Source organism: Corynebacterium nuruki S6-4, assembly GCF_007970465.1.
Taxonomy (GTDB): domain Bacteria; phylum Actinomycetota; class Actinomycetes; order Mycobacteriales; family Mycobacteriaceae; genus Corynebacterium; species Corynebacterium nuruki.
Genome location: NZ_CP042429.1, coordinates 2,420,214 through 2,477,397 on the forward strand (window position 1 = coordinate 2,420,214; position 57,184 = coordinate 2,477,397).

Below are 57,184 nucleotides of genomic sequence, written 5' to 3' on the forward strand. Positions count from 1 at the left end.
GCGCTGGCACCGGGACGCCGCGACAGGTGCGGCGACGGACCGGGCCGCACTCGCCGAACTCCGGGAGGTCCTCGACGGGATGTGGGTCGATGTGCCGCGCTGGCTGGCGGATGCCCGCCGTGCTGATGCGGACCGGGCCGACCGGGTACGCATCACCGTCCGGCTCGCGGCGGAGGACATCGCCACCGACCTGCTCGACAGTGCGCGGCATGACAGGGGCGACCGTCGCAGCGGGACTGTCGACACCGCCGCACTCGACGCCGCCTTCCGGTCACGGCTCACCGTCGCGGTGCTGGAACAGGGGGTGGAGATGCCGCATCTCACCGCACCGGAGGACACGCCGGACACGGCAGGGGAGAGCGCAGGGGACAGGACCGGGGACAGGGCGGCCACCACGGACCCGGCCGTCACCGCCCGTCCCGACCGCTCCGCCCTCGCCCTGTCCGCCCTCGCCGCCGGCGGAGCCGCCCTGGCTGCCGGGGCTGCGGCAGGGCGGGTCGCCGGTGCCGCGGTCGGGACCGTGGTCGCCCTCGCCGTCGCCGCACTGGTGCTGGTGATCCGGTGGCGGACACTTGTCGCGGCGTCCCGTACCCGGGGACGCGAGGAGGCGCTGGTCGCACTGCGTCGCCGCTGGACCACGACCGTCACCGATGTCGTCGCCCGGCTGCAGGCGCCGTCGGTCGCGGTCGCGGTGGCCGAGGAGACAGGGGTACAGCGGTGAACGACTGGGACTGTGACCCCGCCGGGGACGTCAGCGGCCTCCCCGGGGCCGGCGAACTCACCGGACTGCCCGCCGCCGGTCCGGACGCCGCCGGTCCGGACGCCGCCGACGGGCACCTGCTGCTCGACCTCGGCGGGCGGACCTACGGGCTGCCCACCGACCTCGATGAGGGGGAGCTGAGTGTGGGATCCGTCACTCTCGCCGACGACAACGGCATGACGATCTGCGCCGACACCGACGGTGACGGCACCGTCGACTACCTCTCCGTCGTCGGCTTCGACGGCAGCTGGTCTGCATGGCGGCGGCTCGGGAGCATCGCCGGGGACATTCCGGACGCCGCCGGGGACCCTCCCCCCGCCACCCCCGGGCGTCCGACCGATAACTGGAACACGCACGGGTGGATGTGTGTGGAACGGGGGGACTGGGGTTAGGCTTGGTCTGTCAAGACGCCTCACCCCTTTCGTCAGGAGCATTCATGACCATCCCCGGTCTCGTCGGCCCGGCCCCCACAAAGAACGAGGAACTGCTGCGGTGGATCGCAGAGTCCGTGGAGCTTTTCCAGCCGGAGCGCGTCGTCTTTGTCGACGGCTCCCGTGAGGAATGGGACCGGCTGACGTCCGAGCTCGTCGAGGCGGGGACGATCGTCCGGCTCAACGAGGAGAAGCGGCCCAACAGCTTCCTCGCCCGCTCCAACCCCTCCGACGTCGCCCGCGTCGAATCCCGTACCTTCATCTGCTCCGAGAAGCAGGAGGGCGCCGGCCCCACGAACAACTGGGCCCCGCCCGCCGCGATGAAGGAGGAGATGTCCGGGCACTACAAGGGTGCGATGAAGGGGCGCACCATGTACGTGGTGCCGTTCTGCATGGGTCCGATCTCCGACCCGCAGCCCAAGCTCGGCGTCCAGCTCACCGACTCGGCCTACGTCGTCCTGTCCATGGGCATCATGACCCGCATGGGTGCCGAGGCCCTGGACAAGATCGGCGACAACGGCGACTTCGTCCACTGCCTCCACTCCGTCGGCGCTCCGCTGGAGCCCGGCGAGGAGGACGTCGCCTGGCCCTGCAACGACACGAAGTACATCACCCAGTTCCCCGACACCAAGGAGATCTGGTCCTACGGCTCCGGCTACGGCGGAAACGCCATCCTCGCCAAGAAGTGCTACGCGCTGCGTATCGCCTCCGTGATGGCGAAGGAGGAGGGCTGGCTCGCCGAGCACATGCTCATCCTCAAGCTCGTCAGCCCGGAGGGCAAGGCCTACCACATCCTCGGCGCCTTCCCGTCCGCCTGCGGCAAGACCAACCTCGCGATGATCACCCCGACCATCCCCGGCTGGAAGGCCGAGGTCGTCGGTGACGACATCGCCTGGATGAAGTTCGGCGAGGACGGTCACCTCTACGCCGTCAACCCGGAGAACGGTTTCTTCGGCGTCGCGCCGGGCACCAGCTACGACTCGAACCCGATCGCCATGCAGACCATGGACGCCGGCAACACCCTGTTCACCAACGTCGCCCTGACCGACGACGGTGATGTCTGGTGGGAGGGCATGGGCGAGGCGCCCGAGCACCTCATCGACTGGAAGGGCAACGACTGGACGCCCGAGTCCGACGAGAAGGCCGCCCACCCGAACTCCCGCTACTGCGTGCCGCTGGCCCAGTGCCCGACCGCCGCCCCGGAGTACGACGACTGGAAGGGTGTGAGGGTCGACGCGATCCTCTTCGGTGGACGCCGCCCCGACACGGTCCCGCTGGTCACCCAGTCCTACAGCTGGGAGCACGGCACCATGATCGGTGCGCTGCTCGCCTCCGGCCAGACCGCCGCCCAGGAGGGTGTCGTCGGTACCCTGCGCCACGACCCGATGGCGATGCTGCCGTTCATCGGCTACAACGCCGGCGAGTACCTCAACCACTGGATCGAGGTGGGCAAGAAGGGTGGCGACAAGATGCCGTCCATCTTCCTGGTCAACTGGTTCCGCCGTGGCGAGGACGGCCGCTTCCTGTGGCCGGGCTTCGGCGAGAACAGCCGCGTGCTGAAGTGGATCGTCGACCGCATCGAGGGTCGCGTGGGCGCCGAGGACACGGTCGTCGGCCACACCGCCCGCTACGAGGACCTGGACCTCGAGGGCGTCACGGAGCCCGAGGAGGACATCCGCGCCGCGCTGTCCGCGCCCGCCGAGCAGTGGGCCGGTGACATCGAGGACAACGACGAGTACCTCACCTTCCTCGGCCCCAAGGTGCCGCAGGAGATCTGGGACGAGTTCGCCGCCCTGAAGCGCCGCGTGGAGCAGGCCAAGGCCGCCGAGAAGGCCGAGGTCTAGGACTTCTCCGCCCGGTTCTCCTCTTCCTCGCCGCTCGTCTTTCGCGGGGAGCTCGAAATCCTCACCTGCTGAGGCACGCTCCGGACTACCGGACGTACCCCAGCAGGTGAGGATTTCTGTGTGTGCGGGTTTTCTGCGGGTCGTCGCACTGCTACCCACCTCGCGTCGCCCGGGTCCCCGGAGACCGCCGGAACCGGCAGAGCACCCTGCGCGGTGGCAGCGCATCTGGCGTTGCGGCAGGCCACCCTGCGTTGCGGCAGGCCAAAAGTCGCCAGATCATGGGGGTGAACGGCGTTTTGCGCTGCCACCTGACCAGATGCGCTGCCACCGACCCGGGGACAGCGCAGGGACAGTCCGGGGACAGTCCGAGGACGGCCCCGCCAGGTGACACCGGCGTCCCCGGATCATCTGATCTCCTGTCGCGCTCACCAGGCGTAGGACTGCGGGGCGGTGCCCGGACCCGGCCAGATGCGGTTGAGTTCCACCAGCGTGGCGTCATCCAGGGTGATGTCGAGGGTGGCGACGGCAGCCTCCAGCTGACTGACGGTGCGTGCGCCGGCGATGAGCGTGGAGACCACGGGCCGGTGCAGCAGCCAGGCCTGGGCGACCGCTGCGGGGGAGTGCCCGAGGTCGGAGCACAGGGCCTCGTACTCGGCCAACGGTGCGGAAAGACGCTCGAATTCCGGGCTCTGCTGCGAACGTCGGACGGTGTCCTCACCTGCAGCGGGGCGTCCGGCAAGTACCCCTGCCGCCAACGGACTCCACGGGATCAGGCCGATCCCGAAATGCTCCAGGGCGGGGATGAGTTCCTGCTCGATCGCCCGGTTGGTGAGGTTGTAGATGCTCTGCTCGGAGACCAGTCCCAGCCCACCCCGGGCGCGTCCGGTGAGGTGGGAGTTGGTGACGTCCCACCCGGCGAAGTTCGAGGAGCCGACGTAGCTGATCTTGCCGGACGCGATGAGCTGCTCCATCGCCTGCCAGATCTCCTCGACCGGGGTCGCCCGGTCGACGTGGTGCATCTGGTAGACGTCGATGTGGTCGGTCCGCAGCCGTCGTAGGCTGTCCTCGCAGGCCCGGCGGATGTGGTACGCGGACAGACGCTGGTCATTCGGCCCGGTGCCCATCGGCTGGTAGAGCTTCGTCGCCAGGACGATGTCGTCCCGGTGGCCGGACTTCTGCAGCCAGCGGCCGATGATCTCCTCGGAGGTGCCGTATCCCCTCGCCATGTCGGGGCTCTGTGGGCCGCCGTAGACGTCGGCGGAGTCGATGAAGTTGGCCTTCCCCGCAAATCGTGGACAGGTAGCTAAGCTGCGTCAGGTTCCTCAGCAGCAGGTTTGTTGAGCAGATCCATCTCGAACTCCACCGGCGGAACGTAGCCAAGCGCGGAGTGCAGTCGCCGACGGTTGTACCGGGACTCGATCCAGTCACCGACCTTCATCCTCGCCTCAGCCCGGTGGGCCAGGCCCGACGGTCGTAGAACTCGGTCTTCAGCGTCGCCCAGACACTCTCAGCCATCGCATTGTCCCAGCACACACCGGTCCGCCCGACCGACTGCAGGATCTCCAGGTCGCGGCACACGGTGAACATGTCGTCACTGGTGAACTCGGTACCCCGGTCAGCATGGAACACCACACCCTCGGGAACTTCACCACGCAGCGTATAAGCCATTTTCAACGCCTTAGCGACCAGGAAGGTGCCCATGCGTGAATTCATCGCCCAGCCCAAAATCCGTCGGGAATGCGCATCAGTGACCGCCGCGAGGTACAACCAGCCCTCACCGGTGCGCAGGTAGGTGATGTCTGAAATCCAGACGCGGTTGAGTCCACCCTGGTCCCAGCCTCGTTTGACCAGGTCAGGGATCTTGTAGGTGTCCACACCGGGGATCGTGGTCACCGGGGTGAACTTCTTCGGACTGATGCCCTCCAGCCCCTGACGAAGCATCGACTTCGCGACTGTCTTCCGGTCGACGTCGGTGCCCTCCCGGGCGAGCTGGGCGTGGACCCGGGGAGCTCCGTAGACGTCATCGGACTCGGCGAAGACTTTCCGGACCTTCACATCGAGTGCATCACGCTGACGGCGCTGCGGGCCAGGTTCTGTGGCCTGGCGTTTCGCCCAGGCGTAGAACCCTGACCGGGACACTCCCAGGAGTCGTGCCATGCGGGTGACCTCGTAGTTCGCCTTCTGCGCTGCCATTAGTTCGTACCGTTCGTCGGTCGTTGCTTGGCTGCGAAGAAGGCTGCTGCTTTTCCCAGGAACTCGTTGTCTTTGTGCAGCTCGGTGACCTGTCGGCGCAGGGCTTTGAGTTCGGCGCGTTCGTCGAGGGTCAGTTCACCGGTCGGCTCGCCGGCCTCAGCGGCCCGTTCGGCGGCGACCCACTTGCCCAATGACCGGGAACCGACACCCAGCTCCCGGGCGACCTCGGCGATCGTGCGTCCGGTGTCGATGACCAGTCGGGCGGCTTCGTGCTTGTACTCGGGGCTGAAGGTTCTCCGGGGTCGTTTTCCGGGGGTCTTCTCGGTCATGGTGACATCCTCTCGTGCGGGACGGGGTCCCGCTAAATCGGGTGTCCACTCAACGAGGGTAGGGCCAAGTTCACTCCGAGGTCTACCGCGCGGTCGAGGATGGTGTGGGCGTCAGCTTCCGGCGTGGCGTCCCCGAAGTTCATGGTGCCGAGTCCGATCCTGCTGACGAGCAGGCCGGAGCGCCCGAGGTATGTGTATTCCATGGTGTTCTCGCTCATATCTGCGACGGTATCCATGGTGGCCAGCCTCAACCAGGTACTGACAGGGCACTGTCCGGGCCTGCCGGGCGCCGGCCCCGCGCCCTACGCTGGACGCCATGGACAGCAGGATGAATGCCCGGGCCGTGCAGGCGGAGGTGCGGGAGTTCCTCACCTCCCGCCGGGGCCGCATCACCCCGGGCGACGCAGGCCTCCCCACCACGGGCAACCGTCGGGTGCCCGGGCTGCGCCGCAGCGAGGTAGCGGATCTCGCCGGGATCAGCGCGGACTACTACGCGAAACTGGAACGGGGACAGCTCGCCGGGGCGTCCGCCGGGGTGCTGGAGGCGCTGGCCCGGGCCCTGCAGCTCAGCGAGGCCGAGCACCGGCACCTCTACGATCTCGCCAGCGCGGCTGACGGCGTCCCCACCTCAGCGCGTGGCAGGTCCTGGTCCGCCCGCCCGCACCAGGTCAGGGAGTCACTGGAACGGGTGGTGGACGCCGTGACAGGGGCCGTCGCCTTCGTTCGCGACGAAATGCAGGACATTGTCGCGGTCAACGACCTGGGACGGGAGTTCTACCGGCCGGTGCTCGGGGAAGCGGGCGCATCCGGGGCGACGGCCGGTCGCGCGAACCTCGCCCGGTTCCAGTTCCTCGACCCGGTCTCCCGCGAGTTCTACCCGGACTGGGACACTATGGCCCGGATGTGCGTCGGCATCATGCACGCCGAGGTCGGACGCAATCCGGGGCACCGTGGACTGCAGGACCTCGTCGGGGAACTGTCCACCCGGAGCACGGAGTTCGTTGAACTGTGGGCCGCGCATGACGTGCGGATCCACGGCGCCGGGACGAAACGTTTCTATCACCCGGAAGTCGGGGAACTCACCCTCGCCTTCGCGGAACTGCAGGTCACCGCGGACGACGGCCTGGCTCTCTACGTTTACTCTGCGGAGCCGGGGTCGGCGTCCGAGGAGAAACTCCGGCTGCTCGCCTCACTTGCGGCGACCGGTCGGACACACAGAGAAGGAGTCTGAGGATGCACGACGCGACTCTCGAGGACCTGATCGCCGAACTGGACGCCGGCCACCTCATCCCCGGTGATTCCCCGCTGCACCGGGCGATGCACCGGCAGTCCCAGGAGGCCATCCGCATCGCCACGGAACTCAACGGGACCTACCACGACGAGGCGGGCGTCCGTGCCCTGCTCAGCGAGCTGGTCGGTTACGAGGTGGACGTCACCGTCGGCCTGTTCCCGCCGTTCACCAGCGATTTCGGACGCAATATCCGGCTCGGACGGCACGTGTTCATCAACTCCGGGTGCCGGTTCCAGGATCAGGGCGGCATCACCCTCGGCGACGGTGCGCTCATCGGTCACAACACAGTCATCGCCACCCTGAACCATGCGATGGATCCGGCTCGGCGGGCCGATCTGGAACCTGCACCCGTGGTGATCGGGAAGGACGTGTGGATCGGGTCGAGCTCGGTGATCACGCCCGGTGTCACCATCGGTGACGGTGCGGTGATCGGTGCCGGGTCCGTGGTGACCAGGGATATCCCGGCCGGTATGGTGGCCGTCGGCTCGCCGGCGAAGGTGGTCCGGGCGGTCATGACCGGGTAGGACCGGTCACTTTCCGCTGTACACGGGGAACCCGGAAGACTCGCCGTAGTCGCGGGCGTCAAGGGTTTTCAGTGCATCCATGTCGGCGTCCCCGATGGTGAAGTTGACCTCCGCGTTGGTGCGCATGTGCTCTGGGTTCGCCGTCTTCGGCAGGGAGACGCAGCCGAGCTGCAGCGTGTAGCGGATGCACAACTGCGGCACGCTGACGCCGTACTTCGCAGCGAGTTCCCTGACCTGCGGGTTGTCCAGGATCTCGCCGTGGGCGATGGGGGAGTAGGCCTCCACGACGATGTCCCTGTCCCGGCAGTAGTCGATGAGGTCGGCGGGGGTGTTGCCCGCGTGGACGAGGATCTGGTTGACGTGCGGGGTGACCCCGGCATTGTCGATGATGTTGTCGAGGTCGTGCTCGCGGAAGTTGGAGACACCGATTGCCTTCAGCTCTCCGTCTGCGAAGGCTTCCTCCAGTGCACGCCAGGCGGCGAGATTGCCCTCGTCGTAGTTTCCACCGCGGAAGTCGTCCCAGGGTTGCGGCGCGTGGATGAGCATGAGGTCGACGTAGTCGAGGCCGAGTCTCTCGAGGGAACCGTCGATCGCGGCGACAGCGCCCTCGTAGTCCTTGATCTCGGCGGCGAGTTTCGTGGAGATGAAGAGTTCTCCGCGGGGGACACCGCAGGTGCGCACACCCTCGCCGACGCCACGTTCGTTGCCGTAGGCCTGGGCGGTGTCGATGTTGCGGTAGCCGGCGGCCACGGCGTCCTTCACCGTCTGCGCGGCCCTGTCGTCGTCGATGAACCAGGTGCCGAGCCCGAGGACGGGGATGTTGGCGCCGGTGGAGAGGGTGAGTGTGTCCGTCAGTGCGGTCATGGCCCCAGGCTACGACGGCCTGGCGCACCGGGCAGGTTGAAAAGGTGCCCTGTCAGTACCTGGTTCAGCTGACGGCAGTCGACCGGCCGGCAGACCACCATGTCCTGTGGCAGCGCATCTGGCGTTGCGGCAGGCCAACCTGCGTTGCGGCAGGCCAAAAGTCGCCGGATCGCCGAGGTGAACGACGTTTTCGCCTGCAACCTGACCAGATGCGCTGCCACCGGCCCGCCGGATGATGTCGGGCGGTGACCGGACGGCCACCCGTGGCGTCCTGTCACGGAGATCACGGCCGCAGGGGGAGGTGGTCCGACCACCCGCGGCGTTACGCTGGGGACCATGAACGACAGTCCCGTGACCCGGCACACGATCTTTCAGAACTCCCTCATGTCCGCACTGCTCGACGGCATCTACGACGGGGAAATGTCCGTCGGCGAGCTGCTCGGCAAGGGCAACTTCGGCCTCGGCACCTTCGACGCCCTCGACGGGGAGATGGTGATCATCGACGGTATCTGCTACCAGCTGCGCCACGACGGCACCGCCACCCGCGCCGACCTGGAGCAGCATTCCCCCTATTCCGTCTGCACCAACTTCGTGCCGCGGATCCGTCGCCGCGCCCCGGAGAACATCCGCCGTAAGGACCTCTCCACCTTCATCGACGACATGACGCCCTCGGCGAACTACATGTACGCCGTGCGCATCACCGGCACGTTCTCCGACGTCACCACCCGCACCGTCGTCCGCCAGGAGAAGCCGTACCCGCCGATGACCCAGGCCGTCGGCGACGATGCCGAACAGCACTTCACCGACATCTCCGGTGTCATCGCCGGCTTCCGCACCCCGATCTACGAGAAGAACATCTCGGTCCCGGGCTGCCACGTCCACTTCATCGACGATTCCCGCACCACCGGCGGCCACGTCCTCGACTTCACCCTGACCGAGGGGAAGATCGAGCTGTGCCCGGGCACCGACCTGGATCTTCGACTGCCGTTGACCTCGGCCTTCTCGAACGCGAACCTCGACCCCGAGGATCTCGACGAGCAGATCCACGCCACCGAGATCAAGGGATGACACACTGACCACCTCCGCTCCCGGCCCCGGTGCCCCGGACCCCGCCCCTGCCCCGGACCCGGCCCCGGACCAGCCGGCGTCCTGGCGGCGCGTCCCGGTCCGCGCCGTCAGACGCTTCTTCGACGAGGACTTCGTCGACCTCGTCGGCAGTCTCGCCTTCCGCTCGATGCTCGCCCTGTTTCCCGGGCTCATCGCCCTGGTCTCGATCCTGGGCCTGTTCGGCCAGAGCGAGGACTCGGTGCTCCGCCTGCTCAACCAGATCGAGGAGGTCACCCCGGAGCATTCCTGGGAGTCGGTGCGTCCGGTGCTGGAGAACATCCTGCGCGCGCCGCAGGCGGGGCTGGGCCTGGTCCTCGGCCTGCTCACCACCCTGTGGACGGTCTCCGGGTACATCAAGACGTTCAGCCGCACGATGAACGCGGTGTACGGGATCGTCGAGCAGCGGGGCATCTTCCGGTGGAATGTGCAGATGTATCTGCTGACCGGCCTGTTCCTGCTGCTGGCCGCCGTCGGGTTCGTCGGCGCGGTGCTCTCCGGGCCGGTCGCCGAGGCGGTCGGTGAACTCATCCACCTGGAGACCGCGGTGATCACCGTGTGGCGGTACGTCCGCTGGGTGGTGGTGGTCCTCGTCGTGGTGCTGCTGGTCGGGATGCTCTACCGCATCACCCCGGATGTGCGGTTGCGCCGTACCTGGGGCGGACGCCGGTTCCCGTGGTTCCTGTTCTGGCTGCGCTGGTTCACGGTCGGGGCGTCCCTCGCCATCGTCGCGACGGTGGCGGCGACGATGCTCTTCTTCCTCTATGTGGCGAAGGCCGGGTCGTTCAACGTGACCTACGGGGCGCTGGCCGGCGTCGTCGTGCTGATGGTGTGGCTCTTCCTCATCAACGCGGCGCTGGTGTTCGGCGCGCTGATCGACAACGAGGTCGTCAGGCGGCGCCGTCGCCGTGCCGGGCTCCCGGACCGGGCGTCCTAACTCACCGGACGCCCCGGCGCCGCGGTCACGTCGGTGTGCCCGGTGCGCAGGTACTCCAGCACCGCGGCGTCCACGACGTCGTTGCCCATCCCGAACTGGCCGTGACCGGGGCCGTCGACGGTGATGACGTGGCTGCCCATCGCCTCGGCGAGCGGACCGTGGTTCGGATAGGGGGTCTGCGGGTCGCGGGTGCCCTGGAGCTGCAGCGGCCGGGTGGCGAGACCGTCGCCGGAGACGTCGACGACCGGGGCGTCCGGCGTGATGCCGGAGCAGGCGGCGCCGGAGGTGAAGGTCGCGCCGGCGGACTGGAACGGGTCGCCGGTGACGAAACCGTTCCACAGGTAGCCGGGCACCGCCGCGGGGTCGGCCGCGACCCGGTTCTCGTTGCACATCACCAGCAGCTGCATGTTGGACGCCGTGGCGGCGTCGTCCTCGGAGAAGGCCTCGGTGAGGTCATCGGCGTCCGGCCGCTCGGCGGTGCCGTTGATGAGCTCGGCGAGCGCACCCCACTGGTTCGGCTGCGGCACGGTGATCCGGGTCAGGGCGAGCGTCGGGGAGGTGGCCTGGACCGCACCCGGGGTGGTGAGCTGGCTGAACAGGCCCTCGAGCTGGGCCTGCGGACCGTCGAAGGCGGTGAGGACATCCGCGGCGGGCTGCCCGGCCCACTGCAGTCCCGGCGGCAGGTCACCGATCTCGGCGGGCGGCGGGACGACGGTCGGGTTCGTGCCGGATTCCTCGACGACCACCCGCGACCAGGCGCGGTAGACGGCCAGGGGAGTGGTGCCGAGGTGGTAGGTCGCGTCATTGTCGGCGACCCAGGTGAGGAAGTCGTGGAGGGCGCCGATGTACCCGTCGGTCTGGGCGCCCATCACACCGTTCCAGGCGAGGCGGGGGTCGTAGCCCGAGTCGAGGACGAGCCGGTCGGTGTGGTCCGGGTGCAGGGTGGCGTAGGTGGAGGTCAGCTGGGTGCCGTAGCTCAGGCCGAGCAGGGAGATCCGGTCCTCGCCGAGGGCGGCGCGGACGTCCTCCCAGTCCTGGGCGGTCTCCCAGGTGTTCAGTGCGTCCGTGTACCCGGGCGTGCCGGTTTCGCAGGCTTCGGTGACGAAGGCGCCGTACTGCAGCTGCATGCGCACCGGATCCCAGCCGGCCGGGGTGGCGGAGCAGTCCACCGGGGTGGATCCGGGGAGGCCGCGGGGCTGGACGGCGACCATGTCCCATTCGTCGGAGAGGCCGGCGGGCCACTGCATGGCGGCGCCGCCGTCCCCGCCGTCGCCACTGCCGGCGCCGAAGAAACTGTAGGCGTCGCCGCCGGGGCCGCCCGGGTTGCCGAACAGGGCGCCGCGCCGGGCGGCGGGGTCGGCGGCGGGGACGCGGACGAAGCCGACGGAGATCTGTTCCCCGTCAGGGTCGTCGTGGTGCATCGGTGTACTGATCCGGCCACATTCGGCGCGGGCCTCGGTCACCTGGTCGGGGCAGTTTTCCCAGGTGATCGCCCCTCCTGGGGCGGCGTCCGGGGCGGGGTCCGGTGCGGCGCCGGCGGTGGGGAGTGGGACGGTGGCGAGGCCGGCGGCGAGGACGCCGGTGGCGAGCAGACCGGGGACGGTCCGGTGCCGGTCGGGCATGGGTTTCTCCTGACACGTCGGTGAGGGATTCATCGGCCACCGTACCTGGCGGCCTGTCCGATGACGTGCCGGGCGTGTCCGGAGAGGCGCTGCGCCAGCTAGCGGGTGGTGTACCCGCCGTTGGCGAACAACGTCTGACCGGTGATCCAGCCGCCGTCGGTGGCGAGGAAGAGGATGAGCGGGGCGATGTCCCCGATCTCCGTCAGCCTCCCGCCGAGGCCCTGGGACTTGTGGAACTCCACGCGCTCCGGGGTCTCCTGACCGTAGAAGAACGGGGTGTCCATCGGGCCGGGGGCGACGTTGTTGACCGAGATGCCGCGCTCGCCGAATTCCTTGGCCGCGGCGCGCGTGAAGTGCTCGACCGGGGCCTTGCCACCGGCGTAGGTGGAGTAGCCGTCGGTGAAGGCCGCGAGCAGTGCGGTCACGAGGGTGATGATGCGTCCGCCGTCGCTGACGTGCCGGCCGGCCTCCTGGAGGAAGAAGTAGGCGGCCTTGGCGTTGACGTCGAACATGTCGTCGTACTCGTCCTCGGTGGTCTCCACGATGGGCTTGCGCAGCACCTTTCCCACGGTGTTGACCGCGATGTCGATGTGGCCGAGTGCGGCCTCCGCATCCTCGAAGAGGGTCCGCACATTGTCGGGGACCGTGAGGTCGCCGGTGAGCAGGACGCCGCGGCGTCCGGCTTCCTCGACCGCGGCGAGGGTCTTCTCGGCTTCGGGCCGGCTGGACTCGGAGTTGTAGTGGATGGCGACGTCGGCGCCGCCGGCGGCGGCCTGGCGTGCCACGAGGGCGCCGAGGTTCTTTCCGCCGCCGGCGATGAGGACGGTGCGTCCGGTCAGGTCGTAGGTGTTCATCGGAGGGGCCTTTCTCTGTCGGTGGGCCAGGTTGATATAGCGACGATATATGAATATGTGGCGGCGATACAACCACTATCGTGGAAAACATGACGGATTCCCGGGTCAAGCTGCTCACCGCCGCCGCCGATCTCATCGCGGCCAATCCCGGCGGCGAGTTCTCGCTGCGCGCGGTCTGCGATGCCGCGGGCGTGAAACTGCCGACGCTGTACCACTTCTTCGGCAGTAAACAGGGCCTTGTCGATGCCGTTGTCGAGCACGGTTTCGACATGTATGTCCGGGAGAAAGGCCGGTCCGGGTCCAGCGGCGACCCAGTCCGGGACATCCGTGCGGGGTGGGACGCCCATGTCGCCTTCGGGCTGGCGAATCCCGGCTTCTACACACTGATGTACGGGACCGTCACTCCGGGGCGTGCCCCGGCAGCGCAGGAGGGGCCGTGGCGGATGCTCAACGGACTGACGGCCGAAGCGCAGCGGCAGGGCAGGCTCGTCGTGCCCGCCGGGCAGGCGGCGGCCCACATCCTCGCCACCAATATCGGGGTGACGCTGCGCCAGATCATCCAGGAGAAGGAGGACCGGGCTCTCAGCGTCGCGGTGCGGGAAGGGGTCATCCGGGCGATCACGGGGACCTCGGACGAGTCCGCGGTACAGCAGGGCCGGTCGCTCGTCGAGTTTGCGACGGCGCATCCGGACCGGCTGGGGGAGGCGGAGACCAGGCTCTTCGTCGACTGGGTGCAGAGGTTGCTGTAGCGGCGCCGGCGCTGGCGCCGACGGCATCGGCGGAGACATCGACGCCCGTCAACGTGACCTTGTGCCCGTCGACGTTCCCGCGTATTCTCCCCAGAGAACAAACAGACCGCTCTGTCCATTTTCTCGGGAGATCCCATGCTCATCACCGGACTCATCGTCGGTGGCCTGCTCGGCTTCGCCATGCAGCGAGGCCGGTTCTGCGTCACCGGCTTCCTCCGCGACATCTTCACCCTGCGCAGCTGGCGCGGCTTCACCGCACTGCTCGTCGTCATCGCCGTCCACGCGGTCGGCCTGGCCGCCCTGACCAGCACCGGGGTGATCACGCCGGAGTTCAAGGACTTCGCCCCCGCCGCCGTCATCGTCGGCGGCTTCCTCTTCGGCCTCGGCATCGTGCTGGCCGGCGGCTGCGCCTCCGGCACCTGGTACCGCGCCGGTGAGGGCCTCGTCGGCTCCTGGATCGCCCTGGTGATGTACGCCGTCTCCTCGGCGGCGATGAAGGGTGGCGCGCTCGGCGGCCTCAACGACTGGCTGCGCGGCTTCACCGTCAACGCCACCACCGCCCCGGAATCCCTCGGGATCAGCAGCTGGTGGTTCGTCATCCCGCTGGTGCTGGTCACCGCCGTGCTCGTCCGGTACTTCCTCGCCAAGGAGCGGGCCACCCCGGCGATGGCCACGCTGCCGCCGCGCAAGACCGGTCTGGCCCACCTGCTCACGGAGAAGCCGTGGCACGTCTTCGGGACCGCGCTGGTCGTCGGCCTGCTCGGCGTCGTCGCCTGGCCGCTGTCGGACGCCACGGGCCGCAACGACGGCCTCGGCATCACCACCCCGTCCTCCAACCTGGTCAAGGGCATCGTCAACGGTGGCGCGGACAACATCGACTGGGGAGTGCTGCTCGTCCTCGGTATCCTCGTCGGCTCCTTCTTCGCGGCGAAGGCCTCCGGTGAGTTCCGGGTGCGCGTGCCGGATGCCCGCCAGGCGTCCCGCTCGGTCGTCGGCGGCCTGCTGATGGGTGTCGGCGCGGCCTGGGCCGGCGGCTGCACCGTCGGCAACGGCATGGTGCAGACCTCCCTGTTCAGCTACCAGGGCTGGGTGGCGCTGCTGTTCATCGCACTGGGTGTCGGCGCCGCGGCGAAGCTGTGGCTGAAGCCCGACCAGCCGGTCAACAGCCAGGACGTCGAGGTCGCTGACGGCACTGACGGCACTGACGGCACGCCGGCCCCGTCGCAGGACGCCGCCCCGACCGCGGACCTGGGCGGTTTCGCCTCGGCGGTCGCGGTCCTCGACCGGCCGCTGGTGGCCGTGGGCGCCACGGCGAAGAAGGACGGACTCACCGATCTCGGCGACGGTCGCTGGGGGATGGACACCCTCGGCGCGGTCTGCCCGTTCCCGCTCATCGAGGCGAAGAACGCCATCGGGAAGATCGACGTGGGCGACGAGCTCGTCATCGACTTCGACTGCACCCAGGCCACGGACGCCATCCCGCGGTGGGCCGCGACCGACGGCCATGAGGTCACACAGTTCGAGGCGCGCGGGGACGCCGGCTGGGTCATCGCGGTGAAGCGCGGGCACTAGGTGTACTTCCCGAGGAGGTTGTGAACACGACCACCGGGATGACGTGAAAGAAGACCTCCGGTAACCGTTGAGGGTGAACCACCACCAACAACGAGGAACCAGGAGGTCTTCGTGTCCCACCGTAACGCACCCTTGACCCCGACCGGCAGGGCAAGACTCGTCAGCCTGATCGTCGATCACGGATGGACCCAACGCCGCGCCGCCGAACGTTTCAACGTCTCACCGGCCACCGCCCACCGCTGGGTAGCCCGTCACCGGGCCGGAGAGTCGCTCGCCGACCGGTCGAGCCGTCCGCACCACTGCCCCCATCAGCTGGACCGGCGCAGGGAGCACCGGATCATCAACCTGCGGTTCACCCGACGGTGGGGACCCCACCGCATCGGATACCACCTCGGTGTCGCCCGCTCCACGGTCGGCAGGGTGCTGGACCGCTACAACATGCCCGCTCTGGACTGTATCGACCAGGCCACCGGACTGCCGGTACGCAAGACCCCGCCACGCCGCTACGAGAAATCCGCACCAGGCGAGCTGGTGCATGTCGACATCAAGAAACTCGGCAGGATCCCCGACGGTGGTGGGTGGCGGATGTTCGGTCGTGGCTCCGACCAACACCGGGCATCCGGTCGAGCCACTGGAGCGGCCGCCCGAGCCGGAGCGAAACCAGGCAGAGGCTACCGGTACCTGCACCATGGAAGTCGATGATTACTCGCGGGTGGTGTACTCCGAGATCCTCGACGACGAGCGGAAAGACACCGCGGCGGGTTTCTGGATCAGGGCAGCTGACTTCTTCGCGTCACTGGGTGTGACCGTCGGTGCGGTGATGACCGACAACGGTGCCTGCTACCGGTCCCACGCGTTCGCCGATGCGCTGGGACCGGAGGTCAAGCACCGGTGGACCAGGCCGTACCGGCCGCAGACCAACGGGAAAGTCGAGCGGTTCAACCGCACGTTGATGACCGAGTGGGCCTACGCGAGGCCGTATCTGAGTGAGGCGTCCCGGGAGCAGGTGTACGGCGAGTTCATCGAGCACTACAATCGCCGGCGAGCTCACACGGGCATCGGAGGCTTGGCTCCCATGGACCGTGTTCACAACCTCACGGGGAACTACAACTAGGGAACGGCGTCCGGCGTCAGCGGGCGTCGGCCGGTGCCGACGTCAGCTCAGAACAGCGAACCTTCCGGGGGGACGCGCTGCAGCTCATCGGTCGCCTCGTCGGGGACGGGGGCTCCGGCAAGCTCATAGACCCAGCGGGGCAGGACGGTTCTGGTCCCCCGGGTCGCGTTGACCGCAGTCTGGGCGGCGAGCTTCCGCTCCAGTGGATCGGTGATCTTTCCGTTGTTCACTGTCGGCCTCCTTTGCCGTCGTACCCGTCATTGTCGTCGCTGATGCCGCGGATAGCCAGCATGGCAATGACATCGCGTTCCGTCTCCGTCGCCAGCGGGCTGGCGATCAGGATCTTCAGATGAGACCAGCCGAGGAGACGGCGCTCCCTATCTGCGCTCAACCGCAGTTCCTCTGCCCAGGTGTACCGGGACCGCCACTCGGTCCGGTTGCGGTGCCCTGATCAGGGAACGGCGTCCGGCGTGCCGGTAAAGTCACAGAGGACTGTCCTGACGATCCACCGAGCACCACGAGAGAGGCCCCATGCCCACCCAGCAGGTTGTTTCCCACCCCGCGAACGCCGCCATGTTCCTCGTCTTCACCGTCGACGACGGTGAGGACGCCGCCGGCGCCGCCCGGGACTTCCTCGGGGAACTGCCGGGTCTGACCCGTTCGGTGGGGTTCCGGCACCCGGAGGCGGAGCTGCTGAGCATCGTCGGTATCGGCTCAGATCTGTGGGACCGGATGTTCCCCGACCAGCCGCGCCCGGCCCACCTGCACCCGTTCGTCGAGGTCCGCGGCGCGACGCACACCGCCGTCTCCACCCCCGGTGACCTGCTGATCCACCTGCGCGCGGCGCGGCAGGACCTGTGCTTCGAACTGGCCCGTGTCGTCACCGACGCGCTGCGCGGCACTGCGACGATCGTCGACGAGGTGCACGGTTTCCGCTACTTCGACGAGCGCGATCTCCTCGGTTTCGTCGACGGCACCGAGAACCCCGAGGGGGATGACGCACTGGACGCCGCGGTGATCGCGGACGGCGACGGGGAGGACGCCTCCTTCGTCGGCGGTTCCTACGTCATCGTGCAGAAGTACCTGCACGACATGGCCGCGTGGAACGCGCTGAGCACCGAGGAGCAGGAGAAGGCCATCGGCCGGACGAAGCTCGACGACCTCGAGCTCGACGACGAGCACAAGCCGAGTAACTCGCATGTCGCGCTCAACGACATCGACGGTGACATCATCCGGGAGAACATGCCGTTCGGTTCGCTGAGCGGCGACGGCGAGTTCGGCACCTACTTCATCGGCTACGCCAAGGACCCGTCGGTGACCGAGGAGATGCTGCGCAACATGTTCATCGGTGTGCCGGAGGGCAACCACGACCGCATCCTGGACTTCTCCACCGCGGTCACCGGCTCACTGTTCTTCGTGCCTTCCCCGGCGTTCCTCGACGGTCTCGGCGACTGACCTGCCGCTGACCGGCGGCGACTGACCCGACTGCCACGACTCCGCTGACTGACCCGGCCTGCGGCCCAGGCTCCGGCGTGTCCGTGAACTCGAGCACGGAGGGCGCGGACCCCCGCTGCCCGTGTCATCCGTGCTCGAGTTCACGGACGGGGGAGGGAAAGCCCCGGAGAGTGCCCCGCGGGAGACATCGGTCCCGCACGTGTCCGGTGACACATCGGCAGGCCCGGAGACCGGGGTGCCTTCAGTTACCGCCCGATGCCTTCAGTCCGGGTCGGTTCCGGCGACCGGACCGACCCGGACTGAAGGCGGGTGACACGAAGTGATGGCGGTCCGGAGAAGGTCTGTCGGCTCCTGCGGCTTCGAGTGACTTCCGGCGTCTTCCGGCCGCTTCCGGGCCTATCCGCGGGCACCGTGAGCGGCCCGGACCGGCGGCGCCACCGCGACCACCTGTGCCAGCCGCACCAGCGGCAGTCGCGGCCCGGCGAGCAGCGTCGCCGTCACACCGGACACCGCGCAGACCACGGCGGTGACCGTGAAGGTCTCCGCCACCCCTGCCGCGGTGGCCAGCAGCCCGGCCAGTACGGTCAGGACGCCGCAGCAGCCGTAGGCCACCGCGGCGTACACCGAGGCCGCCCGGCCCTGACGCTCCGGTGGCAGCCCGTGGGTGACGGTGGCGAGACCCAGGCTGTAGCAGGGGCCCTGCCCCAGTCCGCACACTGCGGCGGCGGCCAGGACCGCGGGGTAGTTCCCGGCGTCGAGCGCCACGCCGAGTCCCGCGAGTCCCAGCACCAGCGGCAGGGAGGTCTGCCAGGCCCGCAGCCGGAGGATCCGGCGGTTGACCAGCAGCTGGCCGACCCAGGAGACGGCGAGGAAGACCACACCGGGCGCCATGGCCCCCAGCAGTGACAGGTCCGGTGAGGTCTGCCGGACGCGGGTGGCGACGAGGGCGAGCACGATGCCGGCGGCGGTCCACGACATCACGCCGATGAGGTAGCCGGCGACCCGGTGCCGCTGTCGGTAGCCGCCGACGACCCGCACCACCGGGGTCCTGCCCGGTGCGTCCGAGGGCTTCCCCGCTGCGGTGACGTCGGCCGGGCGGCCCCGCCGCGCACTGGCGACGAGGGTGACGGCCAGGACCCCGGCGAGCAGGGCGTGCCCCAGATACACCGACAGGCAGGACGCCGTCCCGGCCCCCGTCAGAGTCGCGACCGTACCACCACCGATGTTGGCGGCCAGTGCCCCGACGACCGCGGCCCCGGCGGCGACGGTCCGGGCGCTCTCCCCGAGTCCGGCCAGCGCCACCGCGGCGGCGGACCCGGTCGCCAGTCCGGCGGCGGCCCCGGCGACGGCCCGCCCGGCGAGCAGGACCGGGAAAGCGGCGGTTCCGGCGAGCATCACGAGGTCGGCGGCCAGGGTGAGGGCCAGTGCGGTGACGAGCGTGCGGACCTCGTCGGTCATGGTGCGGGAGCGGCGCCGGGGGTCGAGGACCGTGGCGGCGAGGGTGAGCACGAGCGCGGCGAGGTAGACGCTGAACAGGGTGGACTGCAGCAGCGGGGTGAGGTGGAACCGGTCGGTGTAGAGCGGCGCCAGCGGGTTCGGGAGATTGACTCCGGCGATGGCGAGGCACAGGGTCAGGGCCGCGCACGCCCCGGTGGTGCGGGAGACGGTGGCACGGGGGACGGCCCCGGTGGGGAGAGAGTGGTCGGACATGCCGGAAAGTGTCGGGCATGTACACCGTTCCGGGCAATCAGATGCGTTACTGTTGACCGTTATGACCACAGCGCACCCCACTGGGTCGGCCGTCCTTGACCGGACCGACCACCGGATCCTCGACGTGCTCGACGAACACCCGCGGGCCACCGTCGCCTTCCTCGCCGAGAAACTCCACCTCGCCCGGGGTACGGTCCGGGCCCGGCTGGCGAAGCTCACGGCGTCCGACGGGCCGCTGGCGCCGGTGACCGCGCGGCTGACCCCGGCCTCGGTCGGCCGGCCGCTGCGGGCGATCGTCACCGCGGAGGCCAACCAGGCGATGTTCGACGGCATGCTCGACGACCTCGCACAGATCCCGGAGGTCGTGGAGTGCCTCGGCATCTCCGGACGCAGCGACATGTCCATCGAGGTCGTGGCGGTCGACGCGGAGGACCTGTACCGCGTCACCCAGGAGATCATGGGCTGCCGGGGCATCAGCCGGACCGAGACGGGCATCGTGCTGCGGGAACTGCTGCCGCGCCGGATGCACCAGCTGGGGCCGGTATGAGGTCCCCGTGGCGCAACGTGCCGGGCCGGGCGGTGCGCCGGTTCGGGGCCTACGGCTGTCTCGACTACGCCGGCAGTCTCGCCTACCGGTCCCTGCTGGCACTGTTTCCGGGACTCATCGCCCTGGTCTCGGTGCTGAGCCTGTTCGGCCAGGACGAGGACACGGTGCTGCGGCTGCTCGACGAGGCACAGGCGGTGACACCCGAGGAGACGTGGTCGTCGGTGCGTCCGGTGCTCGAGAATGTGCTCACCGCGCCGGCCGCGGGGCTCGGTCTGGCGGTCGGCCTGGCGACGACCCTGTGGACCGCCTCGGGCTACGTGAAGACCTTCGGGCGGGCGATGAACACCATCTACGAGGTCGAGGAGGGCCGTGGAGTGGTGCGCTGGAACCTGCAGATGTACCTGCTCACGGCGTCCCTGCTGGTGCTGGCGGCCCTGGGGGTGCTCGGCCTGGTGGTCTCCGGGCCGGTGGCGGCGTGGCTGGGTGCGGTCGTGGGACTGCGGGAGGAGGTGCTGTCGGTGTGGGCGGTGCTGCGCTGGTTCCTGGTCCCGCTGGCGATCATCCTCGTCATTGTGCTGCTGTACCGGATCACCCCGAATGTGCGGCTGCGTCCCCGGACCTGGTTCAGTCCCGGTGCGGTGCTGGCGATCGTCGGCGCGGTGATCGCCTCCGGCGGCCTGTACGTCTACGTCACCTGGTTCGGCCGGTTCAACGCGACCTACGGGGCACTGGCCGGGATCATCGTGCTGATGCTGTGGGCCTATCTCGTCAACGCGGTGCTGCTGTTCGGTGCGGTGCTCGACAGTGAGACCGAGCGGGTCCGGCAACTGCGGGAAGGGCTGCCCGCCGAGGAATCGCTGCAGGTCACCGAACGGTACACGGCGGCCGTGGAGAAGCGGGACAGTCAGCTGGTCCGGGATATCCGGCAGGCCCGGGAGGTCCGGGAAGCTGTAGATGATACCGGTTCTGGAGACGGGACGGATACACCCGGGAAAGTACCGGGGGATCCTGTTCCGTAGTATGAGGCCATGGCTGTCCAGACTGAGAAGAACACCGCAGGGAAGAACCGGAAGGTGCGCAACCGGCGTGCCGACGGTGAGCGGTCGCGTCAGAAGATCCTGGACGCCGCCGCCGCCATCTCCGCCGAGCGCGGCTACGACGGCACGAGCATCGCCGCCATCTCGCGGCGCTGCGGCCTGCCGGCGAGCTCGATCTACTGGCATTTCGAGGACAAGGACGACCTGATGTCGACCGTCATCGAGGACAGTTTCGACGCCTGGAACCAGGCCTGGGACATCCCCGCCGACGGCAACATCCTCGCCGAACTCGTCGCCATCGCCGAGCAGCTCATCGGGACACTGCGGGAGCACCCCGAGTTCCTCCACCTCGGGCTGCCGCTGGCACTGCAGAAGCGGCAGGACAACCCGAAGCCACGGCGGATGTACCTGCAGATGCGGGAGAACCTCTCCGCCCGCCTCGGCGTGATCGGGAAGACCCACTTCTCACACGTGCCCGAGGGGCGGCGGCAGGCGATCATCACCTACCTCATCGCCGGCGCCGAGGGGCTGATCATCGCCCATGAGCTGGATCCGGAGTCCGACATCGACGAGCTGCTGGAGATCCACGCGACGAGCGTGATCCAGATGATCATGCAGGAGTCCGAGAAGTGGTCGAAGTGAGCACGGTCGGCTTCATCGGGGTCGGCGAGATCGCCGGCGCCATGGTGGAGGGACTACTGGGCGGGGCTGGGGCCACCGGGGACGCCGGGTCCGCCGGGTCCCCGACCACGGTGGTCCTCTCGCCGCGGGGCCGCGACCGGGTGGCGGCACTGCAGGAGCGGTTCGCCGGAACCGGCCGGCTCACCGTGGCGTCCTCGAATGCGGCGGTGGCGACGGGCGCGGAGACCGTCGTGGTCTCGGTCCGCCCGGAGCAGCTCACCACCGCGCTCGACGGGGTGGAGTTCCGCGCCGGGCAGACCGTGGTGAGCACGCTGGCCGGGGTGGACCTGGCGACGCTGCGCGCGGCGGTCGGGGACGGCCCCGACATCGTGCGTTCGGTGCCGCTGCCGCCGGTGGCGCGCCGGGCCGGCATCACCCCGGTGATCCCGGCGTTCCCGGCGGCGGTGGCCCTGTTCGACCTGCTCGGCGGCCATATGGCGGTCGCCGACGAGGACCAGATGGCGGCGGTCACGGTGCTGACCGGTGCGCAGACCGGACTGCTGCAGTACGTGGCCGACCTCGCCCGGTGGGCGGCGGAGCACGGGCTGGACGCCGCGGCGTCCGAGCGGTTCGTCCGCAGCAGTGCCGCCGGTCTCGCCCCGGCGCTGCAGGACGCCGCCACGCCCATCGACGATGTCATCGACACCTTCGAGACGCCCGGAGGGCTCAACTGGCAGCTGCGGACCGGCTTCTTCGACGTGGACACGACCGCGGCGCTGGACCGGGAACTCGACCGGCTGCACGCCCGGGTGCGCGGGGACAACTGAGTCAGGCCTCCCGGCGGGCGGCCTTGCGTCGCCGGTCGCGGCGCACCAGCCAGATCACGCCCGCCACGCAGGCCAGGGCGACGAGGACGTAGATCAGGGTGGAGAAGTTGTCGATCGTGTCCGAGACCCGGTGGTAGTTGTCACCGAGGAGCACGCCCAGGCCGATCAGCACCGCATTCCACACCGCCGAGCCGAGGGTGGTCAGCAGCGTGAACTTCACCGGTCCCATCCGGTGGACGCCCGCCGGGATGGAGACCAGGCTGCGGATCCCGGGGATGACCCGGGCGATGAGCACCGTGGCCTCGCCGTAGCGGTCGAACCAGTGCAGCGCCCGGTCGACGTCGGCCCCCTCGGTGAGCCACATCCGGTCGGCCACGGCGCGCAGGCGGTCAGCCCCGACCGCGGCCCCGAGCCAGTAGAGCAGCCAGGCGCCGACCACCGAGCCGGCGGTGGCCCAGAGGAATGCGGCCAGGGCGCTCATGCGTCCCTCGGTCGAGGCGAAGCCGGCGAGCGGGAGCACCACCTCGCTGGGGATCGGCGGGAAGACGGTCTCGATGAGGATGGCCAGGCCCACGCCCGGGGCACCGATGACCGCCATGAGTGAGACGATCCAGTCGACGACGGTGGTGATCACGGGGGCCTTCCGGTCCGGGTGCAGGGGTCAGGGTGAGTCCAGTTTACCCGGTTCCGGACGCCGCTCCCGGGCCACAACCTGCGGGTTCTCTGTCAGCTTCTGACAGGTTCCCGCAGCTTCCCGCAGGTTCTGTGAGGTTCTGTCAGCCGAGCTGCCCGGCGGTGGTCCCGATGATCGACCGGTCCGCCGCACTGAGCCGGTCGGACGCCAGATCGACCTGGTGCCAGAACGGGTAGCGCACCGCCGGTGCACTGACCCCGGCGATCCGGGAGATCTCCTCGTCGGTCAGCGTGAGGTCCACCGCGCCGAGGGAATCCTCCCACTGCGCCGTGGTCCGCGCGCCGACGACGAGGTTGGTGATCCCCGGCCGAGTCAGCAGCCAGGCCAACGTGACCTGCGCAACCGACGCACCGTGGGCGGACGCCACCTCGTCGAGGGTGTCCACCATGTCGTAGAGGTTCTCCCGGTCGGTGACGATGACGTCCGTCCCCGGCCCGTCGACCATCCGCGCCGGGGACTCCGGCTCGACACCACGGCGGTACTTGCCGGTGAGCAGCCCCATCCCCAGCGGGCTCCACACCTGGCTGCCGAGCCCCTGGTCGATCGCCGCGGGGATCATCTCGTACTCGGCGTCGCGGGCCTGCGGTGTGTAGTAGATCTGCTGGCTGACCGGCTTGATGAAACCGTTGCGCTCACAGGTCATGAGGACCTTCATCAGCTGCCAGGAGGTGTAGTTGGAGACGCCGTAGTAGCGGATCTTCCCGGACCGGACCAGCTGGTCCATCGTCTGGAGGGTCTCCTCCAGCGGCGTCTGGCCGTCCCACTCGTGCAGGTAGTAGAGGTCGAGGTGGTCGCGGCCGAGCCGGCGGAGGGTCTTGTCGACCTGGTCGAGGATGTGCCAGCGGGACTGGCCGCCGTCGTTGGGGCCGTCGCCGATGACCATCCGCACCTTCGAGGTGACCAGCAGGTCGTCGAAGGAGCGGGAGGACGCCAGCGCCTTGCCGAGGACCTCCTCGGCGACACCGGTGGAGTAGAAGTTGGCCGTGTCGACCAGGTTGATCCCGGCGTCCTTCGCGCGGGACAGCAGGTCGACGGCACCGTCGACGTCGACATGGCCGAAGTACTCCATGCCGTGGTCGCCGCCGAAGGTGATCGTGCCGAGGGTGAGCGGGCTGACGCGCAACCCGCAGGTGGGTGACAGTTGCCGGTAGAAGTCTGTGCTCATGTCGCCCGACCGTACCCGGACGACCGCACCCGGCAGGTGGCCCTGTGAAGGCCACCCACCGGGTGCGGGGACTTGCGGGGTCGGAGCGGGGGATCTAGCCCTTCAGCGAGGCGACCGGGGCGAAGCGGTCACCGTAGGTCGCGGTGAGCTCCTCGGCACGGGCGACGAAGCCGGCCACACCGGTGGTCGGGTAGTCCTCACCGGCGTCCGCGGGCAGCGGGGCCGCGACCGGGCGGGCGTAGTTCGTGATGAACTGGCGGGTACCGCCGGTCCACGCCGGGTAGCCGATACCGAGGATGGAGCCGATGTTGGCGTCCGCGTCCGAGGTCAGGACGTTCTCGTCGACACACCGCTGGGTCTCCAGGGCCTCGATGAACAGCATGCGCTCGATGAGGTCGATGAAGGCCGGGCCGTCGCCGGTGGCCGTGTCCAGGCCGTGGCCGGCGGTCGTGGTCTCGGCGTCCGGCACGGTGACCGGGGTGATGCCGAGCTTCTCGCGCAGCTCACCACGCAGGCCGGACCACAGGCCGGCGCGCTTCCCGTTCTCGTCGTACTCGTAGAAGCCCTTGCCCTCGAGCTTGCCGGGGCGCTCGTAGTCGTCGAGCATGGCGTCCACCAGCGCGTTGACGCCGCCGTCGTCGACAGCGACACCCGCGGCCTCGGCGGCGGCCTTGTTCTCCGCACCGATCTTGCGGGCCAGCTTGAGGTTCAGCTCGTCCTGCAGCTGCAGCTGCGGGGCCGGGTAACCGGCCTGGCGGCCGGCGGCCTCGATGACGGCCGGGTCCACACCCTCGACGAACATGCGCATGGCCTCGTTGAGGACCGTGCCGATGACCCGGGAGGTGTAGAAACCGCGGGAGTCGTTGACCACGATCGGGGTCTTGCGGATCTGGCGGGCGAAGTCCAGCGCCTTCGCCAGGGTCTCCGGGGCGGTCTCGTCACCGGAGATGATCTCGATGAGCGGCATCTTGTCCACCGGGGAGAAGAAGTGCAGACCGATGAAGTCCTTCTTCCGGTCCACACCCTCGGCCAGGCCGGTGATCGGCAGGGTCGAGGTGTTGGAACCCAGCACGCAGGTGTCCGGCACCGCGGCCTCGATCTCGGCGAACACCTTGTGCTTCAGCTCGGTGTTCTCGAAGACGGCCTCGATGACCAGGTCGACGTCGGCGATGTCGGCGTAGTCGGCGGTCGGGGTGATGCGCGACAGCAGTGCCGCGGACTTCTCCTCGGTCGTCTTCCCGCGCTTCAGCGCCTTGGCCTCCAGGCCCTCGGAGTAGGCCTTGCCCTTGTCCGCGTTCTCCTGGCTGATGTCCTTGAGGACGACCTCGATGCCGGCCTTCGCGGCGACGTAGGCGATCGCCGCGCCCATCATGCCGGCGCCGATGACGCCGACCTTGGTGAAGGTGGTCTTCGGGAACGGGGTGCCGTCGGCCTGCACCGGACGGGAACCGCCGCCGTTGCAGTGGTTCAGGTCGAAGAAGAACGCCTGCATCATGTTCGTCGACGTCGGGCCGGTGACCAGCTCGACGAAGTAGCGGGTCTCGACGGCGGTGGCATCCTCGATGCGCTTGAGCTGCGCACCCTCGACGGCCGCGGCGAGAATCGCCTTCGGGGCGGGCATCGGCGCGCCCTTGATCTGCTTGGTGACGTTCGCCGGGAAGCTCGGCAGCATCGCCGCGAGCGCCGGGGTGGACGGGGTGCCGCCGGGGATCCTGAAGCCCTTGCGGTCCCACGGCTGGGCGGACTCCGGGTTCGCCGCGATCCAGGCGCGGGCGGTCTCGATGAGCTGGTCGGCGGGGACGATCTCGTCGATCAGGCCCAGGCCCTGGGCCTTCTCGGCGGTGAACTGGGCACCGGTGGTCAGCACCTTGGTCAGGGCGTCCGCCAGGCCGAGCAGGCGGGTGACGCGGGTGACGCCGCCGCCACCGGGCAGCAGGCCGAGGGTGACCTCGGGCAGGCCGACCTTCAGGCCCTTCACGTCGGAGGCGATGCGGTGGTGGGCGACAAGGGCGATCTCCAGGCCGCCGCCGAGGGCGGTGCCGTTGAGGGCGGCGACGACCGGGACGCCGAGCGTCTCGATGGCGCGCATGTCGGCCTTCATCCCGTCGACCATGTCGCGGGTGGCCTCGGCGTCCGCCGGGGTGGAGGTGATCATCTGCTTGATGTCACCGCCGGCGAAGAAGGTCTTCTTCGCGCTGGTGATGATGACACCGGTGACCTCCTTGGCCTCGACACCGGAGACCAGCTTGGCGGCGGTCTCCTTCAGCGAGGCGCGGAAGGCGTCGTTCATGGTGTTGACCGGGGAGGTCGGGTCGTCGATGGTGAGGGTGACGACGCCGTTGCCGTCGGACTCCCAGCCGATGATGTTGTCGCTCATGGTGTCTCCTTAAACGCGCTCGATGATGGTGGCGACGCCCATGCCGGCGGCGACGCAGAGGGTGATCAGGGCGTAGCGTCCGCCGGTGCGGTGCAGCTCGTCGACGGCGGTGCCGGTGATCATCGCGCCGGTGGCACCCAGCGGGTGGCCCATCGCGATGGCGCCACCGTTGATGTTCAGCTTCTCGTCCGGGATGTTCAGCTCACGCTGGGCACGCAGGACGACGGAGGCGAAGGCCTCGTTGATCTCCCAGACATCGATGTCCTCGGGGGTCAGGCCGGCCTTGTCGAGCGCGGCGCGGGCCGCGGGGGCGGGGGCGGTGAGCATGATGGTGGGCTCCACACCGGTCGTCGCGGCGGCGACGACGCGGGCGCGCGGGGTCAGACCGTACTTCCCGCCGGCGTTCTCGGAGCCGACGAGGATGAGGGAGGCGCCGTCGACGATGCCGGAGGAGTTGCCGCCGTGGTGCTGGTGGTCGATCTTCTCGACCTGCGGGTACTTCGTCTGGGCGACGGCGTCGAAACCACCCTGGTCGCCGATCATGGCGAAGGCGGGACGCAGTCCGGCCAGCTTCTCCACGGTGGTGCCGGGGCGGATCGTCTCGTCGCGGTCCAGGACGGTCAGACCGTTGATGTCCTTGACCGGGACGACCGAGTTGTCGAAGCGGCCCTCGTCCCAGGCCTGGGCGGCGCGGGCGTGGGAGCGGGCGGCGTAGGCGTCCAGCTCCTCACGGGAGACACCGTCGAGGGTGGCGATGAGGTCGGCGGAGATGCCCTGCGGCACGAAGTCGGTGTAGAAGGAGGTCTCCGGGTCGAGCGCCAGGGCGCCGCCGTCGGAACCCATCGGGACCCGCGACATGGACTCCACGCCGCCGGCGAGGACGAGGTCCTCCCAGCCGGAGCGGATCTTCATCGCACCGATGTTCAGGGCGGTCAGGCCCGAGGCGCAGTAGCGGTTGAGCTGCACGCCGGTGGTGGAGAACGGCAGGCCGGCGTTGAGGGCGGCGGTGCGGGCGATGTCCATGCCCTGGTCGCCGAGCGGGGAGACGACACCGGTGATGATGTCGCCGATCGCCTCGGGGGCGATACCGGGGTTGCGCTCGAGGATCTCGGCGATCAGACCGCTGAGCAGATCGACGGGCTTGACCGTGTGGAGGCTGCCGCCGGGCTTGCCCTTGCCGCGGGGGGTGCGGACGGCCTCGTAGATGAAGGCCTCGGGGATGCCTGTGTTCCCCTGGCCGGTGGAGTTCGTCATGTCTGTCCTCACTGTCGACTGTGCCGACATCGGGTACAACGTGTGTCGCCGATCACTATATCCACATATCGTTCCGGAGGAGCATTTCCGGGTGGGTTCCCGACGTGTTCGGGGGTGGCCCGCCGGTTTTCCCTGCGTAGGCCATCACCTGCGGTTTTATGTCGGGAACCTACACATCTGCGCACGGATGGCGGTATGGGCGGTGTGGGCGGTGCAGCGGAGGTGCGACGGCCGGGTGGCGAGGCTGACGCCAACCTGTCGACCAGCCCCCTCGGGACGGGGGTCGTCGAGGGGTTGGCCGCACCGGCCTGTCGACCAGCCCCGTGCGGACGGGGGTCGTCGAGGGGTCGGCTGCACCGGCCTGTCGACCAGCCCCCTGGGGACGGGGGTCGTCGAGGGGTTGGCCGCACCGGCCTGTCGACCAGCCCCGTGCGGGCCGCTGCACAGCTACCGCCGCCGCAGCACCAGGACCAGGTTCGAGACCCCCACCTCGCGCAGTCCCGGAACACGCGTCAACCACCACGCCCACCACGGGTGGTAGCGGGGAAAGGCGGCCACAAGCTCGGCGGGGTACGGGTGGTCGGGGTCCGGTGCAGCTGGTGCGGTGTCGGTGACGGCGTCCGGACTGTCCTGCCGGTCCGGCAGTGCTGCGGCATAGTGCAGTCCGTCGGCGCAGGAGACGTTGAACAGGGACTCACCCCACCGGTTCTTCGGCGGGCGGCCGTGTTTCTTCTCGTAGCGGCGCGCCGCGAACTCGCCGCCGACATAGTGCTGCCACAGGCCGGTCTCGTGCCCGCCGAAGGGCCCGAGCCAGCAGGTGTAGGAGAAGACGACGAGGCCGCCGGGGCGGGTGACGCGCAGCATCTCGTCCGCCATCCGCCACGGGTCACAGACGTGCTCGGCGACGTTGGAGGAGTAGGTGAGGTCGAAGGCCTTGTCCGCGAAGGGCAGGTCCATGCCCGATCCCCGCACCGAGGACGCCAGTCTGATGCCCGCCGCGGCCATCTCCCCGACGTCGGGTTCGCAGGTCACGTAGTTGTCGACGCCGGCTGTGGCGAAGGCCCGGCCGAAGTAGCCGGGGCCACCACCGACGTCGAGGATCCGGGTCCCCGCCAGGGGCGTTGTGCCGTGCGACGTTGCTCTGGGGGACGCCGTGTCCCCGGCGTCCGCCCAGATGTCGGACAGCAGGCCGACCGTGTCCGCGGCGAGGTGCCCGTAGAACCGGTCCGGGTCGGACTGCTCGAACCGGAAGTCGGCGAGAAGACCGAGGGAGCGCCGCAGTGTCGCGCGGCGGCGGAGGGTGGGAAGAGACGTGGCGTCCCCGTGGCCGCGGGTGCCGGCTCGTCTCACGACTCTGCGCCGACATTCCGTCCCATCCGTGGCATGGGACGGACGGAATGTCGGCGCAAAGTCGGTCGGCGCGGGATTGTCCTGTGACATGCGTCGATGATGGCACACGGCCTCACATCACGACCTCACATCGTCGGGTAGTCGTCGTGGAGGTTGACGCTGTGGAACTCGACCGAGCCGTCCGGCAGCTTCCAGTAGTGCAGCCGCCGGGCCGCCGCTGTGCTGGTCTCCAGGTCGACCCGGAAGGCCTTCGCCCCGTCCGTGTGCCGGACGACCCGGGGCGCGCCACCGCTGGTCCCGGCCCGGAAGGCATGGTGGCGCGACGTCCGATCCTCATAACCGGCGGCGATCCAGGCGAGCACGTCCGGCAGCTTCCGGCGGGCCGATTCCCCCGCGCCCACCGTCTTCTCCACCGAGGCGAGGAAACCGTCGCCGAAGCGGTAGTTCAGCGGGTGGTCTGCCTTCGCCGGGGCATCGACATTGCGGGCCCAGCTCAGCCGGATCTCCTCGGCGAGCTGGTCGTCGGGCGCGGTGAACTCGGTGCCCTTGAGCACGCATTCGGTGTACACGGTCTGCCGGTCGACCCGCAGCTTCCGGCTGCCCCGGGGACGGCGACCGGAGGCCCCGGACGTCCCCGACGTCCCGGCCGCAGCCGTCCCGGCGGGGACCCCGGCCACGCCGCCGGGCAGACTGAGCCCCGCCGCCGTCAACCGGTCCCGCAGCAGTGCATTCTCCTGGTCCAGCCGGTCGTGTTCGTCCCAGGCGTACCTGTTTTCGTCGTTGACGGTGTTCAGCGCATCCCGCAGCCTGTCGATCTCCGCGGACAGGCCGTGGATCTGCGCCCGCAGCGCCGGCACGCGCCCGCGCAGCACGGCCAGTTCACTGTCCGGACCCGCGGAAGGCGAAGTTGCAGGAGACGGGGCGGCGGTATCCGCCGACTCAGCCGACCCCGCCGACCCAGCCGACCCCGCCGACCCTGCCGGCCCGGACAGCCACGCCGGCCCACCGTCGCGCAGCGCCGGGGCGTCCCGCAGTCGTGCCGTACCGTCGACCACCGGTCCGACGGCGATCCGCACCTGGCCCTCCCGCTCACTGACCGACTGCACCCGTACCGTCACCACGTCACCGGTGGCTGCCGTCCGGTCGATGCCCTGCTGCGTCAGCGTCGAGCCCGTACCCGGGATGACCTGCACCCCGACCTGACTCTTCCCGGCCTTCCCGGTCACGACCGCCGGGTAGCACCCGCCGACGACCAGCTCCGCCACCATCGCCGCCGGCTCGCGCAGACCGTCGAGGGACGCCACGGTTCCGTCCGCCCCGAGAGTGCCCCGCACCTCGTCGCCGTCCCGGAACAGCCCGTCGACGGTCACGGTCGGACTGACCTGCAGGGCGTCCAGATCCAGCTGCAGGACGCCGAACGCACCCGGGGCGTCCGACGACGTGACCATCGCCGACCGCGGGGACAGTGCCCCGGAGAACTCGCCGCGGAACGGGCGCACCGCGGCCCGGTCGGCGTCCGGCGCCGGGCGGTGCAGGTCAGCGGCCGCCAGAATGACACGGAGCCGGTCGATGACCACCCCGGTCACCCGGTCCGCGTTGGCGTCGGTGATGCCGGTGAACAGCAGGTCATCGGCGAACGGGTCGGTCATCCAGCCGAGATCGTGCGCCGGGTAGATACGCGCCGCACCGTTGTAGGGTGTCGCATCCGGCGGCATCGCGCCGGTGAACGCCCGGGTGAGGTCCGGATTCTCGATGACGACCAGGCGGATGTCGTCCGGGAACTCGTCGGTGATGCGGGACAGGTCGAGTTGCACCTCGCGGGTCCGGTTGACCGCGGTGACGACCAGGGTCGGGACGCCCGCCGCGCCGGTGCACAGGGATTCCGCCAGCGCGAGGATCTCCGGCGCCGTGGTGACCGTGGTGACGGTGACAGCAGCGGTGACGGTGGTGGCGGGCAGGCGGTCAGCGGTGACGGTGTTCATGGCCGCAGACCGTAGCGCGCCCACCGGACAGGAACGTGCGGCCACGACCGCCGTCGTCGAACACCGTGACGGACCACCACCCGGTGCTACCCTGACCTCCATCATGAGAGTTCTTCTGCTGTGCTGGCGGGATGTCGGCCACCCTGAGGGCGGGGGCAGCGAGGTCTACCTCGAGCGCGTCGCCGAGTACCTGGCGGACCCCGCACACGGCGGCCACGACGTCACCGTCCGCACCGCCCGCTACCCGGGGTCCGTCCGGACCGAACGGCGCAACGGGGTGACCTACGTCCGCGGCGGCGGGAAGATCACTGTCTACACCACCGCCTGGTGGTACATGCTCCGCCACCGGTTCGGGCCGGCGTCCGGCCGTTTCGATGTCGCCGTGGACACCCAGAACGGCATGCCGTTCTTCGCCCGCATCTTCGCCGGCATGTTCGGCGGTGCCCGGACCATCCTGCTCACCCACCACTGCCACCGGGAACAGTGGCCGGACGCCGGCCCCGTGGTCTCCCGCGTCGGCTGGTTCGTCGAATCCCGGCTGTCGCCGCTGGTCAACCGGGACGTCCCCTATGTCACCGTCTCCGATTCGAGCCGGCGGGAGCTCGAGGATCTGGGCGTGGATCCCGGACGGATCCGGATCATCCACAACGGTGTGGACGTGCCGGAGGAGCTGCAGGCCGGCCGCACGCTGCCACCCAGGCCGGAGGTGACCCCGGGCGGTGCCCCGCACCTGGTCACCCTCTCGCGGCTCACCCCGCTCAAGCAGATCGAGCACGCGGTGGACGCCCTCGCCGGCATCCTCCCGGCCTACCCGGGCGCGGTCCTCGACATCGTCGGCGACGGCTGGTGGGCCGACAATCTCCACCGCTACGTCGCCGACCGGGGGCTCGGCGGCCACGTGGTCTTCCATGGTCACGTCGACGGTGACGACAAGCAGCGGCTGCTCGCCGGTGCGGCGCTGCACCTCATGCCCAGCCGGAAGGAGGGGTGGGGGCTCGCGGTGATCGAGGCGGGCCTGCACGGCGTCCCGACGGTCGGCTACTCGACCTCGGCGGGGCTGCGCGACAGCGTGGTCGCGGGGGAGACCGGCGTGCTCGTCGACGACCGGGACGCCTTCACCGCGGCGGTCCGCGAACTGCTCGACAATGACGGTCTGCGACGGCGACTGGGGGAGGCCGCCCGCACCCGCGCGCTCGGCTTTTCGTGGGACGCCACGGGCGCGGCCTGGCGGGACCTCATCGAACACCGCTGAGGCGGGCGGCCGGGAGCCGTCGTCGGCGGGGCCGAGGCAGATCCGGGCAGGGGCCGGGACGGGGCCCGGAGAAGCCGGGAAAGGCGCAGGTGACCACCGAGATTGCGCTGGTGAGTTCCGGGTTTTTGCACTGTCGCGTTCCGCCCGTCATTCCGGGTGGAATTCCCCCGACTTTCGGGGTGAATTCCGGGCACATCGCCGGGCATATTCGCGATACATTCCGCCCGGTTTGCCGTCGGTCCGGGCCGCTGTCAAATCGGGTGGACCTGCAGCGGCGATCCGTGATCTCCGCTACGCTGGAACGACGGTAACTGACTGACGTTCACGACTGGAGGCTACCCGCGATGAGTGCGGTAAAGGCCGAACACCTGTACAAGGTCTTCGGCAGACACGGTAAAGAGGTCATCAGGCGGCTCGAACAGGGGGAGGACCGCAGTGAGTTGACGAACCTGGGGACCGCCGCCGTCATTGACGCGAATTTCGAGGTCGCCGAGGGGGAGATTTTCGTCGTGATGGGCCTGTCCGGCTCCGGAAAATCGACCCTCATCCGCATGATCAACGGGCTGTGGAAACCCACGGCGGGCACGGTCGAGGTCATGGGGAAGAATATCTCCGACCTCAACAACCGGGAGCTGCGTGACCTGCGTGCCAAGCACGTGTCCATGGTCTTCCAGCACTTCGCGCTGCTGCCGCACCGCACGGTGCGGGACAATGCCGCCTACGCCCTGGAGATCCAGGGTGTGGGCAAGGAGGAGCGGCTGGCCAAGGCTGACGAGTGGCTCGGCAAGGTCGGCCTCGCCGGCTGGGGCGACAGCCTGCCCGGCGAGCTCTCCGGCGGTATGCAACAGCGGGTGGGACTGGCCCGCGCGCTCGCCGCGGAGACCGACATCCTGCTCATGGACGAGGCGTTCTCCGCGCTCGACCCGCTGATCCGCACCGAGATGCAGGACCAGCTCATCGAGCTGCAGCACGACCTGAAGAAGACCATCATCTTCATCAGCCACGACCTCAACGAGGCGATGAAGCTCGGCGACCGGATCGCGATCATGCGCAACGGTCGGATCAACCAGATCGGCACCGCCACCGAGATCCTCACCCACCCGGCCGACAGCTACGTGGAGAAGTTCATCGCGGACGTCGACCGGTCGCGCATCATCACCGCCGCCAACATCATGCAGCCGGTCGAGGAGAACGTCGACACCGGCGGCTGGGCCGTGGTCCACCCCGACGACAATGTCTCGGACCTGTGGGAGGCCTCGGCGCAGGCCAACGGTCAGGTCGGCGTGGTCGACGACGGCAAGGTCGTCGGCCGGGTCGGATACTCCGACATCGTCGGCGCGATGGTGCCCGCCGAGGCGGACTCCCCTGATGACGCTGCTGACGCTGACGGAGCCACCGACACGGCCACCGACGAGGCCGCCGACACCGGGAAGAAGGAGGACTAGACCGTGGGTACCATCGCCAATCCCGACGTTCCCCTCGGAGACTGGGTCTCCGACTTCATCGACTGGTTCACCGACGCGTTCAGCTGGCTGCTGGACTTCATCGGTACCGTCCTCGACGGCCTGCACGACGCCTTCCACTGGGTGCTCGACTCGCCGACCTACCCCTGGCTGGTCGTCATCTTCGGCCTCACCGCCTGGGCGGCGGTGAGCTGGAAGGCCGGTATCTTCACCGCGGTCGGTTTCTACCTGGTCCGGGCGGTCGACGAGTGGCCGCAGGCCATGGAGACCCTCTCCCAGGTCCTCGTCGCCGTGCTCATCGCCGTGATCATCTCGGTGCCGCTGGGTATCTGGGCGGCGAAGTCCGAGACCTGTTCGAAGATCGTCAAGCCGGTCCTCGACTTCATGCAGGCCATGCCGGCCCTGGCCTACCTGGTGCCGATCATCGTCATCTTCGGCATCGGCGTGACCCCCGGCATGATCGCCACCCTCATCTTCTGCATGCCGCCCGGTGTCCGCTTCACCGAGCTGGCGATCCGTCAGGTCGACAAGGAGACCGTCGAGGCCGGCCGCGCCTTCGGCGCGACCCCGGCGCACATTCTGTTCCGCATCCAGCTGCCGCTGGCGCTGCCGACGATCATGGCCGGCATCAACCAGGTCATCATGCTGGCCCTGTCCATGGTGGTGCTCGCCGGTATGGCCGGCGCCCCCGGCCTCGGCGCGGACATCACCGCGGCGATCAGCAGCATCAACGTGCCGCTGGGTGTCAACGCCGGTGTGGCGGTCGTCATCCTCGCCATCTTCCTGGACCGCGTGACCGCGGGTCTGGGCAACAAGACCCCGCTGGCCAGAGCACAGAAGAACGCATAGGAGGAGCTGGACCATGACTACCAGGCTGACTACCAGTCTCAGTAAGCGCACCGGCGTCCGACGCGGCGTCCGGACCGTCGGCGGCGTCCTCGCGGCCGGCGCCCTCACACTGACCATCGGCGCGTGCGGCGCGAAGAACTCCAATGACCAGGTCGAGGGCGGCGGTGGCAGCAGTGTCACCGATCAGTTCGCCGACTGCACCCCCGGTGACGGGTCCGCGGACGTGTCGCAGATGGAGACCGACGGCAACAAGTCCCTCACGCTGGCCGCATTCAACGGCTGGGACGAGTCCTTCGCGGCATCCCACCTGCTCAAGTACGTCCTCGAGAAGGAGGGCTACTCGGTGGACATCCAGGAACTGGACGCCGGCCCCGGCTACACCGGGCTGTCCCAGGGGGACATCGACGTCGCCGTGGACACCTGGCTGCCGGTGACGCACGAAAGCTACCTGAAGCAGTTCGGTGACAAGATCGAGGCCCAGGGCTGCTGGTACGACAACGCGAAGCTCACGCTGGCCGTCAACGACGATTCCCCGGCGAAGTCCATCTCCGATCTCAAGGACATGGGTGACGACTACGGTAAGCGGCTCGTCGGTATCGAGCCGAGTGCCGGGTTGACCGAGCAGACCAAGAAGGCCATCCCGGTCTACGGTCTCGACGACTGGAACTTCCAGATCTCCTCGACACCCGCGATGCTCGCCGAGTTGAAGAAGGCGACGAACGCCGGCGACGATATCGCCGTCACCCTGTGGCGTCCGCACTGGGCCTACGACGCGTTCCCGGTCCGGGACCTCGAGGATCCCGAGGGCGCGATGGGCGATGCGGAGAACATCTTCAACTTCTCCCGCACCGGTTTCGACGACGACAACCCCTATGTCGCCCAACTGCTGCACAACCTCGTCATCAACGACGACAATCTCGCGTCGCTGGAGAACATCATGTTCTCCGACGACCACTACGGCGGCAAGAACAAGGACAAGGCGGTCGCGGAGTGGGCGGAGGCACACCCCGACTTCATCACGGACTGGAAGGCCGGCACCCTCGGCGGGAAGTAGCCCCGCCGCCGGATTCCGCCCCGCTCACCGCAGGTCGAAGAGGCGCCAGTCGCCGTCCGACCAGGTGGGCGTGAGATCCGCCAGGGCGTCCGGCAGCGCCACCGGGGCAGCGCCGTCGCCGGTGACGACCACCCGGTCGATGCCGTGGCCGGTGAGGTCCCGGACAGTCACCGTCCCGTCCGCCAGCCCGGCGAGCAGTGTGACGGTCTCCGGATCCCCGTCGACGACCTGCCCGTCGACGACCAGGTAGCCGGGATCCACCGGCGATCCCGGCAGCATCTTCAGCAGCGGGTCGAGCGTGGGACGCCCGGCAATGACCCGGTAGTTCCCCGGCGGCCACAGCAGCGTCCGACCGTCGCCGACTCTGTCTGCGACCTGCGCGTACCGGGCGTCCAGCGTCACCGGCCGCAGGTCCGCGAGATCGCGTGGCAGGGCGGGGACCTGCAGCCACACCAGCAGGCAGGACGCCACCACGACCGTTGCGGCCCCGGCCCGACCACGGAGGGGTCCCGGCAGCAGGCCCGTCAGCACCGCCAGGGCCGGCAGCGCGAGGACCACGAACTTCTGGGTGTCCCGCAGCAGCCCGGCCCCCGGGACCGTCTCCAGCAGTCCACCGAGCAGGGCGAGCCCCGGTCCGGTGGCCGCCAGGGCGGGGACGACCACCGCGACCGCCGCCAGCACCACCAGCCGACGCAGCGGCCCGGGCAGCATCCGGCGCCGCACGAGGACCACCACCACCGCCACGGCCACCAGTGCGAGGACCACACCGGCGAGCGCCGCCGGCCCCGACGCCCGGGAGGCGGGCACCGCCTGCGCATTCCAGATCCCGCCGAGACCGGCGAGGGCACCGGGCGTGCCGACGAACGGTTCGGCCCGGGCGGCGAAGAGTTCCGCCCCCCGGGAATCGGCCAGCGTGTCCGGAGCGCTGAGCAGGGAGGGCACCAGCCAGGGCAGGGCGAGCAGCGCACCGGCGCCGAGCGGCACCAGTGCGCGGCGCCGCCACCCGGCGGCGGTGCAGGCGGTCACCACGCCGAGGACCAGCCCGGTGGGCGTCAGCGCGCACACCGCCAGCACCAGGATCAGGACTGCCGTGCGCCGGCCCCGCTGTCTCGGCCGACCCCGGTCACTGTCCCGGGTCCCGGTACCGGCGGCCAGCCAGGCCACGAGCGGCAGCAGCATCCCGGCGGCCACCACCGACCAGTGGCCCTGCAGCAGCCGTTCGGCGACGTAGGGGTTCCACGGCGCGACTGTCGCGGCGAGGAACCGGCCGGGCAGCCGGGCACCGTGGCGTCCGGCGAGGCCGGCCGCCCCGAGGGCACCGGCGAACCCGGCGGCGAGCATCAGCGCCGAGACGACGACCGGTGGCGGGATGACGGGGGAGAGGAGTGCGAGGACGGCGTCCTGTGGGACGGCACGTGCCGGGCCGTCAGCACCGCGGGCGAGGTCGTTGAGCGCCATCGTCGGGGGGACGACCATGTCGCGCAGGACCAGGGCCTGTCCCCGGAAGCCGGCGACCAGCCCCTCGACGAACGGCCAGAGGACCACGACGGTGAGCAGTGCGCACCAGGCGGCGAGCACCCCGGTCCGCGCTGCCCACCCTGACCGCCCTGCCCGCCATCGGCCAGACAGGTTTTTCACACCTGACCGGGCACCGGATCCGGAATAACCCCAGGTCAGTTTCCGCCCCTCGGGATCCGGGGTGTGAAAAACCGGACGGGACGGGGACACGGGGAGCCGCTCCCTCAGCTGCGTCGGATGAGGACGACCGCGTACCCGACGAGCAGGATCCCGATGATGCCCGCACCCCACGGGATGTACTGGCCGACGGTGTTCATCCACCGGGTCGCGGACTTCGCCTCCGACATCTGTGCCTCAACCGTCGCGTCATCGTAGGCACCGGGGTAGTAGAGCGCGGTGCGCTGCGGATTGTCGAGTTCGCGGTCCTTGTCGGCGACGATGCGGTCGGCGTCGGCGGCGTCCCGGGCGTAGAACAGCCACGTCTCCTCCTCCTCGTTGACGATCACACCGGTCTTCGGGTGGACGTGGAGGGTGCGGTGGACGGTGTAGTACCGGCTCATCTCCACGTCGGGGCCCTCCCCCCGACCGTCCCAGCCGTCGACGTCGTCGGCGGTGAGCCCCCAGACCTTCGCGGGGAAGGTGAGTTTCAGGGAGGCGAGGGTCTGCCGGTCCGCGTCCGACAGGTCCCCGTCGGAGGAGAGCATCTGCTCGACCTGCGGGAACTGTTCGGTGGGGTGGATGACCTGCTCATAGCGGTAGACGGTCTCCCCGTCGATCTTCTCCTTGTCGACGAAGTCGATGTTCCGGGTGCGCAGGACCTGCCGGTCGAAGTACGGGTAGGCCTTCTTCTGCGTCCCGAACGGGAACCGGAACTGCAGTCCGGTGCGGGTGAACTGGGGGGTCTCCTCCTCGACCCGGTCACCACCGCTGCCGGGGACCCCGGGGGCGGTGATGTCGAGGGAGGAGACCGGCTCGTCGACCGGCATGGCGGTCCTGCGGTCCAGGGTGGTGCGGTCGACGGTGGAGGTGACGAGGTTGCGGGGTTCGGGCAGGTCGGTGCGGACCAGGGAGCTGCCCGCCTCGAGCGTGACCTTCTTCTTGGAGGTCGGCTCCTGGGCGATGAGGTGCTGCTGGTTCTTCAGCTCGATGTCGTGCCAGATGAAGCAGCTCACCGGCTTGTCCGGCGCGGCACCCCGGCATTCCGGACGCCGCGCATTGTCGCCGACGGCCTTCCCCGCCGCCATCGCCGCGGAGTCCAGCAGCCGACCCTGTGCGGGTGCTGTCGCCACATAGGTGTCGATGTCCTTGGGAATCACCTTCCCGGCCGGCAGCACGACGGCGGGGAGCGCAACGGCGAGCACGAGCAGCGCCACCCCGACGACGAGTGCCGTGTGGGTGAGGATTCTCTTCATGTCCCGCAACACTACCGGTAGCCTGGGACGGTCATGGTCGCCCCACGCCCCTTCCTCCCCGCACTGGAAGGACTGCGCGCCTGTGCGGCCCTCGGCATCGTGGTCACCCACGTCGCCTTCCAGACCGGGAATGACACGGGGGCGCTGTTCAACCGGATCCTGGCCCGGTTCGACTTCTTCGTGCCGGTGTTCTTCGCCCTCTCCGCGTTCCTGCTCTGGCGCCGCCACCACGACCAGGTCGGGGACTGGGCGGGCTACTACGTCCGACGGTGCGGCCGGATTCTGCCAGCCTACTGGGTGGTGGTGGCGGTGGTGCTGCTCCTGCTGCCGGTGGCGGGGCATCCCGGCGGGTGGCCTGCGGTGGCGAACATCCTGCTGATCCAGAACTACCTGCCCGACGGCCTCCTCGGCGGGCTGACGCATCTCTGGTCACTGTGCGTGGAGATGTTCTTCTACCTGGTCCTGCCGGTGATCGCCGTCGTGGTCGGACGCCGCCGCCGGCGTGTCCGTGTCCTCGGCATCGTCCTGCTGGGCCTGGTCGGGGTGGCGTGGCCGTTCCTCGCGGTGGTTGTCCCCGGTTTCGATCCCTCGGACGGCGGCGTGAATCCGCACATCATGCCGTGGGCCTTCTTCGCCTGGTTCGGGGTGGGCATGCTCGCCGCGGAGCTGGAGGGTTTCCTGCAGGACGCCCCGGCCGCCGTCCGGGACACGGCCCGGCGCTGGGCGGGACGCCGCTGGCTGTGGCTGCTCGTCGCCCTGGCCGCCCTGGTTGTCGCGGCACTGCTGGGACCCGAGGGGCTCACCCAGGCGACACCGTGGCAGTTCGTCCGCCGCAACCTGTGCGGCCTGGTCTTCGCCGCGGCTCTGGTCGGGCCGTACGTGGTGGAGCCGGCCGCCCCGGTGCTGGAGAGCCCGGTGATGCAAGCACTGGGCCGCTGGTCCTATTCGGTGTTCCTGTGGCACATCGCGGTGCTGTCGCTGGTGTTCCCGCTGCTGGGGATCGGACTGTTCCGTGGCGGCTACCTGGCGACGGCGGTGGTGCTGGTGGCGACGGTGGTGTTCACCGTTCCGGTGGCGGCGGTGAGCTATGCCCTGGTGGAGGATCCTGCCCGTCATGCCGTGAACCGGTGGTGGCGTCGTGCGGTCCGTGCCGATCACGCCGATCACGCCGGTCACGCCGACCACGCCGACCATGCCGACCGTGCCGGGCAGCCCCGCCGTGCCGGTCGCGCCGGGCGCGTCGGCTGAACAGCGTGGCGGCGACCGCGACGAGGAAGCAGATCTCCGGGAGCCAGGAGGTGCCGGCGTAGCCGTCGGTGCCGCCACCGCCCCACGGGCCGCGGGTGAACAGCGCGGCACCGAGACCCCCGGCGACGAGGACCACGGCCTGACTGAGCCGCGACGTTCCGGCGGCGGTGACCGGCATGACCGGCATGACCGGCGTGGCCGGCAGAGTCCGGGCGGCGGCCCCGTCGGCCCCGCTGGCCCTGTCGGCCGTGCCGGGCCGGCGGCGCCGGAACAGCAGGAGACTGCTGAGCCAGCCGAGCACCAGGACGACGGCCGCCGCCAGACCCGCCGCCAGCCAGGCCCGGTAGGTCCCGGTCGCCGTGAACTCCACGTCCACCGCCCCGGCGAGATCACTGCCGTTGCCGTCGCTGCTGTCGGCGCCGCCACCGTGCCGTGCCACCAGATCGGCGGGGACGACCCAGCCCTGCTGCCAGCCGTTGACGGTGACCGGGGCGAGGTCCTCCCCGTCCAGCGTCGCGCTCCGCCCGGGGTTCACCGTGGTCGGGGTGACGAGGAGCCGACTCCCCGCCGGAAAATCGGCCGCCGGCCGGGCGGGCGCGGCACCGTCGACCTCCAGCGAGACCCACCGGGCCTGCGTCCGGACCACGTGCTCCCCGGCGGTCAGCGGCACCCGGTCTCCGCAGTGCCTCGGCGTCCCGTCGATCTCCACGGGCATCCCGCAGTCCGCCGCCGTCACCTGCACCGACGTGTCCGCCGGCACCGGGAGGACCCGGCGCAGTGTGCCCTCCGGCACCTCCTGGCCCAGCACCCAGCGCTGCGGCAGGCCACCGGCCCCGGTCTCCGACGCCGGGACGACGATGTCGCGGCGCGGGGTGACATCCCGCCCGCCGTTGAGCTCGGTGAACGTCACCTCGGAGAGACCGGCGTGCGCCCCGGCGCCGAGGATCCGCAGCCGGACCCGGTCCGACCGGCCCGCCGGCAGGATGAACTCCCCGGACCGCCCCTCGGGGACCGCGACCGTCGAGGTCGCGACCGTCTGTCCGTCCAGTGACGTCTCCGCCTGCAGCCGGATCCCCGCACTCTGCGCCTCGGCGGTGAGCCGCAGCTGGCCGACCGGGCGGTCGAAGGAGAAGTCCAGCCACTGGTTCACCGTCGCCCCGTCCGCCGGCCGCCAGGCGGTCGTCGTGTCCCCGTCGACGGCGGCGTTGACCCCGGAGAGGGTGTCGGCCCCGGTGGCGTTCGTGGCGTCCGCCTGCGAGGAACTCGCGGTGACCGTCCCACCGCTCTGCCGGACCCGGGTCTCCGGGACCGGCGACTCCACCGGGTAGTCGCGCTCACGGTTGCGGCTGCGCCGGGGGTCGTCGGTGGCGAGGATCTCCGAATCGGGACTGCTGACCTCGCCGAAACTGTGTTCACGGCGCGCCGGGGTGTCGGTGACGGTCGTGGCGCCGGAGCCGGTGAGGATCCGGTCGCGGACCGGGCGCCCGGCGGCGGCGTCCGCCTCCGCGAGCCGCGGCAGCACCTCCGGCCCGCCGGCGACGGCCTCCAGCTGCCCGGGGTCGGCGGGGTCGATGAGCCGGGGGCCGGCCGTCCCGTCACCGACCCGGAAGATGCGCAGTTCACCGTCGCCGAAGGACGCCTCCTCGGTGAACCCCGGGGACCGTCGCAGGGTCCGGAGTGCGTCACGGGAACCGGGGGTGTCCGCGACGCGGGCGAGATCGGCCCGGACGAGGATGAACCCGACCCCCTGCTGGTCGAGGGCGGCGGACAGGCCGGGGGCCGGGGTGCCGGTGTCGAAGGCGCGCTGGACCCCGTCGAGGCCGCGGATCGCCTCCGGCGGCACGAGCGGCACGGCGTCCCGGACCACCCACGGCACGTCGAGCAGGGCCTGTGCCGGTTCGTCACGGGTGTTTCCCCAGGTCTGGCGGGCGGTGGCGGCGCGCGGCAGGATCATCGTCCGGGTGTCGGCGGCCGTCGGGGAGTGGTTGAGCCAGTCGGCGGCTTGCACCCAGGCGTCCGGCACCGACCGGTACCCGCCCTGCGGGGCGAGCGTCCCGGACCAGGCGGGGGCGGTGACGACGGCGGTGAGCAGGCCGACCGCGGTGACCGCGACGACGGGCCGGTTCGCCTCCGGGTGCAGCCAGGCCCGTCGACCGGCCGTGGTCCGCGGCGACGGGACGCGCAGCCCGCCGAGCAGGTGCACCACGCCGACGAGCAGCGGGAGGTGGACGAGGACGTCGAATTTGTGGAGGTTGCGCAGCGGCGCCCCGGCCCCGTCGAGGAAGGCCCGCACCTGGTCCGCCACCGGGGAGAACGGCCCCGGGAGCCAGAAGACCAGCAGCCCCACCACCAGCAGCGACAACCATGCCGGACGCCACGGCAGGTCACGTCGCGACAGTCCCCACAGCCCCAGGACAGCGACCGCGAGCGTGCCGGCGACGAAGACGGGTTCGGTGACCAGGGCGTGGCCGGCGACCCGTTCGTCGGTGAGGTAGGGGGTCCAGCTGGTCGTCCCGCGCAGAACCTCGCCGAGACTGAACCAGTTCGTGGTGATCCCGGCGGATTCGATGAAGTCGGTGAACGGCGGGGAGTACCGGCCGAGGATCAGCAGCGGGCCGACCCACCAGAAGCAGGCGAGCACGCCGGCGGGCAGCCACCAGCCGAGGAACCGCCACGCGGTCCGGCGCACCAGGGGCGTCCGGGAACAGGCCCCGGCGACCAGCCAGACGAGGACGGTGGGCAGTACGGCGGCGCCGGTGGCGACCGCGTTGACCGCCCCCAGACACAGCACCGCGACCGCACTGCCGAGCGCGGCGCGCGCGATCTTCCGGGGTTCCGGACGCCGCCGGTGGTGTGCGGTGACCAGCACCCCCACCAGGGGCGTGAGGACCCAGGGGGTGAGGGCGACCGGCCACGCCTCCGAGGAGATGGCGCCGAGCGTGGTGAGGATGCGGGGGCTCAGCGCGAACAGGACCGCGCCGGTGATCCGGGACCAGCGGGACCACCGGTCACCGCTGAGCAGGTTGAGCAGGTCGAGCAGCCGGAGCATGCCGGCGAAGGCGGTGACGAGCAGCAGCCACCACCACAGCCGCTGGGTGAGCCAGTCGGGCAGCGGGTCGAGCAGTGCGAAGAACAGGCCCTGCGGGAACAGGTAGCCGTAGGCCTGGTTCTGCAGCTGGCCGAGGGGGAAGACGTCGGTCCAGGGAGACAGCGCCTGGTGGAGGAACGACCAGGGGTCGGCGACGAGGTCGTGTTTGGTGTCGGCGACGGTCAGCCCGGGGGACTGCAGCAGGGCCACGGCCAGCCAGCCGACCACGGCGACGGACCAGCCGCGGCGGGAGAGCGACGGCTGTCCCGCACCTGCCACACGTGAGACAGGTGACACGCGTGGCCGGCTGTGCTGGCGTGGCGGGCGCTGTGAAGTCAGCGGCGCTCCCCGTACTCGACGGAGCCGAGGACGGCGTTGCCGGCGTCGACCGAGTCAGCGGGCAGGTCGGTGTTGTCCGCCATCGCCGCGGCGCCGAAGGCGATGAGGCCTCCGATGACCACGCCGACGACGGCGGAGGCCACGGCCGGGCCGAGGGTCCGGCGGCCGGGGGAGTCGGACTCGAAGGGCATCTAGTCGTCCCCTTCCATCGGCGGGACGATGAACACGGGGCGTCCGGCGTGCTTGACGATGCTGTCCGCGGTGCTGGTCTGCATCAGTGAACGCCAGCCGGACAGAGCGCGGGTCCCGACGAGGATCATGGAGACATCGAGTTCGGTGGCGGCGTCCACGATGGCGGTCCACACCGCGGTGGAGGATTCCACCAGGTAGGGCTCGGTGTTGAAGCCGTGGTCGCGGGCCTGGGCGACGCCCTCGCGGCAGATGGCGACGGCCTCGGTGTAGGCGGGGTCCTCGCCCTCGGCGTCGTCGACGGCGGACACGTCGGCGGTGGCGATGCCGCCGACACCGGCGGCGCGGGCGGCCTGCCGGTGGATCGGCTCCCAGGCGGTGAGGATGTACGCGTTCTTCGTGGACAGGAAGCGTCCGGCGTACCGGATCGCACCCTTGGCCTGTTCGGAACCGTCGTAGGCGATGAGGACTGTATCTCCCGTGTAGTCACTGCTCATGTTTCTCAGCGTAGCGCGGACGGGTACGGTCGGGGCCATGATCACCCGACGTGTCACCGCCCTGATCACCGGACTGGCCTGCGCCGGGGTGCTCGCCGCCTGCAGCGACGGGGGGAATGACGGCGACGGGGGGACCGCCGCACCGTCCGCGACGGGTGGGGCGGCGGGGGATACCGCGGCGCAGACCACCGGCGAGACCCCGACCGCGGACGTCGCCGACGACGCCCGGCTCGCCGCCGCCACCCTGGCGGTCGGCGTCACCGGGTTCGACGACGCCGCCGCCGCGGTCGACCTGGGGGTGCGTCACCTGTTCATCGGCTCGGACACGGATCTCACCATGCTCAACGGCCAGGGCGACCCGGCCCGCAGCATCGACGCACTGCGTGACCGGGCGGGCGGGGACCTCACTGTCTCGGTCGACGAGGAGGGCGGTCAGGTCCAGCGGCTGGCCGGCATCATCGGCGAGCTGCCGTCCGCCCGCGAGATGGCCGCCACGATGACCCCGGAGGAGGTCGGCGCCCGGTTCGCCGACCACGGCCGGAAGATGCACGACCTCGGCATCACCATGGACTTCGCCCCGGACGTCGACCTCGACGGCGGGCAGAACGTCAGCGACAACGCCATCGGCGACCGGGCGTACTCCGCCGATCCGGAGGTCGTCGTCCGGTACGCCGGGGCCGCGGTCGACGGTCTGCAGCAGGCGGGGATCACCCCGGTCATCAAGCACTTCCCGGGGCACGGGCACGCCACCGGCGACTCGCACGCCGGGACCGTCAGCACGCCGCCGCTGGACCAGCTGGACGCCGACCTGCAGCCGTTCCGGGAGCTGGCCTCCCGCGACGGGGTGGCGGTCATGGTCGGTCACATGCAGGTCCCCGGACTCGACACCGCCGACGGAGCCGTGCAGGGTGCGACCACCCCGTCGTCGCTGAACCCCGCCGCCTACGGGCTGCTGCGTACCGCGGTGCCCGGCGGCGGGATCGGATTCACCGGCACCGTCTTCACCGACGACCTCACCGGTATGCAGGCGATCACCGACCTGCACTCCGGGCCGGAGGCGGTCGTCACCGCACTGCAGGCGGGTGCGGATGTCCCGCTGACCTCCACCGCCGCCGATGTGCAGGGCAGTATCGACGCGATCGTGGCGGCCCTGTCGGACGGGCGGCTCGACCGGGGCGTCCTGCAGCAGGCGGCGGACCGGTCGGTCTGACCCGATGGTTCCTGTGCGTCTCAACAGATAAGGTGTGGGCGTGACCAGTAACGAGTACTCCGCCGACTATGCCGACCTCCCGCCGAGACGTGGCTGGGGCCGCCGATTCTGGTGGCTGTGGCTGCTCATCGGACTGGTGGGGCTCGGCGGTGTGCTCTACGCCGTCGACACGGTCATGACCGAGGGCAACGTCCCCCGCGGCGTGACCGTCGGCGGGGTGGACATCGGCGGCATGTCGAAGAGCCAGGCGGAGGCCCGGCTGCAGAATGCGCTGGGCGAGTCCGTGAAGACCCCCGTCGTCGTCACCGCGGGGAACCTCCAGTCGCAGCTCGACCCGGTGACCTCCGGCCTGTCGGTCGACTGGGAGGCGACCGTCGACCAGGCCGGTCAGCAGCCGAAGAACCCGCTCACCCGGATCACCAGTTTCTGGCACACCCGGGAGGTCGGCATCGTCAGCCGGTTCAACGACCAGCGGCTGTCCGCCACCACCGGGCGGATCACCGACGAACTGACGCGGCAGCCGGAGGACGCGAAACTCAGCATCAACGACCAGGGGAAACCCGACATCGTCGATGATGTCGCCGGGCAGCAGGTCGACCGGGACGTCGTCACCGAGGGCGTCCGCGACCATTGGCTCAACGCCGACCACCGGGTCCCGGTGGATGCGGAGGTCACCGAGGCCGGGACCCGGCGGGACGCCGCCGAGCGGGCGGTGAGGGACGTCGTCGACAAGGTCACGGCCGGCGACGTCACCTTCGCCGGACGCGACGGGGTCGACGGGCTGCTGCGCCCGGCGGACATGGGGAAGGTCGTCACCTTCACCGCGGCGGGCGGCCACTTCGACCCGCAGTGGAACAAGGACGCCGCGAAGGACATCCTCTCGGCCCAGCTGGCCTCCACGGAGGTCGAGTTCCGCAACGCCAACTTCGACGTGCACGGTCGGGACCTGCACGTCATCCCGTCCCAGGACGGGGTCCTCATCAACTGGGACAGGACGCTCGACCCGCTCGACGAGAAACTGCTGGCCTCCGGTGACCGGCACAACGAGGTCAGTTACGAGGACAAGAAGGCCACCTACACCACCGAGATGGCGGAGAAGGCGAACTTCAACGACGTCATCGGTTCCTTCACCACCGGTGGATTCGCCGGGGATTCCGGGGTGAACATCCGGCGGGTCGCCGACCAGGTCAACAATGCGGTCGTGCTGCCCGGGGAGACCTTCAGCCTCAACGGGTACACGGGCCCGCGCGGCACCGCCCAGGGGTACGTGGAGGCCGGCGTGATCGAGAACGGTCACGCGGACCGGGCCGTCGGCGGCGGCATCAGCCAGTTCGCCACGACGCTCTACAACGCCTCCTACTTCGCGGGGATGACCGACGTCGCGCACACCCCGCACTCCTACTACATCAACCGCTATCCGGCGGGCCGGGAGGCGACCGTCTTCGAGGGGGCGATCGACCTCCAGTTCAAGAATGACTCGGAGACGCCGATCCTCATCGAGACCCGGGCCGGTGATTCCGATGTCACCGTCGACATCCGCGGGGTGAAGACGGTGGACGTCGAATCCATTCCGGGGCCGAAGACCGACTACACGGATCCGCAGCGCATGGAGCTCAGCGGCGACAAGTGCTCGCCGTCGAGCGGGTCGCGCGGGTTCACGACCTCCGACACGAGGGTGGTCCGGGGCCTCGACGGCAAGGAGCTGTCGCGGGAGACGACGAAGACGAAGTACGATCCGTCGCCGATCGTGACCTGCCGCTGATTCGCTGACCGGTCCGGTCGCGCAGCCGGCCGACGGTGCGACCGACAGGGGGCAGTCGACAGGGTCAGTCGGTGTGGTTGCGGGCGTAGCGGCCGATGCGGCGGGCCAGGGAGCGGACCTTGTCCGCCTCATCCTGGGTGACTCCGACGGCACGGGCGACCTCGATCTGCATCACGGCCGCGTCGTGCTGGAGGGCGCGGCTGCTGTCGGTCAGTTCCACGGTCACGCGCCGGTTGTCCTCGGGGCTGCGTGACCGGTGGACGAGGCCGGCCGATTCCATGCGCTTGAGCAGCGGGGACAGTGTGCCGCTGTCGAGGTGGAGGTGGTCGCCGAGCTGTTTGACGGACATGGAGCCGTCGCTGCAGTCCCACAGGGCCACGAGGACGAGGTACTGGGGGTAGGTGATGCCCCACTCGGTGAACCACGGGCGGTAGATCCGTTGCATGTTGTGGATACCGTCGTACAAGGCGAAACAGACGTGGTCGTCGAGTGGAAGTGATCTGCCCATATCTGCCGATTATCGTTCCCCGTCACGTTGCGCGCAATATTTCCGGCGAATTTCGTAGTGCTTAATACATGTTATTCAGTTTGGAAACTTAATGGCAATAACAAAATATTACTTTGATTAGTAGTTCTCCGGGACGTCCGGAGGACAGGAAACCCACCTTCCAAGGAGGAACCCCTCATGGGTCTTGTTGCCGGTCTCATCGATGGCGTCGTCAATCTCGTCGACGGACTTGTCGGCATTGTCGGTGATCTGCTGCACCTGGTACTCGGCGGGCTGTAGAACGCCCGCGGACGGCGTGCCGCACCCGTCGCCACGCCCTCCGACCCCGGTTCCCGCCGTCAAACCTCCGGGAACCGGGGTCCCGTCATGTTCGCCTCCGATACAGTGACAGGAATGAGCCCTGTATCCGGCCGCCACCGCCGCACCCCGCCGCACACCATCGGGTGGAGTCTCGGAGTGTCCGCGATCTCGACGGTGATGATGACACTCGACATCACCATCGTCCTCGTGGCGCTCCCCGCGATCACCAGTGATCTCGGACTCTCCCTCTCCGGAGCGCAGTGGGTGATCAACGCCTACAGCCTCACCTTCGCCTCCCTCATGCTCGCCGCCGCGAGTCTGTCGGACATCGTCGGACGCCGCACCATCTTCCTCATCGGCCACGTCCTCTTCCTCGCCGCCTCCGTCGGCTGCATCCTCACCGGCTCCGAGGCCGGCATCATCGCCTTCCGCGCCGTCCAGGGCGCCGGCGGTGCACTCGTCTTCGGCACCGCCACACCACTGCTGGCGGACGCCTTCCCCGAAGCGATGAAGGCACAGCGGACCAAGGCGGTCGCCGCGATGATGGGCATCGGTGGCGCGGCGAGCGCCTTCGGCCCGCTCATCGGCGGGGCGCTGGTGGAGACCGGACAGTGGCGGTGGATCTTCGCCATCAACATCCCCATCGGCATCCTCACGATCCTCGCCACGCTGATCTTCGTCCCGGACCTGCACCGCCGCGGGGACGCCTCCGCCGCACCGTCGGTCGCACCGTTCGCCATGGTCCTCACCGTCGGCGCCCTCGTGCTGCTCAACTACGGGATCATCGACGGACAGGAGCAGGGTTGGACGAGTCCGGTCATCATCGCCGCACTCGGTGCCGGCGTCCTGCTGTTTCTCGCCCTGGTGTTCTGGGAGCTCGGCAAGCGCGACCGGGCGATGATCGACTTCCGGCTGTTCCGGATCCCCTCGTTCGCCACCGTCACCTTCAACGCCTTCGCCTCCCGGATGTTCAGCTTCGGCATGCTGCCGTTCATCATCCTCTGGCTCTCCGGGCAGCTGGGACTGTCCGCCCTCGAGATCGGCTACGTGTCCTCGGCACTCGCCGTACCGATGGTCGTCTTCTCGGCGGTGGGGATCGCAGTGGTGCGGTGGATTCCGGTCGGGTGGGTGCAGGGCATCGGTATGGTCATCGTCGCCGGTGGTCTCATGCTGGGGCTGCGCATCGGCCTCGACTCGGGCTGGGCCGACCTCATCCCCATGTTCCTCGTCATGGGTGTGGGCACCGGGCTGATGCTGCCGCATGTCATGAGTCTGGCGGTGGAGGTCGTGCCGGCCTGGCGCACGGGTATGGCGTCCGGTCTGGCGAACACCGCCCTGCCGCTGGGCACCGCCTTCGGCGTCGCGGTCTACGGCGCGTACCTGTCCCACCGGGTGAACAACGGTCTGGACGGTCTGCCGATCCCGGACCAGTTCCGCGACCGGGTCTCGGAGGCGGCGGAGGCAGGCCAGTTCCGGGCGCTGGCGGAACAGTCCGCGCCGCTGGCGGAGAAGGCGCGCGACTTCTTCCTCGACGGGCTGCACGGCATCTTCGTCATCGCCGCGGTCCTCGCGCTGGTCGGTGCGCTGGCGAGTGTCGTGTTCATCCGGAAGGGGCGCGCGACCGCACCGGACGCCGGGTCGGATGCTGTGCCGGCCTCTGGCCCGGGCGTCGCAGCCGGTGCACGGTCGGCGATGGCGGAGTAACCTCCGGTGACGACACAAGGTCACGGCGGTGGGGCTCGCCGTACCCAACCTCGTCGGGGCGTCCCGACGACAACAGTCCCTGCCCGATGCGCCCGCGCGCGCGAAAGGTAGGAGAGCTGTATGCACCTGCAACCACGTTTCATCCTCGCCGTCGTCCTCGGCGGCATGGTCGGGGTGGCCGCCCGGGAGGGGCTGATCCTCGCATTCCCGTATGACGGCATGCCCTGGGTGGTGTTCGCGGTCAACATCGTCGGGGCGTTCCTCCTCGGCTTCCTGCTGGACGCCCTGCCCCGGCTCGGCTCCGACACCGGGTGGCGCCGGGTGGTGAGAGTGACGTTCGGCACCGGTGTCCTCGGCGGCTTCACCACCTACTCCACCCTGGCGACGGACACGGCCTCGCTCACCTCTGACGGTGCCGGGTGGGCGGCAGCGGGCATCGGCTACGCGGTCGTGTCGGTGGTGGTCGGGTTCCTCGCCGCCGCCGCGGGCATGCGCGTGGCCACGGCGGTCCGGCCGGGTCGCGGCGACGTGGCGGTGGAGGGATGACCCCACTGCTGTTCCTCGGGCTCTGCGTGGCCGGCGGGATCGGCGCCGGGTGCCGGTTCGTCCTCGACGGCGTGGTCAAGGACCGCACCGCCGGCGGCCGGGGTGCGGGATTCCCCTGGTCGACGTTCGTCATCAACGCCACCGGCTCGCTCCTGCTCGGTCTGCTCACCGGCCTGGTGACCGCCGGTGCGCTGCCGACGGACTGGCAGCCGGTGGTGGGGACCGGGTTCCTCGGCGGCTACACGACCTTCTCCACGGCGATGGTGGAGACGGTGAACCTGGCCCGGCAGCGGCGTCCTGCCGCGTCCCTGCTCAACGGATTCGGTGTCCTGCTGGTGACGGTGCTGCTCGCCGGCCTGGGACTGTGGGCGGGGACGGAGCTGGCGGGGTAGCGGTCGCCCCTGCCCGGCCGCCCTGCCCCGCCGTCCCTGCCCTGCCGCAACAGGGGTCGTCGACAGGTTGGTCGCACCGACCTGTCGACCAGCCCGGTCGGGACGGGGGTCGTCGACAGGCTGGCGGCACCACCCTCTCGACCAGCCCCCTGGCACCGGGAACGGGCATCAGGTGGTGCGCAGGGCCCGCGCCACGGCGTCCAGCACCTCCTCGTGGACCACCGGGATGTTGAAGACGCCGAAGCGGTTGAACCGGATCACCTGCCAGCCTGTCCGCCGCAGATCACGGTCGATCTGCTGGTCGCGCCCCCGGTGCCGGACGCCGTCATGATGTCCTCCGTCGTAGTACAGGGCGATGCGCAGCGGCCGGCATGCCAGGTCCGCGACCGTCCCGCCGGCCCTGGGTCGCGACGGGTCCCCGGACCCTCCCGTGACGTCGGTGAGGTCGACCTGGGACTGCCACCGGTAGCCGACCGGCAGCAGGTCGTGGACCAGGAGGCGCAGTGAGGTCTCCATCGGCGATTCCGCGCCGTGGTCCGCCAGAGCCAGGAGCCGGTTCATCGTCGCCGTCGGAATCCGCCGGTGCGCCGCGGTACGGAGGTCAGCCCCGGTGACCGGGGTGCACTGGAAGAAGGCGTCCAGCAGTTGGACGGCGCGGGCATCGGTGTCGGGGATCTCCGTCGGCGTGAGGACATTCCACACGTGACGGCGCGACAGGACCGTGTCGACGCACTGGATGATGCACGTTGCGGCGTCCACGGTGGTGAGTTCGGGGAGGAACGGGTCGGGATGTACCGTCCGCAGGTCTTTCGGCGGGCGGCGGAACACCGGACGCAGCGGGTGCCTCGCGGCGGTCGTCGAGGTCACCGCGCCCTCTTTCCGTCGGTCGGCGAGAAGGAGGGTGGGGGCGGAATCAGACCAGTCCGGTCCCAGGCCGTGGAACGGGGCGGCGGCGAACCCCGCGAGGACGCCGTCCGGATGATTCTGGGCGTGGGCGCGTGCCCGGTGCACGGCCGGCCCCGGGAACCCGCCGAAATCGGCGGGGTCCGGATGCTCGGCGCCCTCGGGGATCTCGAGGACCCGGCCCCGTGCGACGGTGAGGTAGCGGTGGTCGAGGTCCCAGCGGGTCGCCGTCCCTGATTCCAGCAGGTCACGGCGTTTCCGGGGTAGTCGGGCGGGGAGGATACCGCGGGTGTGGTCGGGGCCGGGCCCCGGGCAGCGGTGGTCGTCAGGGTGAGGTGGGAGTATCGGTGCCATACCCGGAGAGACGCTCCGGGTGGGCGCGGGGTTCCCGGCGGCCGGTTCCGCTCGCCGGCCTGTCGACCCGCCCCGCCGCGACGGGGGTCGTCGACCGGTGGGTCGCACCGCCCTCTCGACCAGCCCGGTCGGCATGACCTGTCCGGCGTGACCTATCCGGCGAGGATGACGTCCAGGGTCCGCGGACCGTGGACACCCTGCACCCGCACCAGCTCGATGTCGACCGAGGCACTCGGCCCGGCGACCATCGTCACCGGCGTGGTGTGCAGCCCCGCGGCGGTGAGCTTCGTGACCGCCTCCGGCAGCAGCTCGACGATGTCGGCGACCCTGACCACGACGACGTGGTGGTCGGGGACCAGGGTCGTGGCGCGGCGTCCGGACTCCGGCCCGGCGAGCAGGATGGTGCCCGATTCCGCCACCGCACAGAAGGAGGCGGTGACCACGGCGTCCACCCGGTCGAGCTCGGCGACGGCGACGGGGGCGGAGGTGGAGTCCTGCAGCACCTCGCCGCCGGCGTCCTCGAACGCGCCGAGCCAGCGTGCATCGACGTCGGCCGGGGCGACGACGGTGTTCCCCGCCCCGCCGTGACCACGGTCGGTGAGGTAGGACGCCACGGCGTCCGTGATCGCGGCATCGGTGTCCGCGACGCGGCGGACGGTGGCGTCGTAGTCCTCGAGCCGGTCGACGAGGAGGTCGACCAGTGCATCCGGGTCGGACGCGGCGAGATCGCCGCCGTGCCGGTAGTTCCGGGGGATGTCGGTGGTCTCTCCGGCGGGCAGCGTGCTGTTCTGCTCCCCGCTGAGCCCCAGTGAGGAGCGGATCCTGGCGAGGACCTCGGTCCGGGCGGCGGAGGTGTCGAGGCTGTCAGTCATCGTGGTTTCCCTTCTTCCCGTTCTCACGGTCCTTGAACCAGGCACGGAAGGACTGCTTCGGCGGCTGCGGCACATCGCGCGACGAGGTCCACTTCCCGGCGACCCCGGGCAGCCCCCACAGGCCGGCCTTCGGGGACAACTTGTTCGCGACCGGCAGGCCCTTCTCGACGAGGCCCATGCGGCGGCCGTCGCTCATCATCCATTTCGCGCCGTCGAGGGCGGCGTCCAGCTGGGTGTGGGGCAGGCGGCTGTCGTGGTTGACCTCCTGGTCCTCGTTGCGCAGCCGGGTGAGCATCTCGGGGATGTTGATCTTCACCGGGCAGGCGTCGAAGCACGCACCGCAGAGGGAGGACGCATAGGGCAGTGACCCGTTGGCGGACTCGTCCACGCCGGTGAGCAGCGGGGTGAGGATCGCGCCGATGGGTCCCGGGTAGACCGAACCGTAGGCGTGGCCGCCGGCGCGTTCGTAGACCGGGCAGACGTTCATGCACGCCGAGCAGCGGATGCAGCGCAGGGCGTCGCGGCCGTGCCGGTCGGCCAGGGCACGGGTCCGGCCGTTGTCGAGCAGGACGACATGGACGTTCTGCGGTCCGTCGCCGGGGGTCACACCGGTCCAGAAGGAGGTGTACGGGTTCATCCGCTCACCGGTCGAGGACCGGGGGAGCAGCTCCATGAACACCTCCAGGTCGCGGAAGGTCGGCAGGAGCTTCTCGATGCCCATGACGGTGATGAGGGTCTCGGGCAGGGTGACGCACATCCGGCCGTTGCCCTCGGACTCGACGACGGACAGGGCGCCGGTCTCGGCGATGCCGAAGTTCGCCCCGGAGACGGCGACCTTCGTCTCCATGAACTTGCGGCGCAGGTGCTTCCGGGACGCCTCGGCGAGGTGCTCGGGGTCCGCATCGAGGTCCGGGTCCACGTCGTCCATGTTGTTGAGGAAGATGTTGCGGATCTCCTCGCGGTTCCGGTGGATCGCCGGGACGAGGATGTGGCTCGGCTTGTCGCCGCCGAGCTGGACGATGAGTTCGGCGAGGTCGGTCTCGTAGGCGTCGATGCCCGCGGGTTCGAGCGCCTCGTTGAGACCGATCTCCTGGGTGGCCATCGACTTGACCTTGATGACGTCGCGGCGTCCCCGCTCGTTGAGCGGGGCATTGGCCTCGATGAGGCCCTTGACGATGTCGTTGGCCTCGTCGGCGTCCCGCGCCCAGTGGACGTGGCCGCCGGCCGCGGTGAAGGCCTCCTCGAACTGGAGGAGCAGCTCGGGCAGCCGGTCGATGACGTCGTTCTTCGTCGCCTCGGCGGTGTCGCGCAGGTCCTCCCAGTCCGGCATCTCGGAGACGCGCAGGGCGCGTTTGCCGCGGATGGTGCCGGTGGCCTTACGCAGGTTGGTGCGCATCTGGACATTGCCCAGCTCGTGTTCGGCGACCTCGGGGAACGGATGGAGTTCGTTGAGGTTGCCGCGGCCGGGGACTGTCGGCATGCCGAGGACGGTGGTGTTGCGGGTCGGGGTGCTCATCGCAGGGCACCTCCTGTCACGGTCGCGCCCTGGTCTGCCAGGAGCAACGGGTTCTCCTTCGTGGAGGCGAGGATCCGGGCCAGGTGCACGGCGGCGGGGATGTTGCCCTCGCCGGGGACGAGGCGTCCGGTGCGGGAGAGTCCGCCGCCGATGTGCATGAGGCAGGAGGCGTCCCCGCCGGTGCAGGTGTCGGCGCCGGTGGCGATGATCGCCTCGACCTTGTCGCCGAGCATGGCGCCGGAGACCTGCGGGTTCTTCACGGAGAAGGTGCCGCCGAAACCGCAGCAGGAGTCTTCGTTGCCGATGACCCGGAGATCGAGTCCCTCGACGGACGCCAGCAGGTTCCGCTGCCGGTCGCCGAGCCGCAGCAGCCGCATGCCGTGGCACGACGGGTGGTAGGCGACCGAGTGCGGGAAGTACGACCCGAGTTCCTCGGCGGCATCGGTGATGCCGCAGATGTCGGTGAGGAACTGGCAGAGCTCGTAGGTGCGGTCGGCGACCTGGGTCGCGCGGACGCCGAGGTCGGGATCGCCGTTGTACTCGGCGATCATCGGGTGCTGGTGGCCCAGGGAGGCGACGCAGGACCCGCTCGGTGCGACGGCGTAGTCCCAGCTCTCCTCCTCGAAGGCGCGGACGTGGTTGCGGACGACCGGGTAGGCGTCCCTGAACTTCCCCGAGTTGATGTGCATCTGGCCGCAGCATGCCTGCTTCTCCGGGAAGACGACCTGGTGGCCGAGCCTCTCGAGGATGCTGACGGTCGCTTTCGCGACCTCCGGGTACATGGCGTCGACGATGCACGTCGCGAACAATGCGATTCTCATGGGGAGTCACCCCTCTTCATCAGTTGTGGTGTGCGGTTGCGGATATCGTCACGGCCCACCTTAACCCCCGGCACCCCACCCGTGCGCGAGTGGTACGACCTCATTGAGGGTAGGGTGCCCGAACATGCAGAAACACCACCGGTGGGCCGGAATGCGGGAGAGAGGAGAGGAGGCATTCCGGCGGGCCGCGGTATTCGTCCGGGGAGAGAGGGCCCGGAACCTGCGAGGGGCGGGGAAGGGCGGCGCTGCCGGTGGTGTTCTGTTGTGTGCCACGGTCTGGTGCGGTGGCGTGCCCGTACCGTAGGCAGACCGGTCGGGTGCCCCGCAATCGGTCCACCGCGGTGACGGGGGTGGCCGGTCGGGTACCCCAGGGGGGTATACGGCGGTGGAGTTTCTCCGGTTTCGGTCTTCAGACCAGCGGGCTTGTCCGGGAGGGGCATGACATCGTGCAGCGGGTTCATGAAAAGCGGAACGGGGGTGGAATGAGGTCAGTGTTGCCTACATTTCATCTCCCGCAATGTTCCGGTAACCTTCGGCGACCTGCGGTGGGCTGCGGTGGCCTGCGGCGACCTTCGGCGACCTGCGGTGAACTGCGGTGATCAGTGGTGGGTCCACCCACGGCGTCCGGGATGGCAGCGGATCTGTCCGGGTGGCAGGCGAAAACGTCGTTCACCTGCGCTGTCGTGGCACTTTTGGCCTGCCGGTCTGACGGATGCGCTGCCGACTGAAAAAGCCACCGGCCCGCACACTCCGGGAGTGTGCGGGCCGGTGACGGTGGAGCCCCCTAACAGAATCGAACTGTTGACCTTTTCCTTACCATGGAAACGCTCTACCGACTGAGCTAAGGGGGCGTGCGTCGATGACCATATACGGTCATCGTAGGGTCTTGCACATCGCCAGGTCAGAAGTGGTTTGTAGTCTGCCCGGGTTGCTGTGGTCCATCGCCGGCGACGGGTGGGCTGTCATTCTCCGCGGCTGTCCGCGTCTCCGGGGTCGGTCACTGCGGGGAATTGCGCCGGCCCGTACGAGGCGATACCCGGAATGACAGGAGAAACCCGGGTTCAGCGTTCCGGGAGGACCGGCCTCGCCGCTCCCGGGGTTGATCGGGGGTTCCTCGGATGGCAGCGCAGCTGTCCACCCGGCAGGCATAAACGTCGTTCACCCGTGCTGTTGTGGCGCTTTTGGCCTGCCGACCCGACAGATGGCCAGCCAGTCAGACTGATGCGCTGACGGTGGGACAGATGCGCTGCCGGACGGCGGTGAACGGTCAAGTCCGGGGAAGTGGTGTATCTCCCTTCCGCTGAAACAAAAGCGCGTGACACCAGGTCAAGGACCATCACGGGCCTGATAACGGGCTCCGCTCATGCTGCCTCCTGCACCCGGTCGTCGCCGTCGACGTCGATGACGTTGGCGCCTATCACCGTCCGGGTATGCTCCAGACTCGTCAGCGACATGTACCGCTTCTGCTGGATCCAGTCATCATGCTGCTCTGCGAGCACTGCCCCGACCAGACGGACCACCGCATCGCGGTTAGGGAAGATCCCCACGACATCGGTACGCCGGCGGATCTCCCGGTTCAGCCGCTCGGTGGGGTTGTTGGACCAGACCTTGGTCCACACCGCCTTCGGCGTGTTGGTGAACGCCAACAGCTCGTCGAGAGCTTCCTCGAGGTAGTCGGCGACATGCGGGAACTTGCTCTGACAGAAGCTGACGACCTCACGGGCCTGGTCCCACACCGCGGCAGCATCAGGCTGCTGGAAGATCGTCTGGAACATCGCCGACAACGTCGGCCACTGGGTCTTGGACACCATGGACGACAGGTTCTTGGCGAAATGCGTCCGGCAGCGCTGCCACGACGCGTTCGGCAGGACCTCACCGATCGCGTGCTGGATACCCAGGTGCGCATCACTGGTGACCAGGAACACCTGGTCCAGTCCGCGGGCCTTCAGGTCGCGGAAGAAGCCGGTCCAGGAGGCCACGGACTCTGCCGTGGCGACCTGCATGCCCAATAACTCCCGGTAACCTTCCGCGTTGACCCCGGTCGCCAGCAGCACCGACGTCTTCACGACCCGACCGCCTTCGCGGACTTTCATCGTCAGCGCATCGCAGGACACGTACAGGTACGGCCCAGTGTCGAGTGGGCGGTGGCGGAAATCCTCAACCATGGAGTCAAGGTCCCT

The 57,184-nt window shown here is 69.6% G+C and carries 48 protein-coding genes, 1 tRNA gene and 3 pseudogenes (2 of these 52 only partly in view); 25 read left to right on the top strand and 27 right to left on the bottom strand.

Going from position 1 to position 57,184, the window contains the following annotated elements:
• The 3 genes in view from FSW06_RS10745 to FSW06_RS10755 are tightly spaced (at most 44 nt apart) and all read left to right on the top strand, a layout consistent with a single transcriptional unit that may run on beyond the window.
• Positions 1-721, top strand: partial view of a hypothetical protein gene (locus tag FSW06_RS10745; protein ID WP_010120631.1) — the 3' portion only. It extends 383 nt beyond the left edge of the window; only the last 721 of its 1,104 coding nucleotides appear in the window; its start codon lies off the left edge, out of view; the stop codon is at positions 719-721.
• The gene (locus tag FSW06_RS10750; RefSeq protein WP_010120629.1) at positions 718-1,152 is read left to right on the top strand and encodes a DUF6802 family protein; all 435 of its coding nucleotides are present in this window, start codon (positions 718-720) and stop codon (positions 1,150-1,152) included. Before FSW06_RS10745 ends, FSW06_RS10750 begins: the two co-directional genes overlap by 4 nt.
• A gap of 44 nt (positions 1,153-1,196) precedes the next feature.
• Positions 1,197-3,035 (top strand): phosphoenolpyruvate carboxykinase (GTP), encoded by a 1,839-nt coding sequence (locus FSW06_RS10755; RefSeq protein WP_010120626.1) that lies wholly within the window; start codon positions 1,197-1,199, stop codon positions 3,033-3,035.
• A gap of 425 nt (positions 3,036-3,460) precedes the next feature.
• Here FSW06_RS10755 and FSW06_RS10760 read toward each other — a convergent pair whose 3' ends face one another.
• The 3 genes and pseudogenes from FSW06_RS10760 to FSW06_RS10770 all read right to left on the bottom strand — a co-directional run bounded on the left by FSW06_RS10760 (position 3,461) and on the right by FSW06_RS10770 (position 5,775).
• Positions 3,461-4,303 carry an aldo/keto reductase gene (locus FSW06_RS10760; protein ID WP_083827051.1) on the bottom strand — a complete coding sequence of 281 codons (843 nt, stop codon included), beginning with the start codon at positions 4,301-4,303 and terminating at the stop codon, positions 3,461-3,463.
• A 35-nt stretch (positions 4,304-4,338) separates the two neighbouring features.
• Positions 4,339-5,557 (bottom strand): annotated as a pseudogene (locus tag FSW06_RS10765) (IS3 family transposase).
• A gap of 32 nt (positions 5,558-5,589) precedes the next feature.
• Positions 5,590-5,775, bottom strand: coding sequence for an aldo/keto reductase (locus tag FSW06_RS10770; RefSeq protein WP_010120617.1), 186 nt, complete (start codon positions 5,773-5,775; stop codon positions 5,590-5,592).
• Between the two features lie 98 nt (positions 5,776-5,873).
• Here FSW06_RS10770 and FSW06_RS10775 point away from each other — a divergent pair, with 98 nt between their 5' ends.
• On the top strand, positions 5,874-6,788 hold the full coding sequence (locus FSW06_RS10775; RefSeq protein WP_029449529.1) for a helix-turn-helix domain-containing protein: 915 nt from the start codon (positions 5,874-5,876) through the stop codon (positions 6,786-6,788).
• 2 nt (positions 6,789-6,790) lie between these two features.
• Positions 6,791-7,372 carry a DapH/DapD/GlmU-related protein gene (locus FSW06_RS14975; protein WP_010120613.1) on the top strand — a complete coding sequence of 194 codons (582 nt, stop codon included), beginning with the start codon at positions 6,791-6,793 and terminating at the stop codon, positions 7,370-7,372.
• A gap of 6 nt (positions 7,373-7,378) precedes the next feature.
• Here the strand turns inward: FSW06_RS14975 and FSW06_RS10785 are convergent, their stop codons facing one another.
• Positions 7,379-8,236, bottom strand: coding sequence for an aldo/keto reductase (locus FSW06_RS10785; RefSeq protein ID WP_010120611.1), 858 nt, complete (start codon positions 8,234-8,236; stop codon positions 7,379-7,381).
• Positions 8,237-8,572: 336 nt separating this feature from the next.
• Between FSW06_RS10785 and budA the strand changes: the two genes are divergently transcribed.
• Positions 8,573-9,304: an acetolactate decarboxylase gene (gene budA, locus FSW06_RS10790; protein ID WP_010120609.1), complete on the top strand. Its 732-nt coding sequence runs from the start codon at positions 8,573-8,575 to the stop codon at positions 9,302-9,304.
• A gap of 4 nt (positions 9,305-9,308) precedes the next feature.
• Positions 9,309-10,277 (top strand): YihY/virulence factor BrkB family protein, encoded by a 969-nt coding sequence (locus tag FSW06_RS10795; RefSeq protein ID WP_083827050.1) that lies wholly within the window; start codon positions 9,309-9,311, stop codon positions 10,275-10,277.
• Here the strand turns inward: FSW06_RS10795 and FSW06_RS10800 are convergent.
• Complete coding sequence (locus FSW06_RS10800) at positions 10,274-11,899, bottom strand: alpha/beta fold hydrolase (RefSeq protein ID WP_010120604.1); 1,626 nt, start codon at positions 11,897-11,899, stop codon at positions 10,274-10,276. The two genes, FSW06_RS10795 and FSW06_RS10800, sit on opposite strands and share 4 nt — an antisense overlap.
• 98 nt (positions 11,900-11,997) lie before the next feature.
• The gene (locus tag FSW06_RS10805; RefSeq protein WP_010120603.1) at positions 11,998-12,753 is read right to left on the bottom strand and encodes an SDR family oxidoreductase; all 756 of its coding nucleotides are present in this window, start codon (positions 12,751-12,753) and stop codon (positions 11,998-12,000) included.
• 89 nt (positions 12,754-12,842) lie between these two features.
• Here FSW06_RS10805 and FSW06_RS10810 point away from each other — a divergent pair, with 89 nt between their 5' ends.
• The 3 genes and pseudogenes from FSW06_RS10810 to FSW06_RS10820 all read left to right on the top strand — a co-directional run bounded on the left by FSW06_RS10810 (position 12,843) and on the right by FSW06_RS10820 (position 16,188).
• Positions 12,843-13,502, top strand: a complete 660-nt coding sequence (locus FSW06_RS10810; protein WP_010120602.1) for a TetR/AcrR family transcriptional regulator — start codon at positions 12,843-12,845, stop codon at positions 13,500-13,502.
• Positions 13,503-13,637: 135 nt separating this feature from the next.
• The gene (locus FSW06_RS10815; protein WP_010120601.1) at positions 13,638-15,074 is read left to right on the top strand and encodes a YeeE/YedE thiosulfate transporter family protein; all 1,437 of its coding nucleotides are present in this window, start codon (positions 13,638-13,640) and stop codon (positions 15,072-15,074) included.
• A gap of 111 nt (positions 15,075-15,185) precedes the next feature.
• Positions 15,186-16,188, top strand: a pseudogene (locus tag FSW06_RS10820) (IS481 family transposase).
• A gap of 47 nt (positions 16,189-16,235) precedes the next feature.
• Here the strand turns inward: FSW06_RS10820 and FSW06_RS10825 are convergent.
• Both FSW06_RS10825 and FSW06_RS14555 read right to left on the bottom strand, forming a co-directional pair.
• Complete coding sequence (locus tag FSW06_RS10825; RefSeq protein ID WP_010120568.1) at positions 16,236-16,418, bottom strand: hypothetical protein; 183 nt, start codon at positions 16,416-16,418, stop codon at positions 16,236-16,238.
• Complete coding sequence (locus FSW06_RS14555; protein ID WP_010120566.1) at positions 16,415-16,579, bottom strand: hypothetical protein; 165 nt, start codon at positions 16,577-16,579, stop codon at positions 16,415-16,417. Before FSW06_RS14555 ends, FSW06_RS10825 begins: the two co-directional genes overlap by 4 nt.
• A gap of 140 nt (positions 16,580-16,719) precedes the next feature.
• Here FSW06_RS14555 and FSW06_RS10830 point away from each other — a divergent pair, with 140 nt between their 5' ends.
• Positions 16,720-17,643 (top strand): Dyp-type peroxidase, encoded by a 924-nt coding sequence (locus FSW06_RS10830; RefSeq protein WP_010120563.1) that lies wholly within the window; start codon positions 16,720-16,722, stop codon positions 17,641-17,643.
• A gap of 396 nt (positions 17,644-18,039) precedes the next feature.
• Here FSW06_RS10830 and FSW06_RS10835 read toward each other — a convergent pair whose 3' ends face one another.
• Positions 18,040-19,353 carry an MFS transporter gene (locus FSW06_RS10835; RefSeq protein ID WP_010120561.1) on the bottom strand — a complete coding sequence of 438 codons (1,314 nt, stop codon included), beginning with the start codon at positions 19,351-19,353 and terminating at the stop codon, positions 18,040-18,042.
• Positions 19,354-19,414: 61 nt separating this feature from the next.
• Between FSW06_RS10835 and FSW06_RS10840 the strand changes: the two genes are divergently transcribed.
• Genes FSW06_RS10840 through FSW06_RS10855 form a run of 4 tightly spaced genes read left to right on the top strand, consistent with a single transcriptional unit; the run spans position 19,415 to position 22,385 of the window.
• Entirely contained in the window at positions 19,415-19,900 is a 486-nt protein-coding gene (locus tag FSW06_RS10840) for an Lrp/AsnC family transcriptional regulator (RefSeq protein ID WP_010120559.1), read from the top strand.
• A complete protein-coding gene (locus tag FSW06_RS10845; protein ID WP_010120556.1) occupies positions 19,897-20,919 on the top strand; it encodes a YihY/virulence factor BrkB family protein in 1,023 nt (340 codons plus the stop codon). The genes FSW06_RS10840 and FSW06_RS10845 overlap by 4 nt, the downstream gene beginning before the upstream one ends.
• A gap of 9 nt (positions 20,920-20,928) precedes the next feature.
• A complete protein-coding gene (locus tag FSW06_RS10850; RefSeq protein WP_010120554.1) occupies positions 20,929-21,579 on the top strand; it encodes a TetR/AcrR family transcriptional regulator in 651 nt (216 codons plus the stop codon).
• Complete coding sequence (locus FSW06_RS10855; RefSeq protein ID WP_010120552.1) at positions 21,567-22,385, top strand: NAD(P)-binding domain-containing protein; 819 nt, start codon at positions 21,567-21,569, stop codon at positions 22,383-22,385. Before FSW06_RS10850 ends, FSW06_RS10855 begins: the two co-directional genes overlap by 13 nt.
• A 1-nt stretch (position 22,386) precedes the next feature.
• Here FSW06_RS10855 and FSW06_RS10860 read toward each other — a convergent pair whose 3' ends face one another.
• The 6 genes from FSW06_RS10860 to FSW06_RS10885 all read right to left on the bottom strand — a co-directional run bounded on the left by FSW06_RS10860 (position 22,387) and on the right by FSW06_RS10885 (position 31,207).
• On the bottom strand, positions 22,387-23,019 hold the full coding sequence (locus FSW06_RS10860; protein WP_010120550.1) for a DedA family protein: 633 nt from the start codon (positions 23,017-23,019) through the stop codon (positions 22,387-22,389).
• Positions 23,020-23,161: 142 nt separating this feature from the next.
• The gene (locus FSW06_RS10865) at positions 23,162-24,244 is read right to left on the bottom strand and encodes an aldo/keto reductase (protein ID WP_010120549.1); all 1,083 of its coding nucleotides are present in this window, start codon (positions 24,242-24,244) and stop codon (positions 23,162-23,164) included.
• 94 nt (positions 24,245-24,338) lie between these two features.
• Complete coding sequence (locus FSW06_RS10870; protein WP_010120546.1) at positions 24,339-26,621, bottom strand: 3-hydroxyacyl-CoA dehydrogenase NAD-binding domain-containing protein; 2,283 nt, start codon at positions 26,619-26,621, stop codon at positions 24,339-24,341.
• A gap of 9 nt (positions 26,622-26,630) precedes the next feature.
• Positions 26,631-27,875 (bottom strand): acetyl-CoA C-acetyltransferase, encoded by a 1,245-nt coding sequence (locus tag FSW06_RS10875; protein WP_010120545.1) that lies wholly within the window; start codon positions 27,873-27,875, stop codon positions 26,631-26,633.
• A 447-nt stretch (positions 27,876-28,322) separates the two neighbouring features.
• The gene (locus FSW06_RS10880) at positions 28,323-29,225 is read right to left on the bottom strand and encodes a class I SAM-dependent methyltransferase (protein WP_010120544.1); all 903 of its coding nucleotides are present in this window, start codon (positions 29,223-29,225) and stop codon (positions 28,323-28,325) included.
• 125 nt (positions 29,226-29,350) lie between these two features.
• Complete coding sequence (locus FSW06_RS10885; RefSeq protein ID WP_010120542.1) at positions 29,351-31,207, bottom strand: hypothetical protein; 1,857 nt, start codon at positions 31,205-31,207, stop codon at positions 29,351-29,353.
• A 103-nt stretch (positions 31,208-31,310) separates the two neighbouring features.
• On the opposite strand from FSW06_RS10885, the gene FSW06_RS10890 reads away from it, so the two are divergent.
• The 4 genes from FSW06_RS10890 to FSW06_RS10905 all read left to right on the top strand — a co-directional run bounded on the left by FSW06_RS10890 (position 31,311) and on the right by FSW06_RS10905 (position 35,825).
• Positions 31,311-32,459, top strand: coding sequence for a glycosyltransferase family 4 protein (locus tag FSW06_RS10890; RefSeq protein WP_040430221.1), 1,149 nt, complete (start codon positions 31,311-31,313; stop codon positions 32,457-32,459).
• Positions 32,460-32,803: 344 nt separating this feature from the next.
• Positions 32,804-33,904 carry a quaternary amine ABC transporter ATP-binding protein gene (locus FSW06_RS10895; protein WP_010120538.1) on the top strand — a complete coding sequence of 367 codons (1,101 nt, stop codon included), beginning with the start codon at positions 32,804-32,806 and terminating at the stop codon, positions 33,902-33,904.
• Positions 33,905-33,907: 3 nt separating this feature from the next.
• A complete protein-coding gene (locus FSW06_RS10900; RefSeq protein ID WP_010120537.1) occupies positions 33,908-34,771 on the top strand; it encodes an ABC transporter permease in 864 nt (287 codons plus the stop codon).
• A gap of 13 nt (positions 34,772-34,784) precedes the next feature.
• Positions 34,785-35,825: a glycine betaine ABC transporter substrate-binding protein gene (locus FSW06_RS10905; RefSeq protein WP_010120535.1), complete on the top strand. Its 1,041-nt coding sequence runs from the start codon at positions 34,785-34,787 to the stop codon at positions 35,823-35,825.
• A 24-nt stretch (positions 35,826-35,849) separates the two neighbouring features.
• On the opposite strand, the gene FSW06_RS10910 is transcribed toward FSW06_RS10905, so the two are convergent.
• Entirely contained in the window at positions 35,850-37,403 is a 1,554-nt protein-coding gene (locus FSW06_RS10910) for an MmpA family trehalose lipid delivery protein (protein WP_010120533.1), read from the bottom strand.
• A gap of 164 nt (positions 37,404-37,567) precedes the next feature.
• Positions 37,568-38,755, bottom strand: coding sequence for a cell envelope lipid trafficking protein PgfA (gene pgfA, locus FSW06_RS10915; RefSeq protein ID WP_010120531.1), 1,188 nt, complete (start codon positions 38,753-38,755; stop codon positions 37,568-37,570).
• 33 nt (positions 38,756-38,788) lie between these two features.
• Here pgfA and FSW06_RS14795 point away from each other — a divergent pair, with 33 nt between their 5' ends.
• The gene (locus FSW06_RS14795) at positions 38,789-40,003 is read left to right on the top strand and encodes an acyltransferase family protein (RefSeq protein ID WP_010120529.1); all 1,215 of its coding nucleotides are present in this window, start codon (positions 38,789-38,791) and stop codon (positions 40,001-40,003) included.
• Positions 40,004-41,399: 1,396 nt separating this feature from the next.
• Here the strand turns inward: FSW06_RS14795 and FSW06_RS15095 are convergent.
• From FSW06_RS15095 to FSW06_RS10935, 3 genes and pseudogenes are all read right to left on the bottom strand, one after another.
• Positions 41,400-43,388: pseudogene (locus FSW06_RS15095) on the bottom strand (DUF3367 domain-containing protein); the annotation flags it as partial.
• 38 nt (positions 43,389-43,426) lie between these two features.
• Positions 43,427-43,621 carry a DUF2613 domain-containing protein gene (locus FSW06_RS10930; protein WP_010120524.1) on the bottom strand — a complete coding sequence of 65 codons (195 nt, stop codon included), beginning with the start codon at positions 43,619-43,621 and terminating at the stop codon, positions 43,427-43,429.
• Positions 43,622-44,116 carry a universal stress protein gene (locus FSW06_RS10935; protein ID WP_010120522.1) on the bottom strand — a complete coding sequence of 165 codons (495 nt, stop codon included), beginning with the start codon at positions 44,114-44,116 and terminating at the stop codon, positions 43,622-43,624.
• Between the two features lie 37 nt (positions 44,117-44,153).
• Between FSW06_RS10935 and FSW06_RS10940 the strand changes: the two genes are divergently transcribed.
• Positions 44,154-45,326 (top strand): glycoside hydrolase family 3 N-terminal domain-containing protein, encoded by a 1,173-nt coding sequence (locus tag FSW06_RS10940; protein ID WP_010120521.1) that lies wholly within the window; start codon positions 44,154-44,156, stop codon positions 45,324-45,326.
• A gap of 40 nt (positions 45,327-45,366) precedes the next feature.
• Entirely contained in the window at positions 45,367-47,088 is a 1,722-nt protein-coding gene (locus tag FSW06_RS10945) for a VanW family protein (protein WP_010120519.1), read from the top strand.
• Positions 47,089-47,152: 64 nt separating this feature from the next.
• On the opposite strand, the gene FSW06_RS10950 is transcribed toward FSW06_RS10945, so the two are convergent.
• Positions 47,153-47,596 (bottom strand): MarR family winged helix-turn-helix transcriptional regulator, encoded by a 444-nt coding sequence (locus FSW06_RS10950; protein WP_010120516.1) that lies wholly within the window; start codon positions 47,594-47,596, stop codon positions 47,153-47,155.
• A gap of 393 nt (positions 47,597-47,989) precedes the next feature.
• Here FSW06_RS10950 and FSW06_RS10955 point away from each other — a divergent pair, with 393 nt between their 5' ends.
• The 3 genes from FSW06_RS10955 (at position 47,990) to FSW06_RS10965 (ending at position 50,538) form a co-directional block, all read left to right on the top strand.
• The gene (locus FSW06_RS10955; RefSeq protein WP_238525958.1) at positions 47,990-49,600 is read left to right on the top strand and encodes an MFS transporter; all 1,611 of its coding nucleotides are present in this window, start codon (positions 47,990-47,992) and stop codon (positions 49,598-49,600) included.
• Positions 49,601-49,720: 120 nt separating this feature from the next.
• Positions 49,721-50,146 (top strand): fluoride efflux transporter FluC, encoded by a 426-nt coding sequence (locus tag FSW06_RS10960; RefSeq protein ID WP_010120513.1) that lies wholly within the window; start codon positions 49,721-49,723, stop codon positions 50,144-50,146.
• A complete protein-coding gene (locus tag FSW06_RS10965; RefSeq protein ID WP_010120512.1) occupies positions 50,143-50,538 on the top strand; it encodes a fluoride efflux transporter FluC in 396 nt (131 codons plus the stop codon). Before FSW06_RS10960 ends, FSW06_RS10965 begins: the two co-directional genes overlap by 4 nt.
• Before the next feature lie 168 nt (positions 50,539-50,706).
• Here FSW06_RS10965 and FSW06_RS10970 read toward each other — a convergent pair whose 3' ends face one another.
• The 6 genes from FSW06_RS10970 to FSW06_RS10995 form a co-directional block, all read right to left on the bottom strand.
• On the bottom strand, positions 50,707-51,795 hold the full coding sequence (locus FSW06_RS10970; RefSeq protein ID WP_010120511.1) for an endonuclease domain-containing protein: 1,089 nt from the start codon (positions 51,793-51,795) through the stop codon (positions 50,707-50,709).
• A gap of 152 nt (positions 51,796-51,947) precedes the next feature.
• Positions 51,948-52,667 carry a LutC/YkgG family protein gene (locus FSW06_RS10975; RefSeq protein ID WP_010120510.1) on the bottom strand — a complete coding sequence of 240 codons (720 nt, stop codon included), beginning with the start codon at positions 52,665-52,667 and terminating at the stop codon, positions 51,948-51,950.
• Positions 52,660-54,183 (bottom strand): lactate utilization protein B, encoded by a 1,524-nt coding sequence (locus FSW06_RS10980; protein WP_010120509.1) that lies wholly within the window; start codon positions 54,181-54,183, stop codon positions 52,660-52,662. The genes FSW06_RS10975 and FSW06_RS10980 overlap by 8 nt, the downstream gene beginning before the upstream one ends.
• Complete coding sequence (locus FSW06_RS10985) at positions 54,180-55,004, bottom strand: (Fe-S)-binding protein (RefSeq protein WP_029449513.1); 825 nt, start codon at positions 55,002-55,004, stop codon at positions 54,180-54,182. Before FSW06_RS10985 ends, FSW06_RS10980 begins: the two co-directional genes overlap by 4 nt.
• Before the next feature lie 775 nt (positions 55,005-55,779).
• Positions 55,780-55,855 (bottom strand) — tRNA-Thr (locus FSW06_RS10990).
• Positions 55,856-56,365: 510 nt separating this feature from the next.
• Positions 56,366-57,184: the 3' portion of an IS256 family transposase gene (locus FSW06_RS10995; protein ID WP_010122907.1), read on the bottom strand. 426 nt of this gene lie beyond the right edge of the window; only the last 819 of its 1,245 coding nucleotides appear in the window; its start codon lies off the right edge, out of view — the gene reads right to left on this strand; it ends in the stop codon at positions 56,366-56,368.

Bases quoted from the DNA above. Each gene is read 5' to 3' on its own strand.
- FSW06_RS10875 (WP_010120545.1), bottom strand. From the start codon at position 27,875: ATGACGAACTCCACCGGCCAGGGGAACACAGGCATCCCCGAGGCCTTC.
- FSW06_RS10775 (WP_029449529.1), top strand. From the start codon at position 5,874: ATGGACAGCAGGATGAATGCCCGGGCCGTGCAGGCGGAGGTGCGGGAG.
- FSW06_RS10965 (WP_010120512.1), top strand. From the start codon at position 50,143: ATGACCCCACTGCTGTTCCTCGGGCTCTGCGTGGCCGGCGGGATCGGC.
- FSW06_RS10970 (WP_010120511.1), bottom strand. From the start codon at position 51,795: ATGGCACCGATACTCCCACCTCACCCTGACGACCACCGCTGCCCGGGG.
- FSW06_RS10770 (WP_010120617.1), bottom strand. From the start codon at position 5,775: ATGAGCGAGAACACCATGGAATACACATACCTCGGGCGCTCCGGCCTG.
- FSW06_RS10815 (WP_010120601.1), top strand. From the start codon at position 13,638: ATGCTCATCACCGGACTCATCGTCGGTGGCCTGCTCGGCTTCGCCATG.
- FSW06_RS10975 (WP_010120510.1), bottom strand. From the start codon at position 52,667: ATGACTGACAGCCTCGACACCTCCGCCGCCCGGACCGAGGTCCTCGCC.
- FSW06_RS10810 (WP_010120602.1), top strand. From the start codon at position 12,843: ATGACGGATTCCCGGGTCAAGCTGCTCACCGCCGCCGCCGATCTCATC.
- FSW06_RS10950 (WP_010120516.1), bottom strand. From the start codon at position 47,596: ATGGGCAGATCACTTCCACTCGACGACCACGTCTGTTTCGCCTTGTAC.
- FSW06_RS10830 (WP_010120563.1), top strand. From the start codon at position 16,720: ATGCCCACCCAGCAGGTTGTTTCCCACCCCGCGAACGCCGCCATGTTC.
- FSW06_RS10940 (WP_010120521.1), top strand. From the start codon at position 44,154: ATGATCACCCGACGTGTCACCGCCCTGATCACCGGACTGGCCTGCGCC.
- FSW06_RS10835 (WP_010120561.1), bottom strand. From the start codon at position 19,353: ATGTCCGACCACTCTCTCCCCACCGGGGCCGTCCCCCGTGCCACCGTC.
- FSW06_RS10785 (WP_010120611.1), bottom strand. From the start codon at position 8,236: ATGACCGCACTGACGGACACACTCACCCTCTCCACCGGCGCCAACATC.
- FSW06_RS10870 (WP_010120546.1), bottom strand. From the start codon at position 26,621: ATGAGCGACAACATCATCGGCTGGGAGTCCGACGGCAACGGCGTCGTC.
- FSW06_RS10805 (WP_010120603.1), bottom strand. From the start codon at position 12,753: ATGAACACCTACGACCTGACCGGACGCACCGTCCTCATCGCCGGCGGC.
- FSW06_RS10865 (WP_010120549.1), bottom strand. From the start codon at position 24,244: ATGAGCACAGACTTCTACCGGCAACTGTCACCCACCTGCGGGTTGCGC.
- FSW06_RS10755 (WP_010120626.1), top strand. From the start codon at position 1,197: ATGACCATCCCCGGTCTCGTCGGCCCGGCCCCCACAAAGAACGAGGAA.
- FSW06_RS10980 (WP_010120509.1), bottom strand. From the start codon at position 54,183: ATGAGCACCCCGACCCGCAACACCACCGTCCTCGGCATGCCGACAGTC.
- FSW06_RS10850 (WP_010120554.1), top strand. From the start codon at position 20,929: ATGGCTGTCCAGACTGAGAAGAACACCGCAGGGAAGAACCGGAAGGTG.
- FSW06_RS10955 (WP_238525958.1), top strand. From the start codon at position 47,990: ATGAGCCCTGTATCCGGCCGCCACCGCCGCACCCCGCCGCACACCATC.
- FSW06_RS10885 (WP_010120542.1), bottom strand. From the start codon at position 31,207: ATGAACACCGTCACCGCTGACCGCCTGCCCGCCACCACCGTCACCGCT.
- FSW06_RS14975 (WP_010120613.1), top strand. From the start codon at position 6,791: ATGCACGACGCGACTCTCGAGGACCTGATCGCCGAACTGGACGCCGGC.
- FSW06_RS10960 (WP_010120513.1), top strand. From the start codon at position 49,721: ATGCACCTGCAACCACGTTTCATCCTCGCCGTCGTCCTCGGCGGCATG.
- pgfA (WP_010120531.1), bottom strand. From the start codon at position 38,755: ATGAAGAGAATCCTCACCCACACGGCACTCGTCGTCGGGGTGGCGCTG.
- FSW06_RS10905 (WP_010120535.1), top strand. From the start codon at position 34,785: ATGACTACCAGGCTGACTACCAGTCTCAGTAAGCGCACCGGCGTCCGA.
- FSW06_RS10935 (WP_010120522.1), bottom strand. From the start codon at position 44,116: ATGAGCAGTGACTACACGGGAGATACAGTCCTCATCGCCTACGACGGT.
- FSW06_RS10985 (WP_029449513.1), bottom strand. From the start codon at position 55,004: ATGAGAATCGCATTGTTCGCGACGTGCATCGTCGACGCCATGTACCCG.
- FSW06_RS10840 (WP_010120559.1), top strand. From the start codon at position 19,415: ATGACCACAGCGCACCCCACTGGGTCGGCCGTCCTTGACCGGACCGAC.
- FSW06_RS10845 (WP_010120556.1), top strand. From the start codon at position 19,897: ATGAGGTCCCCGTGGCGCAACGTGCCGGGCCGGGCGGTGCGCCGGTTC.
- FSW06_RS10895 (WP_010120538.1), top strand. From the start codon at position 32,804: ATGAGTGCGGTAAAGGCCGAACACCTGTACAAGGTCTTCGGCAGACAC.
- FSW06_RS10930 (WP_010120524.1), bottom strand. From the start codon at position 43,621: ATGCCCTTCGAGTCCGACTCCCCCGGCCGCCGGACCCTCGGCCCGGCC.
- budA (WP_010120609.1), top strand. From the start codon at position 8,573: ATGAACGACAGTCCCGTGACCCGGCACACGATCTTTCAGAACTCCCTC.
- FSW06_RS14795 (WP_010120529.1), top strand. From the start codon at position 38,789: ATGGTCGCCCCACGCCCCTTCCTCCCCGCACTGGAAGGACTGCGCGCC.
- FSW06_RS10800 (WP_010120604.1), bottom strand. From the start codon at position 11,899: ATGCCCGACCGGCACCGGACCGTCCCCGGTCTGCTCGCCACCGGCGTC.
- FSW06_RS10890 (WP_040430221.1), top strand. From the start codon at position 31,311: ATGAGAGTTCTTCTGCTGTGCTGGCGGGATGTCGGCCACCCTGAGGGC.